We start from the raw sequence: 56,958 nt of genomic DNA, 5'->3' as shown, positions 1-56,958 counted from the left end.
CATCACCGGCAGCTCGGCGATGCTGTCGGAAGGCATCCACTCCGGCGTCGACACCTTCAACGGCGTGCTGCTGCTGGTGGGCCTGCGCCTGAGCCGGCGGCCGGCCACCGAGGAGCATCCCTTCGGCCATGGCAAGGAGCTGTACTTCTGGAGCCTGATCGTCGCCGTGCTGATCTTCGGGCTGGGTGGCGGCATCTCGTTCTACGAGGGCGTGCAGCATGTGCGGAACCCGGTTCCGTTGAAGGATGCGGGCTGGAACTACGTGGTGCTGGCGCTGGCCTTCGTCTTCGAGGGCGCGAGCTTCCTGGTCGCGTTGCGCCAGTTCATGAAGCTGGCGGGCAAGACGCCGTTCTGGGAGGCCTTGCACCGCAGCAAGGATCCGACCACCTACACCGTGCTGGCCGAGGATGCCGCTGCATTGATCGGGCTGCTGATCGCGGCGGCCGGCATCGGGCTCAGCCATCGGCTCGACATGCCCGAGCTGGATGGCGCGGCCTCGATGCTGATCGGCGTGCTGCTGTCGGGCGTGGCCGTGCTGCTGATTGCCGAGTCTCGCGGCCTGCTGATCGGCGAGGGCATCCGGCCGGAGACCGCCCGGGCGATCCGCAAGCTCGCGCTGTCGCAACCCGGCGTGAGCGGTGTCGGGCGCATCCTGTCGATGTACATCGGCCCGGACGAGGTGCTGGTCACGATGGATCTCGACTTTGCCCCTGGCGTCAGCGCGGACTATGCGGCCGCTGCCACCACGGCCTTGCAGAGCCAGGTGCGCGCGGCGTACCCGACAATCAAGCGCTTGTTCATCGAAGCTGCCGCCATGCCATTGCCCAGCACCACAGAGCCCGGCTCTGCCACGCAATGACCGCCCGCCGCCCGATCGCCGGGCGCGTCGAAGTCCGCGGCGCCCGCGAGCACAACCTGAAGAACGTCGACGTCGACATCCCGCGCGATGCGCTGGTGGTGTTCACCGGCGTGTCCGGCTCGGGCAAGTCGTCGCTGGCGTTCGGCACGCTCTACGCCGAGGCGCAACGCCGCTATTTCGAATCGGTCTCGCCGTATGCACGCCGGCTGATCGACCAGGTCGGCGTGCCGGCGGTCGACTCGATCGAAGGCCTGCCGCCGGCGATCTCGCTGCAGCAGCAGCGCGGCACGCCGAACGCGCGCTCGTCGGTCGGCAGCGTCACCACGCTGTCCAGCCTGGTCCGGATGCTGTACTCGCGCGCCGGCAGCTACCCGCCGCGCCAGCCGATGCTCTACGCCGAGGACTTCTCGCCCAACACGCCGCAAGGCGCCTGCCCCGAGTGCCACGGGCTCGGGCGGGTGTTCGAAGTGAACGAGAAGACGATGGTGCCCGACGACTCGCTCACCATCCGCGAGCGTGCCGTCGCCGCGTGGCCCACCGCGTGGCAGGGGCAGAACCTGCGCGACATCCTGGTGACGCTCGGCCATGATGTCGACACGCCGTGGCGAGACCTGCCAAAGAAGGTCCGCCACTGGATCCTCTTCACCGACGAGCAGCCGACCGTGCCGGTCTACGCCGGTTTCACGCCGGCCGAGACGCGCGCGGCGCTGCGGCGCAAGGCCGAGCCGAGCTACCAGGGCACCTTCATCGGCGCACGCAAGTACGTGCTGCAGACCTTCGCGACCACGCAGAGCGCGCTGATGAAGAAGCGCGTGGCCCGCTTCATGGTGGGCAGCCCGTGTCCGCTGTGCCATGGCAAGCGGCTCAAGCAGGAGTCGCTGTCGGTGACCTTCGCCGGGCGGGACATCGGCGAGCTGTCGCGGATGTCGCTCGACGACCTGGCGCGCGCGCTGGCATCGGCCGCGCCCGACCTGCCGGAAGAAAAGCGCATCGCGGCGCAACGCATCGCCGCCGATCTGGTGGCGCGGATCGCGGCGATGCAGCGGCTCGGCCTGGGCTACCTGTCGCTCGACCGCAGCACGCCGACGCTGTCGCCCGGCGAACTGCAGCGCTTGCGGCTGGCCACGCAGATCCACTCGAACCTGTTCGGCGTGGTCTACGTGCTCGACGAGCCTTCGGCGGGACTGCACCCGGCCGACAACGAGGCACTGATGCAGGCTCTCGATCAGCTGAAGCAATCGGGCAACTCGATCTTCGTCGTCGAGCACGACCTCGATGTGATGCGGCGCGCCGACTGGCTGGTCGACGTCGGCCCCGATGCCGGCGCGCAGGGCGGACGCGTGTTGTACAGCGGGCCGCCCGAAGGCTTGCGGAAGGTCCGCGGATCGCACACGGCGCGCTACCTGTTCGAGGAACCATCGACCGGAAAGCGCCCGACGCGCGACGCGGCGGACTGGCTGGTGTTGCAGGGCATCGAGCTGAACAACCTCGCGGGCGTCGACGTGCAGTTTCCGCTGCGCTCGCTGACGGCGGTCACCGGTGTCTCGGGGTCCGGCAAATCGAGCCTGGTGACGCAGGCCCTGGTCGGGCTGGTGAATCAGCACCTGGGCGACGAACCGCCTCCCGCCGACGAAGACGTCGACACGCTGCAACTGGATGGCGCCGTCCAGGGCAAGGGCCGCATCGTGTCCGGCCTGCAAGGCATCAAGCGGCTGGTGCAGGTCAACCAGCGCCCGATCGGCCGCACGCCGCGTTCCAACCTGGCCACCTACACCGGACTGTTCGACCACGTTCGCAAGCTGTTCGCCGGCACCGCGGCGGCACGCTCGCGCCGCTTCGATGCCGGGCGGTTCTCGTTCAACGTGGCCAAGGGGCGTTGCGCGACCTGTGAAGGAGAAGGCTTCGTCAGCGTCGAGCTGCTCTTCATGCCGAGCGTCTACGCGCCGTGCTCGACCTGCCACGGCGCGCGTTTCAACGACGCCACCTTGAAAGTGCACCTGCGCGACAAGACCATCGCCGATGTGCTGGGCATGACGGTCGACGAGGCGCACGCCTTCTTTGCCGATGACGCGGCCGTCGCCCAGCCGTTGGCCTTGCTGAGCGACATCGGCCTGGGCTACCTCCGGCTGGGCCAGCCTGCCACCGAGCTGTCGGGTGGCGAGGCGCAACGCATCAAGCTGGCCACCGAACTGCAGCGCGCACAGCGTGGCGATGCGCTCTACGTGCTCGACGAGCCCACCACCGGGCTGCATGCCGCCGATGTCGACCGCCTGATGAAGCAACTGCAGCACCTGGTGGACCGCGGCAACACCGTCATCGTCGTCGAGCACGACCTGCGGGTCATCGCCGATTGCGACTGGGTGATCGACATGGGGCCGGGCGGAGGCGCCGCGGGCGGCCGYATTGTTGCCAGCGGAACGCCGCGGGAGCTGGCCGCGAACACCGGGAGCCGGACGGCGCACTACCTGCGGCAACGAGCGGAAACCAGGGCGTCGTCGAACATCAATCGGGTTGGTAGGTCAGCGTGATGAAGGCCGATCGCGGAATTTCGCTGATGGAGGTGAAGCCCTGGTATTCGGCGTGCCCTCGATTGAAGGCATCTCGAACGCCGAGGGTCAGTTGGAGATCCGCACGCGCCTTCCAGTTCAGCACGATGTCCGTTGCCGTATAGGCCGGGATCAGCGGCGCAGGAAGTTCGCCCACATGGCGCACCGAGAGGCTCATGTCCAGGTGGTCCCCCAGACGGTGCAGCGACCTCAGCGACCATTGCGACCGGGCGTCATTGCCAAGGTTGCTCGGGCCGGTCGGATCGGTGCTGCCGGGTTCGAGGCGCAGGTTCTTGTCCAGCCACAAGCCACCCAGGTCCAGGCGCCAGATGGCGGCGGGCTGCCAGCTGCCCCATGCTTCGATGCCACGCACCTGGCCCTTGATCCGGTTCTCCAGCTCGATCGATGACCCGACGAACTCCCCGCTGCGCAGCCTGTGATAGTCCTGCACGAAGCCGGTGATCGAAAAAGAGGCACTGGAACTCCCCTGGATCCTGTAGCCCAGTTCGGCCACATTGGCGATCTCGGAGTCGAAATTCGGCCCCCCGGCGAACACGTAAGGCGGCTTGGGCGGCGCAAAGATGTCCCGGTCGAAGCGTGCAGGCGAGCGGACGGCTCTCGACAGCGCGGCCCAGACCAGGCCGGCGTCAGGCAGCTTCCACCCCAGGCGTGCGCTCGGGAGCGCCTCCCAACCGGTGTAGGCGTTGCGCTCCATCCTCAGGCCCAGGGTGAGTGCAACGTCCTCGGTCAGGCCGATCTGGTCCTGGGCGAAGGCGCTGTACCACTCGAGCTGTCGCTCGGTCGGTTGAAATGAAAAGATCAGGCCCGGCTCGGAGCGCGACGAGGCATGCCGGTAGCCCGCGCCGGCCAGCCATTGATGCACGCCGTCGACACGCAGGAATTTTCCTTCGACGTCGACGATGTCGGCCGCCTCCTGCAACAGGTACTTGTCCGTGCGCTTGGTGCGATCCACATACGCTTGGACGTCGAACTCGCTGTTGCGCGCCAGTTGCCGAGTCCACTGCCCCCGGACATTGCTGCCCGACAGGTCGACGGCGCCGGCGACGGGCCTGTCATCCGTGGTGCCGGTGTAGGCATTGGCATCGATCGCCACAGCATCGCCGTGCTGCTTCCAGTCGGCTCTCAAGCCGGCGAAGGTTCCGGACGATGCATCGCCCTGATCGCCTCCGGTGCGCAATTCGCTGGCATCCCGCTTGAAGCTCCTGACGTTGCCTCGCACCGCGAGGCTGTCCGAGAGGCTCGATCCGAACCGGACCGTGGCCGATCTTTCCAGCGTGCCCGCGGTGGCAGAGGCCAGGACCCCTTGCGTCTTCGCGGCCGGCAGCGTGACCACGTTGATGACACCGTTGACCGCGTTGGTTCCCCAGGTGGCACCGGCCGGACCGCTGATGACCTCGATGCGATCGATGTTGCCGGGGACGAAGTCCTGAGCGTCCCAGAAGACGCCGGAAAACAGGGGCGAGTAGATGGTGCGCCCATCGACCATCACCAGCAGCTTGTTGGAAATGTTGCCGTTGAACCCCCGGGCGGAGATCGCGTATTGCCTGGCATCGATGGCGGCGACTTGCAGGTTGGGGGCCAGGCGAAGTGCCTCGGGCAGCGACAAGACACCGGCGCGGCGGATCTCGTCCCCGCTGATGACGTAGATCGACGCGGCCGCCTCCGACAAGGGCTGATCGCGCCGCGACACGGACGAGACCGTGACGTCGCTCAATTCCTCGAGGCTCAGGCTCAGCAAGCCGTCTCCCGCGCGATCGGCAGCCGACGCGGCCGAGGTGGCGATCAGCAGGCTCACGCCCAATGCGACGGTCGCGGCAGCTCCCGCTGCCATCCACCGTGCCGACAGCCCTGCCATCCTCTGCAGGGATCCTGACTTCATGAATGAGGCTCGCATGGCATTCCCTCCACGAAAAATGCCGGGCACGCAGGCTCGACAGGCCCGCCGAGACCCCCTACTCTAACGGCATGGTTTCCCGCCGTGTCCTGCTGCGTCGAGCGTTGGAACTGGGCGCGTCGATGCTGCCGCTGGCTTCCGCGGTGGCGCAGGGCATCAGGTCCGCGGGCGAAACCCAGATCAAGGCTGCGTACCTCTTCAAGTTCCTGGCCTTCACCGAATGGCCGACGCGGGCCTTCGACGGGCGGGAGGCGCCGCTCGTGATCGGCGTCATGGGCTCGGAGGCGCTCATGCAGGAGCTTTCGCAGACGGTCGCCGGCCGAGCCGTCGCCGATCGCGCCGTGTCGGTACGCGAACTGCGCACCGGCGATTCACCGACGGGCCTGCATGTGCTGTTCGTCGGGCGGGCCGCTGCGCACCGGCTGAGCGCCGTTCTCGCCGCTGCCAAGGGCCAACCCCTGCTCACGGTGGGCGAGGCCGAGGACGGCCAGGCACAAGTCGTCGCGATCAACTTCGTGGTGGTCGACGAGAAGGTGCGGTTTGACATTCTTCCCTCCGCGGCGGAGCTGGCCGGCCTGAAGATCAGTTCTCGCCTGCTTGCCGTGGCTCGCAAAGTGACTACGGGCTCTTGACGATGAAGCAGGCCCGATCGCTGCGCACGAAATTGATGGCGGTCGTCCTGTTGACGACCTTCGTTGCCTTGACGACGGCGCTGGTGGCCATGGTGGCGTACAACCTGCGCGAATACCACCGCGGCTCGATCGCCGACCTTCGGACCCAGGCCGAGCTTCTGGCCAGCACGATCGCGCCGGCGCTTGCCTTCGATGATCCGAAGGTCGCGGCCGAGAACCTGGCGCTGATGCGTTTTCGCAGCCAGGTCCGTGCGGCGGCGGTCTATGACGCGTCGGGTAAGCTGTTCGCGAGCTGGGCCGACAAGCCGGAAGGGGCACGTTTCCCGGCCCGTCCGGGCGCCAATGCAGAGCTGGTGGAAGGCCGCGACCTGGTGGCCTGGCGGCAGATCGTCAGGGGCGGCGAACTGCTGGGCACGGTCTACCTGCGCGCCGACCATGCGCTGGTCGAGCGGATGATCGACTACGCCGGCATGGCACTGTCCGTGGCCGCACTGGCCATGCTGTTGGCCTGGGCGCTGACGCGCCGGCTGCAGAGCATCGTGACGCGGCCGATCCTGGCCATCGCGAGCGTGGCGCGCGAGGTCGTGCTGGAACGCGACTACTCGCGGCGCGCGCAACGCATCAGCGACGACGAGGTCGGCACCCTCGTCGATTCGTTCAACCGGATGATGGATGTCGTCGAGCAGCATGCGATGGAAGGCCAGCAGGCGCTCGTGAAGATCGAACTGGAGGTCGAGCATCGGCGCGAGGCGCAAAAGGAGGTCATGCGCTTCAACGAGCAGCTCGAACAGCGGGTGGGCGAGCGCACCGCCGAACTCGAAGCGTCGAATCTCGAGCTCGCCATGGCGACCGAGACAGCCGAGAAGGCGAATCGAGCCAAGTCGGAGTTCCTGTCCAGCATGAGCCACGAGCTGCGAACGCCACTGAACGCCATCCTCGGGTTCGGGCAGCTGCTGGAAGCGAACTCGCAAGCGCTGCCCGAGGCCAAGCGGGTCGAGTTCACGCAGCAGATCCTGAAGGCCGGCCGGCATCTGCTGAACCTCATCAACGAGATCCTCGATCTGGCGCGCATCGAATCGGCCAACATGATGTTGTCCCTCGAGCCCGTGGGCCTGGCGGAGATGCTGCAGGAATGCGAAACCATGATGGGGCCGTCGGCGAACCAGCGCGGCATCCGGATGTCATTCCCGCAGCAGGTGTCGGTGAGCGTGATCGCCGACCGCACGCGGTTGAAGCAGGTGCTGCTGAACCTGCTGTCCAACGCCGTCAAGTACAACCGGGACGGCGGGGCCGTGGTCGTCGAGTGCGGACTGGCGGCGCCGGAGTGGGTCTGGATTTCGGTGACCGACACCGGACGTGGCTTGCAACCGGAGCAGGTCGCCGCGCTGTTCCAGCCGTTCAACCGCCTGGGACAGGAGGCCGGCAACGTCGAAGGAACCGGCATCGGCCTCGTGGTGACCAAGCGCCTCGTCGAGATGATGGGAGGGCAGGTCGAAGCGAGCAGCAAGCCGGGCAGTGGCAGCTCATTCCAGGTCCGGCTGCGGGCTGCGCAAGCAGCGTCGTTGCAGTCCGCAGCGTCGGACATCGCCCGGCCCGAAATGCCTGTCGCCGCTTCTCGCACGATCGCCGTACCGCTGTTGCTGCATGTGGAGGACAACCCGGCCAATCTGCAACTCGTCAGTGAAATCGTGGCGCTGCGGGGTGACATCGAACAGATATCGGCGCCGGACGCCCAGCTGGGGATCGAACTGGCACGGGCGCACCTTCCGCAGATCATCCTGATGGACATCAACCTGCCGGGGCTGAACGGCAGCGATGCATTCCACGTGCTGAGTTCGGATCCTCGAACGGCGCACATCCCCGTCATCGCGGTGACAGCCAACGCGATGGCGGGCGACGTGGCCCGCGGCCTGGCGGGCGGCTTCTTCCGCTACATCACCAAGCCGATCGCCGTGGACCAGCTGAACGAGGCCATCGACAGTGCGCTCGCCTTCGTCAGCCGCCGCTCCTCGTAGGGCTCAGGCGACCACCGGTGCCGCGCGCAGCTTCCTGATGGCCGCGACGAACTGCGGCTGGAAGCTTCGCGTGGCACCGTTCGGGAATTCGATGGTGACGCTGAGCGCGTCGGCCGCCTTCACCGTGCCGACCCCATGGCGGCGCGTGCGCACCGGTTGCCCGAGCGCGAACGCGGGCAGCTCGATCTGCGGCGGCGGCTGCGCGTCGTCCGGTGCTTCAGCCTCCGCCGCCTCGTGGCGGGCCAGGCGCGCGCAGTTGTCGCAGGTGCCGCAACGCGGATGCTCGGCCGAAGGCTCGAAGTGCGCCAGCAGCAGTTGCCAGCGGCAGCGCCCGCTCTGCGCGTAAGTGACCATCGCTTCCAGCGAGGCCCGGTCGCTCTCGGCCTTGTGACCGTAGCGCTCGGCGATCTTCACCAACGCGGCGAGGTCGACGGGTGCCGCAGGATCGATGAGATCGTGCTGGCGCAGCACGTTCAACGCGACCTCGAGCTTGCGACGCGGGCGTTCGATGGCATCGAACGCGGTGTCGAGTTCGGCCTCGTCCCACGGCCCCTGGCGGGAGCGCAGCAACTGCAGCACGGCCTCGAAATCCTGCAGCTGCGGGTAGCGGCCCGACAGGAAGAACTGCTGGACGGAGCGGTCGCTGTCGGAGAAGAGCAGCGTGCACTCGGCAGGCAGGCCGTCGCGGCCGGCACGGCCCGACTCCTGGTAGTAGGCGTCCAGGCCGGGCGGGATCTGGTGGTGCAGCACGAAGCGGATGTCGGGCTTGTCGACGCCGAGGCCGAAGGCGTTGGTGGCGACCATCACGCGCACGCGGCCTTGCATGAACGCATCCTGCTGCTCGTGGCGCTGGCTGGCGGAGAGGCGGCCGTGGTAGAGGCCGACCGATTCATCGGCGGCTTGCAGCGCTTCGAAGACCTCTTGTGCTGCCTTCACGGTGGCGACGTAGACCAGGCCGCAGCCTTCGGTCGCGCGCACCAGGGCCAGCAGGCGCGAGAGCTTGTCTTCGGCACGGCCGATGGCCTCGGCGCGGTAGTGCAGGTTGGCGCGGTAGACGCCGGTGCCGATGACGCCGGCGCGCGGGATGTCGAAGAGGTCGACGATGTCGTCGATGACCCCCTGCGTGGCGGTGGCCGTGAGGGCGAGGACCGGAGGGCGGCCGAGGGATTCGCGCAGGCTGCCGAGCTGCAGGAAGGCCGGCCGGAAATCGTGGCCCCATTGCGAGATGCAGTGGGCCTCGTCGATGGCGAGCAGCGAGACGCCGCGGGCGGCGAGGCGGGCGCAGAAGTCGGCATCGGCCAGGCGCTCGGGGGTGGTGAAAAGGATCAGCGGGTCGTCGGCGACCAGGGCCTGCTCGGCGCGGGCGAGTTCGGCGGCGTTGCAGGCGCTGTGGAACTGCACGGCGCCGATGCCCAGTTGGGCGAGGCCGTCGCACTGGTCCTTCATCAACGCGATCAGCGGCGAGACCACGACGGTGAGGCCGCCGTTGACGACGGTGGGGAGCTGGTAGCACAGGGACTTGCCGGCCCCGGTGGGCAGCACCGCCAGCGTGGAGAGGCGGCGCATCACGCGGTCGATGACTTCCTGCTGCCCGTCGCGCAGGCGCTTCAGGTGGAACTTCTGGCGCAGCGCGCGCTGGATCGGGGCGGTGCTGGGCGTGCTGCGGGGGCGGGGCATGGGGGCTCGTGTCGCGAAGGTGGCGAGGGCATCACGGTAGGGCTTGTGCAGGGGCAGGGATGGCGCCCATCACGTCGTCAAACACAGGAGGATGAACGCTCCGAATGCAATCATGTTGAGGTACCAGAAGCCGTTGATGATCTGCAGTCCATGGATCGACCGCTTGCCACGGAAGACCTTGAATGACAGCGCCACCAGCAGGGGTGGTGCCACCAAGATGACGAGGAAGATTGCCAATCTTGGCTGCGCGCACCGAGAGGCGCTGCCTTGAGAGTAGACGTAGGCCGCCAGCAAGCCAATGACGACTCCGTGCAACGAGCCGGCGATGCGCCTGGCCACCGAGGCAGACTTCGGCGCTGCAAAAAGGTAGATACCGCTGATGACGCTGGGGACTGCCGCGATGGCAAGCAACAGAAGAAGAAATTGGGGATGGATCGGCATCAGTGGGTCCCGGAACAGGGCAGTTCGAACGCAAGCTTCAGCAGTCAGTCGATTCTGCACTGCGCGAAGGTCGAGTCTCCTGCGTCGACGATCTCGAAGCGGTGAAGGCGTTCTTCATCGAGTTGGGCCCTTGCCGAGCAACTCGGCTGAGGGGAGCGGGAGCACTCTCGGACCGGTTCGGCGCGGGCCCGCTCGCGGATGGGTGCCTCAGGCCGGGTTCATCGCAGCGAAGGTGGCCTCGTAGCGACCATCGCGCTCAGACCAACGACGGGCGAAATCGCGCTCGAGCAGGACCTCGCCTCGCGGCGTATCGCCGGCGTCCAGAAGGCGGAGCACCTCGGCCACGTAGTCGGCCAGTGGCATGGCGCGCGGATCGTGGGCCTGTTGTGCGCGTCAGGCGGATCACGCCAAGGATGTTGGTCTCCATCAAGGCCCGTCGACGTGCTCCTGCGCCTGCAGCGCCGCACGCAAGGCCAGCGCGCCCTTGCCGATGAAGAAGAGCACCAGCACGTGGAAGCCGACCGGCATCCAGTCGGCTGCGAACAGGTACAGCAGCGCATCGAGTGCGTACACCACACCGCCCACATAGAAGGCCCGCATGCTGCCGCGCTGTGCCATCAGGCCCATCGCGAAGAAGAAGGCCAGCACCAGCGCGTCGAGCACCAGGCCGGCGACCATCAGCCCGGAAAACAACGCGTCGATGAAACTGGTGATGCCCAGGCCGACGACGAAGTTGGTGTCGCTGCCCGAGTGCTGCATGCCGACGTTCACCGCCGACAGGCCGGCGATCCACCAGAACCAGCGCGCACCGGACTGGACGAGCGGCATCGATTCGGCGAGCGCACGCGGCGTCAGCGGAACGGCCGGGGCAGGTGCTGGGGCAACAACGGGTGCGTGGTCGGTGGCAACGGCAGGCGTGCCGGCGGGTTCGGTCATGGGGTCCTCCTCGTGGGCGGCCTCGTCGGGCCGCAATCCGCGACGATAACAAAGCTGCACATATCGCAGCCGGATGCGCTACGTCGCCGCAGGGGACCCGAACCAGGTGGTCAATGCATCGACGAGCCCGAACCGAGCGGTGTTTCCGACCCAAGCCACGTGGCCGTCGGGCCGAATCAACACCGCTGTGGGCGCAGTGACCACCCCGAGTGCCGGAAGCTCCCACGTGCCAACGCACTTCGCGTCGACGAGCTGAACCCGATCTGCCCACGCAGCGATGTCAAGGCTACCGGGCTCACCGAGGTTGAGCAGGACGGGTCGGGCATCACGCAACAGGGTGAAGACCCGCAGCGGGCCGGTCGCGGCGACCAGGTCGAGATCGGGCATGCGGCGTCCGAGCAGCGGGTGGCCCTTGCCGAGGTCGTAGTGAATGTCCAGGCCCGACATCTCCGCAGCGATTCGTTTGCGCGGCTCCTCCATCTTGAGGAGGTCGCCCACGATGCCGCGGACGGCCAGTGTGCGGTCGTCTTCGCGGTGCAGTGCAACCTGCGCCATCGTGGTCTTGAGCACGCGCGCACCGACCGGGTGACGCTCGGCGTGATACGTGTCGAGCAAGCTGTCCGGTGACGTGCCCTTGATCACCTGCGCCAGCTTCCACCCGAGGTTCACCGCATCCTGCACGCCAGTGTTGAGCCCCAGCCCGCCGATCGGCGAGTGAACATGGGCGGCGTCGCCGGCGAGCAACACGCGTCCACGGCGATACTGCGCGGCCTGTCGCGTCATGTCGGTGAACCTGGAGATCCAGGTTGGGCTGTGGACGCCATAGTCGGTGCCGCACGCGGCGATGAGCAGTTCCTTGAGATCGCGCAGCGTCGGCTCGGTGCTTGCATGCGTGTTCGGTTCGGTCACCATGACGCCGATCGGGCCCACTTCCTTGTAAGTGATTTCGCTGCCCTTGATCTCGTACTCCGACCGCCCGAAGGCGTACGTCCCGGCAGGCGACCGATGCACCCCGTACGGAGGATTTTCCGTCATCTCTACTTCCGCGAGGATGTTGCTCGTGGTCGGATCCCAACCCGGGAAGTCAATGCCCGCCGTCTTGCGTACGAGGCTGCGTCCACCATCGCACCCGACGAGATATTGCGACCTCAGTGACCGACCGTCGGCGAGTGCGACGTCGACACCGGTGTCGTGCTGCACGAATCCCGTGATGTCGCGGCCGTAGAGAATGGGCACCTTGAGCTCGGTGACCCAAGTGGCCAGGATGCGCTCGATGTGCTTCTGCCGCAGCGCAAGTCCGTAGTTGTGGCGGGTCGGGAAATCGCTGATGTCCAGACGGGTGACGGCGAAGCCGGTGACCTGCGCGATTTGTCCCGCCGAGAGGAATCGATCCGCGATGCCGCGCTGGTCGAGTACTTCAATGGTTCGCGAGGAGATTCCCAGGGCGCGCGCACCGGAGAGTTCTTGATCGGGCCGGCGCTCGACGACGGCGACGTCCACGCCTGCCAGCGCCAATTCACCTGCCAGCATCAGCCCCGTCGGACCTCCGCCGGCGATCACCACCGCGTGCTCGGTCATCGTTCGTGTGCTCCCAGATCGGGCATGGGCCGCTTCAGTCGAGAGTGTTGTCGTTGGACGCATCAGTGCGGCAGGGAGCGCAGGAAGTCCGCGATGCGCTGCCAGGTCAAGTCTGACGCGTGTTCGTCATGGTCTGGCAGGCTGGCGTCCGTGTAGAAGTGACCGGCGTTCGGATAGGTGAACACTCGGGCTTGCGCGCCTCTGCGACTCGCAGAATCCCGCCACGTTGCCACCGCGGCGGGCGGCGCGAATTCGACATCCAGGGCGCCCACGTGGACCTGCAGAGGAAGGCCGGGGCGAGCCGTGTCCGGAATGTCAGCCAGAGCATGAAGCATCAGCACGCCCGCCGTTTGCCCTCGCTCTGGCAGCAGCGTACCAACCACACCGACGCCCATGGACAGGCCAGCCAACACTGCGTCGGCCGGAAGAGGCTGCACCGAGCGGCGGGCGCGTTGCGTGATGACGTTCCAGCCGATCTCGCGCATCAGCGGGAAGCCCTCCTCAAGGCTCGTCGCGGTGCGCCCTTCGTAGAGGTCCGGTGTAACGACTTCATGACCATGACTGCGCAGTCGCTGCGCCGCCTGCAGCTCCACCGACCGCAGTCCGAGCATCGAGTGAAATAGCACGACAAAAGGCATGGCCAATGGTAGATCAGGGTAGACCGTAGCCGGCCAGGAGCGAACCATTGCGGCTGACGGCTCTCGGGATGGATGGCGCCACGCCATCGTGCACTTTGAGATGAGACACTCCGCTCGATGAGCCTGACGTTCTCGATCGACTCGCTGCACTCGGATGCCTTTGATCCGTTCGCAGCCTACCTCGCCGATCATGTCGCCGACAACGGCCGCGACGGGATGCCGCTGTTCCAGCCGCTGGCCCGAGCGGAGTCGCGTTTCGACGGCGAACGGGCGCGGACCTTTCGGGACGCACTCGACGTGCCCATGTCCGAGCCAGGATGGCGACGTGCTTGGGTTGCGCGCCGCCTGGCCGACGGCCGCATCATTGGCCACATTGATCTGCGCGCCCGGGCTGAAGCCCATACGACGCACCGCTGCATTCTGGGCATGGGCGTCGACCGTGCGCGGCGCGGCACGGGCGTCGGCGCCGCACTTCTGGCGCATGCACGCGATTGGGCGACGTCGCAGACGGCGCTCGACTGGATCGACCTGCAGGTTCTGTCGTCCAACGATCCGGCGATCCGCCTCTATCAGCGCTCGGGTTTCATCGATACAGGACATCTCGTCGACTTGTTTCGCATCGAGGGACGGTCGATGGGATTCCGATCGATGGCGCTGAGGCTTGTGCGCGACGGCCATTGAGCTGGGCCGTTCTCTGGAAGCGACGCGTCCGACGTCGGGTTTCGGTCGCTCAGAGAGCAGCCATTGGTGCCGCGACTCACGACCGCGTATCCACCGCGATCCAGTTGATCTCCCACGTCACGCCGCCATCGGCCGAGAACGCCTGCTCGAACCGGCAGCTGTCGGCGCTGGTCGACTCGATGACGAAGCGCACGAGCACGGGCCGGCCATTGAATTCCTCCGCGCTGTAGAACACGCCGCGCGCGGTGCCGCCGAATCCGCCTGTCATCGGGATGGCGAGCGTGCCGGATGCGGCGTTCGAGAAGTTGAGCGTCCACCGCTTGAGCGTCGTGTCGAAGAGCCGCAGCGACAGCCCCTGGATCCGCCCGGCGGATCCGGAGACGTCGAGTTCGGCGAGGTTCGCGCGACCGCCCAGCACCGGGCTCACGACGGTCGTGCCCGCGTACTCCGCCCAGGCCTCGGACCCGCTCAGCGGCTGCAGGCGGCGCCGCAGCAGCGTGTGCCAGCGGCCGTGTTCGAAGTCGAAATCATGCGGCGAGCCGACGGGTGTCGCAGCGATGGCCCGCACGATGTCGACCGGTGCAGTCGAGGGCGGCGCAGGCACGGCGCAGGCGCCGAGGAGCGCCAGCAGACCGGCGATGCCGTACGAGATCGAACGAATGGGCAGCTGGACCATGGTTGCGAGGCCTCCGGCGGTGAGGGTGACTACACTGGGGCGCACTCTAGCCAGCACCATGGACACCGCCAAGAAGGCACCTGGAGGTAACCGTCCGCGCGTTGCACGTGCCAACGCGATCCCTGGCTGCGCGCTGACGGCCGCGCTGGCCGCTATCGGCGGGCGCTGGAAGCTCTTCGTGGTGTACCGGCTGTCAGACGGCCCGCGGCACTTTGCCGCGCTGCGGCGCAGCCTGCCGGACGTGTCGGCCAAGGTGCTGGCGCAACAGCTGCGCGAGATGCAGGCCGATGGCCTCGTGAGCCGGGAGCGCAGCGGGCCGGTGCCGGCCGTCGTGCACTACGCACTCACGTCGCATGGGCGCTCGGTGCTGCCGGTGGCGGAGGCGATCCGCCATTGGGGCATGGCGCATCAGGCTGCGCATGCAGGGCAGGGCCCGGTGGATGGCGTGGTCGATGCGCGTGCGGTGTGCGATGTCGATGCAGGTCTGCCTCGAACGTCGAGTCTGTGATCGGACCTCGAAGGTCCAGTTCTCAAAAGATGCGTTCAGCGTTGGCGACCTGATGAAGACGGGCACTTCATCGTGGTGATCGAGGGGAGCTGCCGGGTGCCACCAGCGTGCTGCTGCAGCGCCATGGCCAGGTGATGGTGGAGTTGTACGCCCGTGGTGCGGACGCGCAGACGCTGCACGACACGCGTTCCGCAGGCAAGTCCATCACCGGACTTCTGGTGGCCGCGGCCGTGCAGGACGGGTTGCTGCGGCGCGATTCGCCTGTGTTCGCCGCGCTCGCGGACGCGCAGCCGCTCGCGAACGATGCCCCCGCCAAGCAGGGCATCGTGGTCGAGGATCTGCTCACCATGTCCTCCGCGCTCGACTGCGACGACAACCAGGCCGGCAGCCCCGGCAACGAAGAAAACATGTACCCGCAGCAGCGCCGGGTTGCTCCAGTGTCGACATGTGCCCGCATCGATCACAGCAAGCTCGACGCTCCCTGTCAGCAGATCCGCCATCTCTTCACTGAGCGCCGGCGGTGTGATCTGGTCTTCACGGCCGCAGAGAACCAATGCGGGGCATCGCAGCGTCGTCAGCACATCGCGGCCATCAGATCGATTCATTGCCGCCGTCTGCTGTCGAACGAAGCCGTCACTCCCAACGGTTCGCGCCATGTCGGCGAGCAAGTCGGTCAGTCGTCTGTCGCTGGCGTGCGATTCATGCAAGAGCCTGGGCGCGAAGGTGCTGGCGATCTGCGACGCCAAACATGCCGGGCGGCATGGCCTGAATTGCAGCAGCCGCTGAGGCTTCGATCGTGTCCGCCATGTGCGTTGCAGCCACGACGAAGTTTCGCCCTGCAGGCATCGACCTTCGAATCGGCTCCCACACCCGCCCGTCATTCATCAGGCCAGGCAGGAGCAGCAGAGGTATCGGCGTTGTCATTTCTCGGTCCTTTCGATGGATAGACTGCGTCCCTGCAGCCGGTCTACCGTGCGGGTGGAAGGGATCGGCCTGCTTCAGGCCATGGAGAAGTTTGTCGACGCGAAGATCAGTTGGCTGCGCGGCGGCGCGGTCGGGCCGCCTCCCGAGCGCTCGAGGACTGGCCGCGCCCCCTCGTCAGCTTGTTCACCGGGCCCAGGCGATGCAGACTAGCGCGTGACCATGGACGGGATCGAGCATCGTCGCTTCTTGGATACCAGTGCCCCGCGCCGACTGAACGACGCGGGCGTCTTCGCGCGCATCGGAGGTCAGTCCACGGTCGACCGGATGGTCGACGCCCTCTACGACCGGTTCGAGGAAGATCCGGTGCTGAGACCCCTCTTCGGATCGGATCTCGCGGTCGAGCGGGCGAATCAGAAGCGCTTCTTCGCAGAATGGATGGGCGCAGAGGATCGATACAGCCAGGCCGCCTATGGCGGCCTGAAACATCGCCACGATCGCCTGCCAATCACGAGGGAGTTGGCCGGCCGGTGGTTGGGCCATCTGCGGCGCGCGCTCGACGCATCGGTGCCCGCGGAACAAGACCGGTCGATGATTTTCTGCAATGCCCAGGCGATGGCCTTCGCCCTGGTGAACGAGGACAACGCCGCTGGGCGCAAGACGAAGAAAGAGCGTTCGAGGGCGTACCAGACCGATCGTGCATCGGAGCTTGCCCACAAGGGCAACCTCCCCAGCTTGCGCGCGCTGCTGAAGGAAAGCCCGGAGACGTTCCATCAACCGATCAAAGCGGCCATCATCATGCAAGCGGCCGCAATGGCGGGCCGGGACGACGTCGTCGAGTTCTTGCTCGAGGAGGGAATCGATCGGGACAAGCCGCATTACCTGCCGATCAACCTTGCCGGATGGGCCTTAGAGCGCGTGCTGTTCGTCACGCCGTTGGGCGCCGCCCGACTCAAGCGGCGCCCCAAGGTGGAGGCCGTTCTCTTGGAGCAAGGCGCAAAAGAAGATCCGTTCACCGCCGCCTTCCTCGGCGACGTCCCGCGTTTGAGGCAAATGCTGACTTCGCACTCCGACTGGGCCCAGATCGGTGATCCGGCCACGGACGTCGTGGAGATCACTCCCCTGCATCACGCGGTCGCCGGAGGTCACCTCGCCGCCGTGCACACCATCCTTTCGCATGTGCGGGGGCCCATTCGAGGCTCGTTGCGAGCCCTTCGCGGGGCTGCCGCGCTCGGCAGCGCGGAATTGGTGACGCTGCTTTTGGAGCGCGGCGCGCGAGCCGAGGGCTTGGGGCATGGCAGGTGGGTCCTCGACGAGCGCATCGCTCCGCTGCTCGCACGGGCCGGCGCTTCGGTGCGGGAGCCGTTGAACCACTGGGTCCGCGCCAGTTGCACGGGCAACCAGGGGCGCAAAGACGATGCCGCATTCGTGCGCGACCTTTTGAAGTACGGGGCAAGCGTCGACGATCGATATGCCGGCGCCACGCCGCTCCACTACGCTGCCAAAGCCGGATTCCTCGGCACGATGAAAGTCCTCCTGGAGCACGGCGCCGATCCGGAAGCGCCCGACGACGGCGGACTGACACCCATCGAATGGGTCGACCGCGCCGCCAAGACGATTGATCGTGAACCCGTCCGGCGCCTCCTCCGGAGCGAAGCACGCACTTTCCCGCAGTGACGATGCGCTCGTGTGCGCTGGCGCTCTCGGCGGTGGACGATGTCGTGTCGATAGCTGCCGACCAGCATGCTGCAAGACGCGACGCTCAAGCGAACGCCGGCATTCGCTCAAGCAGCTTGTCCAGCGTGATCGGATAGTCGCGCACGCGCACGCCGGTGGCGTTGTAGACCGCATTCGCGATCGCCGCGCCGACACCGCACAGGCCAAGTTCGCCCACGCCCTTGGCCTTCATCGGTGACGAGATCGGATCGGTCTCGTCGAGGAAGATCACGTCCTGGTGCGGAATGTCGGCATGCACCGGCACCTCGTAGCCGGCCAGGTCGTGGTTGACGAAGAAGCCGCGGCGCTTGTCCACCGCCAGCTCTTCCATCAACGCCGCGCCGACGCCCATCGTCATCGCGCCGATGACCTGGCTGCGGGCCGAGATCGGGTTCAGGATGCGCCCGGCGGCGCACACCGCCAGCATCCGCCGCACCCGGGGTTCGCCCGTCGCCGCGTCGACGGCCACCTCGACGAAGTGCGCCGCGAACGTCGACTGCTGAAACTTCTTGTCCAGGTCGCCGTACTCGATGGCATCTTCGGCCGCCAGACCCTGCGGCCCCGCCGCCTCGCCCAACGGCACGCTGCGCCCCGCTGCGCGCACGGTTCCGTCGACGAACACCGCATCGGCCGCCGGCACGCCGAGCTTCTTCGCCACCGCCTCGCGCAGCTTCACGCAGGCCGCATAGACACCGGCGGTCGAGTTGTTGCCACCCCACTGGCCGCCGGAGCCTGCCGACACCGGATGCAGCGAATCCCCGAGGCGCACCTGCACGCTGCCGAGCGGCACGCCCATCATCTCTGCCGCCGTCTGCGCGATGATGGTGTACGAGCCGGTGCCGATGTCGGTCATGTCGGTCTCCACCGTCACGATGCCGCGGTTGTCGATGCGCACGCGGGCACCGGATTTCGTCAGCAGGTTGTTGCGGAAGCCGGCGGCCATGCCCATGCCGATCAGCCAGCGGCCCTCGCGCCGTTGTGCGGGCTGCGCGCTGCGGCGCTCCCAGCCGAAGCGCTCGGCACCTAGGCGCAGGCACTGCACCAGATTCCGCTGCGAATACGGGCGGCCGGGCTTCTCGGGGTCCACCTGCGTGTCGTTGACGACGCGGAAAGCGACAGGGTCCATACCGAGCTTCTCGGCCATCTCGTCGATCGCGATCTCCAAGGCCATCAGACCCGGTGCCTCGCCCGGTGCACGCATCGCGTTGCCTTCCGGCAGATCGAGCACCGCCAGGCGCGTGGTGGTCAGGCGGTTGGCGCCGGCATACAGCAAGCGCGTCTGGTTGACGGCCGTTTCCGCCTGACCGCCGGGGAGGTCGCCCGACCAGCCCTCGTGCGCGATCGCGGTGATCCTGCCGTCGGGCAACGCGCCGATGCGGATGCGCTGGATGGTGGCGGGCCGGTGCGTGGTGTTGTTCATCATCAGCGGCCGCTGCAGCGCCACCTTCACCGGCCGGCGCACCGCACGCGCGCCGAGCGCGGCCAGCACCGCGTCGGCCCGCACGAAGAGCTTGCCGCCGAAGCCGCCACCGATGAAGGGCGACACGAGGCGCACGTTGTCCTTCGGGACGCCGAGCGTCTTCGCGAGATCGCCGACGCTCCAGGCAATCATCTGGTTCGCGGTCCACACGGTGAGCTTGTCGCCGCGCCACATGGCGGTGGACGCATGCGGTTCCATCATCGCGTGCGACTGGTCGGGCGTGGTGTAGGTGGCGTCGAGCTGCGCCGGCGCAGCGGCATAGGCACCGGCGAAATCGCCGACCTTGGACTGCGCAGGCCCACCGAACGAGGTCGGTTTCGGCATCGGCGCCCCGGCCTTCTCTGCCGACAGGTCGTACTTGCCGGGCCCGTGCGTGTAGCCGATGCGCACCAGCTGCGCGGCGGCACGCGCCTGCTCGAAGGTGGTGGCCACCACCAGCGCGACCGCCTGGTGGTAGTGGTCGATGGCCGGCCCGCCCAGCAGCTTGGCGGTGTTGAACGAGCCCTTGCCGAGCTTGCCGGCGTTGCGCGCGGTGACGATCGCCAGCACGCCGGGCGCCGCATGCGCGGCGCGCAGGTCCATCGACGCGATCCGCCCCTTGGCGATGCCGGCACCGACGACGTAGCCGTACACCGCGTCCGGTGCGGCGTCATGGCGTTCATAGGCATAGGGGGCGGTACCCGTCGTTTTCAGCGGGCCGTCGATGCGTGGCGTGGGCCGTCCGACGACCTTGAGCTGGTCGATCGGGTTGGTGGTAGCGGGGGTGTCGAACTTCATGAGGTGCTCCTTGCCTGCGCCAGCACTGCGGCGAGCGTGCGCTCTGCCAGCGGCACCTTGAACGCGTTGTCGTGCGTCGGCCTGGCGTCTGCCAGCAGCCTTGCGGTGGCGGCCTTCGCGCCCTGGGGCAGGGCCGCATCAGCCGCGGCGTCGCGCCAGGGCTTGTGGGCGACACCGCCGAGCGCGACGCGCCCGGAGCCATCGCGCTGGATCACCGCGGCCACCGAGACCAGCGCGAAGGCGTAGGACGCCCGGTCGCGCACCTTGCGGTACAGGTGCGTGCCGCCGAGGGGTGGCGGCAGCGTCACCGCGGTGATCAGCTCGTTGCGCTCCAGCGTGGTGTCGATGTGCGGCGTGTCGCCCGGCAGGCGGTGGAAGTCGGCGATCGGGATCACCCGCGTGCGCCCGTCGGGCCGCACGGTCTCGATGCCGGCGTCCAGCACCCGCATCGCCACCGCCATGTCGCTCGGGTGCGTGGCGATGCAGGCTTCGCTGCCGCCCACCACCGCAAGCGGCCGGCTGAAGCCGCCGATCGCGCTGCAACCGCTGCCCGGACGGCGCTTGTTGCAGGGCTGGTCGGTGTCGTAGAAGTATGGGCAGCGGGTGCGCTGCAGCAGGTTGCCGGCGGTGGTGGCGCGGTTGCGCAGCTGGCCCGATGCACCGGCGAGCAATGCGCGCGACAGCACGCCGTAGTCGCGGCGCACGCGTTCGTCGGCGGCCAGCGCGGTGTTGCGCACCAGTGCGCCGATGCGCAGGCCGCCATCGGTGGTCGGCTCGATCTTGTTGAGGCCGAGACCGTTCACGTCGACGAGGTGCACCGGTGCCTCGATCTGCAGTTTCATCAGGTCGAGCAGGTTGGTGCCGCCGGCGATGAACTTCGCGCCGGGGTGGCGTTCGATGGCCGTAGCCGCCTCGGCCGGCGCAGTGGGGCGCTCATAGGTGAAGGGGCTCATGTGCGCACCCCCGCGACCTCGGAGATCGCCTCGACGATGTTGGAATAGGCGCCGCATCGGCAAATGTTGCCGCTCATCCGTTCGCGCAATTCCTCGGCCGACAGCAGCGGCCGTTCGGACAGGCTGGCACTCACGTGGCTCGGCACGCCGCGGCGCAACTCATCGAGCGCGCCGACCGCCGAGCAGATCTGCCCGGGCGTGCAGTAGCCGCACTGGTAGCCGTCGTGCTGGATGAAGGCGGCCTGCAGCGGGTGCAACTGCGTGGGCGTGCCCAGCCCCTCGATCGTGGTCAGCTTGGCGCCCTGGTGCATCACCGCGAGCGTCAGACAGGAGTTGATGCGCTCGCCGTCGAGCAGCACGGTACAGGCGCCGCACTGGCCGTGGTCGCAGCCCTTCTTGGTGCCGGTCAGGTGCAGGTGCTCGCGCAGCGTGTCGAGCAGGCTGGTGCGGTTGTCCAGCGTCAGCGTGTGCGGCGTGCCGTTGACCTCGAGCGTGACGCTCGAGCTGGGCAGCGAGGCGCTCGCGTTCGCCTGGGGCGCGGGCGCCTCGGCGGCTGGCGCCCCATGGACCGGCGCGGTCACCGTGGCTGCCGACGCGGTGCCCACGATCAGCACGTCGCGACGTGAAATTGCCAATTCATCGGAACTGCCCATCGTGGCCTCCTGCTGCGCTGGGGTAATCCGGCATTGCGGGCAAGCGGGATGCCCGGTGGAGGCCTCGGGGTTATCGCGACGCCGGTGGCACCGGGCGCGCTTGCCCGAAGAAGTCGCCGAGCGCGCTGGCGAGTTCGTCCGGCGCTTCTTCTGCCATGTGGTGTCCGCAGTCGATGGGTGCGCCCCGAAGGTCTGTCGCCCACTTTGCCCAGATCGCGCGCGGATCGCCGTGGAGATCGGCCAGGTCATCGCGACTTGACCAGAGGCAACGCATCGGGCATTGCACCCGGTTGCCGGCCTCCCGATCGGCGATCTCGTTCCGGCGATCGATGCCCGGCCCGGCCCGGTAGTCCTCCAGCATGGCCCGCACGGTCGCTGGGTCCCGCGTGGCGGACAGGTAGTCGGCCCACGCGTCGTCGGAGCCCATTTGCACGCGCTTCCTGTCGTTGCTGCCATACCAGGCATCGGGGTTCGCCAGGATCGCCCGTTCCGGTTTGTCCGGCTGCAGAAAGAAGAACCAATGCCACCAGGCGGCGGCGAAACGGGCGTCGCAGCGGTCCAGGTGCTCGACGACGGGCAGGGCGTCGAGGATCGCGAGGCGCTGGACCTCATCAGGAAAGTCGAGTGCCAAGCGCAAGGCCACCAGCCCGCCACGGTCGTGACCGACGACGCCGTAGTGGTGATGCCCCAGCCGGTCCATCAACGCGGCACAGTCGGCGGCCATCGCGCGCTTGCTCGCCTGCGCGTGGTCCGGCAGCGGCTCGAGCTTCGTCGATTGTCCGTACCCTCGCAGGTCGGGGCACACGACCGTGAATCGGTCGCCGAGCGGCTTCGCCACCCGGTGCCAGGTCGCATGGGTGCGAGGGTGGCCGTGCAGCAGCAACAGCGCCGGGCCATGCCCGCCGTGTCGAACGCGCAGGGTGACGTCTCCGACGTTGATGAATTCCAGTCTGAAGTCTTCGAACATGCGCTGCTCCGAAGTTCGAGCTGAAGGCGTGGCCCAGGCGGATGCTCGCCTTACGGCCGGCTCAAGCGGTACGCAGCGAAGTGCTGCCATTCGCCACCCGCCTTCTCGGCGTCTATGGTGAGCGTCCATTCCTGGGAGGACGGCAAGAAGACGAACGTGTCGCGGAACGCACCGCCGGGATAGGGAATCCGGACCTCGATCTGATTCGAGGTGACGCTGCCCTCGCCATGCGGCACCGAGTACTCCGGCCCGAATGAATCGAGCCAGTGCGCGAAGATCTTGCCCGTCTTGTCGGCGCCGATGAAGACACGGGCTTCGTACCGGGGCGGCACCTGCACGTCCACCATGTGCAGCTCGACGAACTTGCCGGCCAGCACGCGTGTCGATTCGAGCTTGTACTGCACCTGCTTGCCGCGCACGTCGCCGACCATGCGCCAAGAGCCTTCAAGGCGGGTGAGCAACTGCTGAGCACTGGTGGCGGCGTCGGTCGGATCGGCGGCGTGCGCGGTGAAGGCAGAGAAGACAAGACAGAGCGCTACGGCAGGTGTGAAGGAACGGAGTCGGGTCATCGCTGTGAGGGTGATGGGGATGGAAGGCTGCGAGCGTAGCGCAGCATCGGCTCGCATCGCGAGCGTTCATGCGGCTGGCTCGGGGTTGTTCAGGTCCGATTTCCATTCATTGTCATGAGTGAGAGAGACCTGATTCGCAATTTCCACGCAGTGCTTCCTTATCTGAAGAAGGCACGTACGGAAGTAGGAAGCGCGCTGTGATTGACTGCGCGTGATTGTTTCAAGACTTGTAGTCAGGAACCTGCAGAACGCGGCAATCGAATTGCCTTTGATTCGCGCATTGAAGAACCGGTCCAGCGAGTCGGCGTGCGCCATGACGACATGGTCGAAGCCTCACAGTAGATATTTCTTCGGAAGAGGGTGCGTCCTGCAGTCGAACGGACCATCGCTCCCGCTGTCGCGCGAGCGTGAGCCCATCCAGTTGCGGCTGCGCACTGTCTTGGCGAGTCTGTCAGGCGCGTGCGGGACCTGAATCGGGAAATCCCTTCCTCATTTCAGATGAAAACCCGGATCAAGGGGCGATCCTCCTGCACCAGCGCACCTAGAACTTACCGGGTACGCTGGCGGACGCGACCGCCATGACGCCGGCATTCGTGGCGAAGCCGAAGCTTGTATTCAACTCGGATCTGGGAGAGTCGATGCCCTGTTGGGAAAATCCGGGGGCGGTCTCAATTCCGAAGTGCACGCGCTAGGCCGCTATCCGCGGCGCAAGCTCTGAGGCTTTGTAAGCGGCAAGCCGAGGCATGGACCTCCGTTCAACGATCACACAGAATGCGTCCATGATCGACCCTTTGGACCCATGTCAAGTCAGGCGCATAGAGGGTGTTCACCGGGGTTTCCTGTACCAGCACCTCTACGCAGTCGGTTGCCTTCTCGCCGCATCTCTCGATGAGGTGCGATCGGTTACCGTTGAGTTCGATGAGGACGTCGAACTTGAGCTTGTAAGCGGCAACCGCGTCTACGTTCAGGTCAAGACCCGTTCATCACCGCTGGTCATGAGCGATATCGAAGGAGCTCTCGATCGCTTCGAGGCGCTTCGACGTGAGCATCTGGAACAACGCAGAAGAGGCAATGCATCGTTCGCCGTTGTCGCCAACGTTGCGCCTGGACCAGAGTTGTCAGCCTTGATCAACAGACAAGGTCTACATGCTGACGTTTCGTTGATCTATCCGCTCTCCCAGAGACCTGCGCTGCAGTGGTTGCCGCCAGCCTGGCAGAACATCGCAGAAGCAGTGGCATGGTGTTCCGATCGCGCAATTAGTCTGCCGATGGCGGGGCTGGCTCCGCAGACCTTGGTCTGGAAATTGGCCGGGCGTGTTCAACTGGCGGCAGCGGGCCAGGCACCGGGCCATAGCTTCCAAATCAGCGATCTCCAGACGTTGTTCGAGCAGTTGGTGGTTCAACTGCAGCAGTTCCCGGAGCCACCAGACAGCTACCGCCCGCTGGAGAACGAGCCAGTGCTGAGCATGGAGACGCGCGTGCGCATCATCAGCGGGTTCTCGGGCGCTGGGAAGACGGCTTGGGCGTCACAGGCTGCTACGCAGCTTGGCAGCGAATGCGCGTATTACGACGTGGGGGACGTTCCAGGACCGGCGATCGCGGCAAACCTGGCGCGCGAACTGACTGCGCAGTGGACGGCAACAAATGCCGAGGGGATGCGTCGAGTCTTGTTGCCAGGAAACAGCGGATTGGATTCGCTCCGAGCGTTGGATCAATTTGTTGAAACGAATGGCATTCCAGCACTGGTTGTGCTCGACAACGCACATCGAGTGCCGGCGGCCGATATCCGTATGCTGCTAGACGCGACCCGTCATCTGCGATTCGCCCTGCTCGCACAGCCCTCTGCGGCCATCGCGGAAATCGAAGCCACAACAGGCATCCTTCAGGAAATGCTTCAAGGGTGGGGGCTTGATCAGATAGCGGCCGAAGTCAACGCACAGGGAGCCCGTGCGTCCACGGCAGATCTGGGCCGACTGCTGGTGCTCACTGGCGGTCTGCCGCTGTATGTCATGTCTGCGGCTCAGCTGAGTTGCCTCCAGTACGGCGGTGACATCGCTGCAATGTGCGGAGCGCTTGAGACCAATGCGAACGTTGTTGAAAGCGCGCAAGAGCTCATTCTGAGCCGCACCTTCGAATACCTCCCCGACGCCGTACGCGACTGTGTTGCAGTTCTTAGTCTCAGCGATATCCCGCTGGATCAGGCGGAGGCCATTCGCCTTGCTCGTGCCGCGATCGGATTAGATCCGCCGGCTTTTGTCCGGGCGTTGCGGCAGCTCAAGCCACTAGGCGTCGTTCGTTTTTACGGCACCCAGCGCCTGCAGATCCACGATGCCTTTCGTGTGCTGGGTCAGCGAAGGCTGGGCGAACTTACATCGGGGCAGAACACTGCTGCACGTCAGACGCTCAAAGACATCATCGTCGAATCCTTTGAAAGCCGGCAAGACACCTCACGGTTTCCACTCTACGTACGCACTCTCGTGGAACTCGGCGAGCTCAGGACTCTCGTCGAGATCGCCACTGAAGAGTTCTTTCATGAACTTGGGGTAGATGGCGGCATCTGGGCGGCACTTGATGCCGCCTCATCGAACGATCAGATGGACCCAGAGCAGCGGTTCTATGCACTCGATGGACTGGTTTTCTCCGAGATGAAGCACGGCAAGCTTGATGATGCGGAGCGCCATGTTGTGGCCATGGAAGGCCTGGCCGAGATTCACAAGCTAGGCCGTCATGAACGGGGCGTCGTGGCACTCAAGCGCATGCTCCTTGAAGCCGATCGGGGCGATGAGGCAGCGACCCGCTCTGCCATGAAACGTGCCCGTTCGTTAACGGCCAAGCGTCCCGATCATCAGCGAGTCTTGCAATACAACATCGCGTACGCGTTGTTTGTCTTGCGCCGGTTTCCTGAAGCAGAAGCGATAGCGCGACAGGTTAGTAAAGATTATTTCAACTTTCTCAAGTTGTCGCCGGAGACCATCTTCGGTCGGAGCAACGTCGCGATCTACGAGATGATGCGCAAGCCTCCAACCGTGCAGGACGACATGAAGCATCTGGCAGATGCATTAGACCTGCTGGCACGATCCATCAATGCGCAAGGGCGGGATTCGGGGTTATCCCGAGTCCATGCCATGAAGTTCTACAGCCTGTCTCATTCGCTTGACTCTCTGATAAAAGTAGGCCAAGACCTTGTCGACGAGTTCATTGGCCGGACCGACTACATAGGAGCTCGCGACATCGCCGAACAACATCTCATACCTGTGGTGACCGAGTACAAGATGGTAGACCGCCTACTGTCTGTGCGAAGTCAATACGCAGTGGTCCTGGGGTATTGCGGCGAATATGACGCTGCTGACGCTGAACTTGATCGGCTGGAACCCTACCGACCGGGCATGGCAGAGATCCAATGCGCGGAACTTGATGGGCAGCGCGATTTCGTGGCAGCGCTGCGTGAGCACGGCATTCGCCCGGGCCACATAAGCGCTCTCGCGGCGGAAGCGGTGCGTAGGTTCAATATGCAAGCGGGTGAAGCTTGCCATTGCGGCTCCGGGCTTCCTTACTCTCGCTGCCATGGCGCGTAGCGGTCGAGATAGAACGAGCGCGCCTTCACTCGCCGTCATCGTTCCCGTCTTCATCTCGGCTCAGAGCCTAGGGTTTTCACGATAGGCCACACGCACACCGACGAAGCCTCGCCGATGTGGATTGCCGCCATTGAGTCCTGGGCCGTCTGAACAAAGACTAGTCCCTTCCCGACCGCGCACCCGCCAGAGGTGCCGAGGCCGCATCCCGCTGATGGATACGCAACCTCATCGGGCCGACGACAACACACGCCAGGAGACACGACCATGACAAAGCCCGGACCCGGACTCGGCATCGCGCCGCTTTTCGCTCTCTCCCTGCTGCTCGCCGCCTGCGGTGGTGGTGATGACGGCGGCGGAGGAGGGGGCGGCACGCCACCTCCGACGACCTCCACGCCACTCACCTGCGCGCAACTGGCGGGCACGGCCATTCCGGCGACGTCGATAGGCCTGCCCACCTCCGGCGCCACCGTCATCTCGGCCACCGTCGTCGCCCCCACCGGCACGGCCCCCAAGGTGACCCCCGAGCACTGCCTCGTCGTCGCCAGGATCTCCCCGGTCGACCCCACCGCGCCCGACATCCGCTTCAACCTCGCGCTCCCCACCGACTGGAACCACAAGGCCGTGATGTTCGGCGGCGGCGGCTTCGACGGCAGCATCCCCGCCGTCACCGGCAACGTGCCGGTCGGCCCCACCGACCAGCCCAACCCGCTCGGCCGCGGCTACGCCACCTTCGCCAGCGACTCCGGGCACCAGGCCAACGCCTTCGGTTCGCAGGACGGCTCCTTTGCGCTCAACGACGAAGCGGCAGACAACTTCGGCGGCGACGCGATCAAGAAAACCCGCGACGCCGCCACCTTCCTGATCAAGGCCCGCTATGCCGTCGATGCAATCCGCAAGGCCTACTTCGCCGGCGGCTCCACCGGTGGCCGCGAGGCCCTCGCCGCCATCACGCGATGGCCGGCCGACTGGGACGGCGCGATCTCGCTGTACCCCGCCTGGAACGACGCCGCCGCGCTGCTGCACGGCCAGCGCGTCAGCCGCGTGCTGTCCAAGCCCGGCGCTTACCCGAACACCGCCAAGCGATCGCTGATCTACGCCGCCGCGATGGAAGCCTGCGACGGCCTCGATGGCGCGGTCGACGGTCTCATCAGCAACCAGCAGCGCTGCAACGCGGTGTTCGACCCGGCCACCGCCAGCGTCGCCGGCAACCCGCTGCGCTGCCCCGATGGCGCCGACACCGGCGACACCTGCCTGTCCGATGCGCAGATCACCGCGCTGAAGGCGATGAACACCGACACGCAGTTCCACTTCGCGCTGGCCAGCGGCGAGACGCACTACCCCGGCTACAACGTCTGGGGCGCCGACCTCGGCATCACCACCAACCCGTCGCCGCTGCAGCCGACGATCACCTTCCTGGCGCTCGGCACCGCCGCGCCGGCCACGCCGATGCCGCGCAACTCGCCGTACATCGGCACCTTGCTCGACCAGTGGATCAAGTACTCGGTGACCCGCGACGCCGGCTACGACTCGCTGTCCTTCGACCCCGAAAACCCCGGCCCGTGGGCCAACCGCGTCAGCCAGCTGAGCACGCTGCTCGACACCCGCGTCGACCTCGACGCCTTCGCCGCCAAGGGCGGCAAGCTGCTGCTGGCGCACGGCCTGGCCGACGTGCTGGTCAGCACCCGCGCCACCGAGGAGTACTACCAGCGCCTGCAGGCCCGCATGGGGCCGAGTGACGTCGACACTTTCGTGCGTTACTACGAGATCCCCGGCCTCGGCCATGCGGTCAGCACCGCCTTCAACGCCGCGTGGGATTCGCTGACGACGCTGGAGCACTGGGCCGAGGACGGCACCGCGCCGAGCGCGCAGGTGGTGGCCGACACGACAGGCGTGCCCGGCCGCACGCGCCCGTTGTGCGACTACCCTGCATGGCCGCGCTACAACGGCACCGGAGACGTCAACATGGCCGCCTCGTTCACCTGCGCCAACCGCGAGAACGCCTCGCCGACGCAGCGCACCACCTCACTCGGCGACGTGATCGGCACCGACCACTCCGCCACCAGCGGCACCTACGCGTGGAAGGGCATCCCGTACGCCAAGGCCCCGGTGGGCGAACTGCGCTGGAAGGCGCCGGCCGCCCTCGAGCCGTGGACCTCGCCGAAGGCCACGCAGCAGTTCGGCAATGCCTGCGCGTCGTTCGGCCGCCTGTACGGCCCCGGATCGAACAACAAGTACGACGCGACCATCGGCACCACCGTCGGCCAGCCGGTCGGGTCGGAGGATTGCCTCTACCTCAACATCTGGCGCCCGACCTCGGCCGCCACCAACCTGCCGGTCATCGTGTTCGTGCACGGCGGCAGCAACGTCACCGGCTACACCGCCGACCCGGTGTATGACGGTGCAGCGCTCGCCCGCACCGCCAACGCAGTGGTCGTCACGGTGAACTACCGCCTCGGCCTGCTCGGCTTCATCAACCTGGGGCAGCTGAAGACCGGCGACGCGCTCGACGACTCCGGCAACTTCGCGCTCCTCGACATCCTGCAGGCGCTGAAGTTCATCAACGGCAACGTGGCGGCGTTCGGCGGCAACCCCGGCAACGTCACGCTGATGGGCCAGTCGGCGGGTGCCGTCAACGTCTATGCGCTGATGACCTCGCCGCTGGTCGCGCAGGCCAACCCGGCGTTGGTGCACCGCGTGATCCCGATCAGCGGCGGCATCTCGCGCGCCAGCGAGCTGCCGGCCGGCAGCGTCGCCACGCTGGCGTCGCCGTCCGACTTCCGCGGGCAGGCCGATTTCCTGGTCGCCAACCTGGTGCTCGCCGACGGTCTGGCGGGTGACCTGACTGCCGCCTATGGGTACGTTGCGTCGCGCACGCCCGAGCAAGTCGCGACCTACCTGCGCGGCAAGAGCGCCGAAGCCATCATCAACACGGTGACGAGCAAGCTCGCACCGATCGGCGCTTCAGGCTCCGGCCCCATCGCCGACGGCAACGTGCTGCCGGTCAGCCCGATCGCCGCGATCCATGCCGGCCAGTACCTGAAGGTGCCGGTGCTCGCGGGCAACACGCGCGACGAAGGCAAGCTGTTCCCGACGCTGCTGCCCTTGGCGGGAGGTACCGGCAGCGGCCGCTTGCTCGACGACCCGTCGGTCTTCGCGATGGCCTTCAACTACAAGCCGAACGGCCCGGCGACGACGACGATCGCGCAGTGGATCCCGCCGTCGTACCTGCCGATGGACGCACCGGTCACCGGCTTCACCGCGCGCTCCGACCTGCTGAACCGCCTGTTCTTCCTGAACAGCCGCGACAGCGTGCTCGGGGCGCTGCAATCGCAGCAGAACCCGATCTGGTACTACCGCTTCGACTGGGACGAGCTGCCTGCCCCGTTCAACGAGATCTACGGCGCGGCGCATGCCTTCGACCTGCCGTTCGCGTTCGGCAACTTCGGTCCGTCGCTGTATGCCAACTTCACGAACACCACGGCCAACGCGCCCGGCCGGCTGGCGCTGTCGGACGCGATGATGCGCAGCATCGGCGCGTTCGCCCGCAACGGCGACCCGAACAACACCGGGCTCGGGACGACGTGGCCGCAGTGGCCGGCCACGCTGGTGTTCGATGCGACGCCGACCGCGAAGCAGATCAGCGTGCAATGACGCGCCGGGGCGCCCTCACTCCGAGGGCGCGCTCAGGTGCCAGAGCCTCAGTGCGATGTGGATCTCCAGCGCGCGCGAGGCCTGGCCCCAGTGCCCGAGCAGCGTCTCGATGGTGGCCAGCCGCTGCCGCACCGTGTTGACGTGAATGCCCAGGCGCTGCGCGGTGGTCTTGGCGTTCTGGTTGTTGTCGAAGTAGCTCAGCAGCGTCGGTGCCAGCTCGGCGCTGCGCTTGCGGTCCAGCGAAATCAGCGGGCCGATGGTGGCCTGCAGGAAGCTGTCGAGGCTGGTCTGGTCGTGGGTCTCGAACAAGGTCGAGTACAGCGCCAGTTCGTTCTGGTTGACGATCTGCCCCTGCACGCCGATGCGCCGCAGCACCGGCAGCGCGCGGCCCAGCGTCGCGTACAGCGCCGGGATCTCGGCCGGCCCGCCGATCGGGCGCGACAGCACGCCGCGGTGGGCCGCATGAAGTTCGCTGCGCGCCCAGGCCGAAACCGCGAGCCGCGCTTCGAGTGCTCCGGTGGCGCCGCACAGGATGACGAGCGTGCCGTCCAGGTCGTCGACCAGCGCATCGGGCAAGGGCCGCATCGTGCGGAAGCGCCGCGCCGCGTAGCCCGCGCTCGGGCCGTCCATCTCCACCAGCATCAAGGCCAAGGGCCGTGACAGGTCCACGCCGTGCAGGTCGGCGCGGCTCACCAGCTCCTTCAGCTCACCCTGGCGCGGCCACACCAGCGAGCGCAGCAGGTCCGACGCATCGTGGCTCTTCGAGGCCTCCAGCCGCTGGCGCGACAGCAGCACGACGCCGATCACGCTCGCGCTGCGCTCGAAGGTGCGGATCGCGATCTCTTCCAGCTCGCCGTTGTGGAAGAGCAGCGCGGCGCCGAGGATGCCGTCGCCTCCGATCACCGCCATGACCCTGCAGGACTCACCGTCGAGCGCCCACGCCGGCACCGAGCGCCCCGTCTCGCGGCTCTGGCGCAGCGCGCGCGCCACCTCGGCGCTGCGTTCGCCGTGCGGCGTGTAGCCGTTCGCCCCTTGGTCGGCATGGCCGGGCGGCGTTGCCGCGCTCACCACCTGCGAGCCTTCGTCCAGCACCAGCACGCTGCCGTTCAGCAGCCGCGCGACCGATTCGCACAACGTCGCGAGCGACGCGCCGCGCGCCAGCAGCGAGGTCAGCTGCTCGTGTGCGTCGGTGGCCGCCTGGATGCTGCGCACATGCCGCTCCAGCTCGGCGCGCGCCTGGTCGGCATCGTGCAGCGCCGCGTTCGCGCGCTCGAAATCTCGCGCGTTCTTCAGCGCCACCGCGCCGTGCGTGGCCAGCGTGCACAGGATCGAGATGCTCTGCGCGTTGTGCAGCCGGTGGTAGCGGTCGGCGACGAACAACAGCCCCGTCACCTCGCCGTCCCACACCAGCGGAACGCCCACCAGCGCCGCGATGCCTTCGTCGCGGAACGCGGCGTCGAGCCCGCCGTCGTGCTCGAAGCGCGCGTCGTGCAGGTAGTCCGGCGTCACGAAGGGCAGGCGGGTCGACATCACGACGCTGGCCACGCCGCGGTCGTGCCGCGCCACCATGCCGGAGGTGGTCTGATGCATCGCGCCGTCGGCGGCCAGCACGCGGAACTCGCCGCGCCCGGCGTCGTAGACCGACAGCCACGCGATGTCCGAGCCCAGCAGGTTGCGGGCACGCAGCACCAGTGCGCCCAGCAGGCTCTCCAGGTCGAGCCGGCTCGACAGCGCCTGCGCCGAATCGATCACCGCCAGCATGCCGCGCTCGCGCTGCTGCTGCAGCTCCAGCCGGTTGCGGATCGCCATCGCCATGCGCACGGTCTCGGCCAGCGTCGACTTGCCGGCGATGTCGTCCGGCAGCGCCTCGACCTCGGCGAGGTGGCGGGCGAAGTCGCTGGCGGGGGCGCCCTGGTGGAGCAGGTGGATCAGCTCGGCGGGCGAGGGCGGGGCAGGGCTCCGCATGGTGTGTCTCCTGTACTTCTGGTGCGTCGCGCAGGCTACCAGAGGGGGCGCCGCCGCAGCCGGTCGCCCGCAGGCCGCAAGAGACACTGAATCCGGGCCGAAGGTGTGCGCACCGCACATTGGCCGCGCATCGGCGCGCACCGAGACTGGCGCCTCTTTGAACAGAGGACCTGCATGCCCATCCTGGATTCGCTTCGGCCCGCGCCCCACCTGCGCGTCCTCGTGACGGCCGGCGCCAACGGCATCGGTGCGGCGATCGCCCGGGCCTTCCACGAGACCGGGGCCCGCGTGCACGTCTGCGACATCGACCGCAGCGCGATCGATCGCCTGACCACCGAGCTGCCCGGCGTCACCGGCAGCATGGCCGATGCGTCGGTGGCCGCCGACGTCGACCTGGTGTTCGACGACGTGCAGGGCGCGTTCGGCGGCCTCGACGTGCTGGTCAACAACGCCGGCATCGCCGGGCCCACCGGCGCCATCGAGGACATCGACGGCCCCGGCTGGGAACGCACCATCGCCGTCAACCTGAACAGCCAGTACTACTTCGCCCGGCGCGCGGTGCCGATGCTGAAGCGCTCGTCGGCCGGACCCTGCCTGATCTCGATGGCCTCGGTCGCGGGCCGGCTCGGCTACCCGTACCGCACGCCGTATGCCGCGAGCAAGTGGGCCATCGTCGGGCTGACGAAGTCGCTCGCGGTCGAGCTCGGGCCGCACGACATCCGCGTCAACGCGATCCTGCCCGGCACCGTCGAAGGCGAGCGCATGAACGGCGTGATCGCGGCGCGTGCGGCCTCGGTCGGCATCGGTGTCGACGAGATGCGCCAGCAGTACCTCAACAAGATCTCGCTGCGCCGCATGGTGAGCGCCGACGACGTGGCGGCGCTGGCGCTGTTCCTGTGTTCGCCCGCGGCCCGGAACATGACGGGCCAGGCCATCAGCATCGACGGCAACGTCGAGTACCTCTAATAAATCATCGGAGACAAAAGATGAATGCTGTTCGAATCGCAACCCTTCCCTTGCTCGCGCTGCTGGCCACCGCCGCGCACGCCGCCCCGGTCAAGATCGCCGTGCTGGAGACGCTGTCCGGCCCGCAGGCCTCCACCGGCCTGGCCTACCGCGCGGCGGTGCGCTACGCGGTCGACAAGCTGAATGCGTCCGGCGGCTGGAACGGCCAGCCGGTGCAACTGCTGGAGTACGACAACCAGGGCGGCCCGGCCGGCGCCTCCGACAAGCTGAAGGCCGCTGCAGCCGACGGCGTGCAGATCGTCGTGCAGGGCGGCTCGTCGGCGATCGGCGGCCAGATCACCGAAGACGTGCGCAAGCACAACCTGCGCAACCCGGGCAAGGAGATCGTCTACATCAACGTCGGTGCCGAGGCGCTGGAGCTGACCGGCGAGAAGTGCAACTTCCACCACTTCCGCTTCGCCGGCAACGCGCAGGTGCGCACCAAGGCGCTGGTGCAGGCGATGAAGCAGGTGCAGGCGCTGGGCAGCAAGGTCTATTCGATCAACCAGAACTACTCCTGGGGCCAGGACATGGAGCGCGCCATCGTCGACAACGCCGGCGCGGGCGGCTACCAGGTGGTCGAGAAGACGCTGCACGACGTCAACAAGATCCAGGACTTCGCGCCCTACGTCGCGAAGATCAGCGCGTCGGGCGCCGACACGGTGATCACCGGCAACTGGTCGAACGACCTGCTGCTGATGATGAAGGCGTCGAAGGCGGCCGGGCTCAAGCTGCGCTTCGGCACGGTGTACCTCGACCAGGTCGGCAACATCGCCAACGCCGGCGAGCAGGCGATCGGCCACTTCGTCGTGCAGGCGTTCAACCCCGAGGCCGCCGGCGCGGAAGGCGAGCGCTTTGTCGCCGACTACAAGGCGAAGAGCGGACACCCGCCGGTCGCGACCGAGCCGCAGACGGTGTTCGGGCTGGAGATGGTGGCCGATGCGCTGAAGCGCACGAAACCGGTCGACGGGGCGCTCGACGTCAACGCGCTCGCGCGCAACCTCGAGACCGCGAAGCTGAAGACGCCGATGGGCGAGGCCAGCATGCGTGCCGCCGACCACCAGGTGCTGCTGCCGCTGGTGGTGTCGGTGGTCGCGAAGGACGCGAAGTACAAGGCCGACGACACCGCGCTCGGCTTCAAGCCGGTGAAGGTGTTCACGGCCGAGGAGGCCTCGGTGCCGGCGCAGGCGTCCTGCAAGATGCAGCGCCCGAGCTGAGCAGGATGGAGACCGTCGTCTTCTCGTTGCTCAACGGAACCGTCTACGGCCTGCTGCTGTTCATGGTGTCGGCCGGGCTGACGCTGGTGTTCGGGATGATGGGGGTGCTGAACTTCGCACACGCGTCGTTCTACATGCTCGGGGCCTACTTCGCGTACACGCTGCAGGGGCTGATGGGCTTCGGGCCGGCGGTGGTCGCGGCCACGCTGCTGTCGGGCGCGGTCGGCGTGGTGGTCGAGCGCTGGTTCCTGCGGCGCGTGCACCACCACGGCCACGCGCACGAGCTGCTGCTGACCTTCGGGCTGTCGTTCATCATCGCCGAGGCGATCAAGCTGTTCTTCGGCAACCACCCGGTCGACTACCGCGTGCCGGCGGCGCTGGACTTCGCGGCGTTCAGCCTCGGCCGCCAGCAGTACCCGGCCTACCGTGTGCTGATGGCTGCCGTGGCGCTCGCGATGTTCGCCGCGCTGTGGCTGCTGCTGACGCGCACGCGCATCGGCATCATCGTGCGCGCAGCCATCCACAAGCCGCGCATGGCGCAGGCGCTGGGCCACAACGTGCAACTGGTCTTCATGGGCGTGTTCGGCGTCGGTGCGGCACTGGCGGGGCTGGCCGGCGCGATCGCCGGCGCGTTCTACACGACCAACCCGAACATGGCGCTCGAGGTCGGCGTGATGGTGTTCGTCGTGGTCGTCGTCGGCGGGCTCGGCTCGCTCGGCGGGGCGATGGCGGCGTCGCTGCTGATCGGCATCGTCACCTCGCTGGCGGTGGGCGTGGACCACAGCCTGGCCGATGCGCTGGCCCTCGTCGGCGCAGGCGGCTGGGCCCAGGACGTCGGCGGCTTGCTGACGTTGAAGCTGTCGAGCCTGGCCGCGACGCTGCCGTTCGCGCTGATGCTGCTGATCCTGCTGGTTCGACCCGGCGGCCTGATGGGCGAGAAGGCCTGATCCGATGCGCATGAACCTTTCTCTTCTCATTGCCGGCGTGGCGCTGCTGGTGGCGCTGCCTGCCGTGCTGCCGGGCGGSCTGCTGATCGCATCGATCCAGATGCTCGTCGCGGCGCTGTTCGCCAGCGCCTACGGCATGCTCAGCGGCCGCGCCGGCATGCTGTCGTTCGGGCATGCGGCCTGGTTCGGCATCGGCGCCTTCGCGACGGTGCACGCGATGAACGCCTTCGGTGGCAGCGGGCTGCTGCCGACGCCGCTGATGCCGCTGGTCGGCGCCGCGGCGGGGCTGGCCGTCGGCATCGTCGGCGGCTGGTTCGCCACGCAGCGCAGCGGCACCACCTTCGCGATGATCACGCTGGCCATCGCCGAGCTGCTGCACGCGCTGGCGCCGCAGCTCAAGGGCTTGTTCGGCGGCGAGTCGGGTATCTCGACGATGCGCGCCCCGGCCTGGGGCCTGGGCTTCGGCTCGACGGCGCAGGTCTATTACCTGACGCTCGCGTGGGTGCTGCTGTCGCTCGGGCTGCTGTACTTCCACAGCCAGACGCCTGCTGGCCGGCTGATGCTGGCGCTGCGCGAGAACGGGCACCGGCTGCGCTTCCTCGGCTACGACGTGCATGGCCTCGGGGTCTCGGCCTTCGCGATCTCGGCGATGTTCTCCGGCCTCGCCGGCGGGCTGCAGGCGCTGAGCAACGAGGCCGCGAACTACGCGGTGTTCGATGCCGGCGTGTCGGCCACCGTCGTGCTGAACAGCTACATCGGCGGCGTCGGCAGCTTCCTCGGCCCGGCGCTCGGCGCCGCGCTGATGACCTTCTTCGGCTACGCGGTGTCCGACGCCACGCAGTCGTGGCTGCTGTACCAGGGCGTGCTGTTCGTGGGGGTGATGATGTTCGCGCCGACGGGGCTGTCGGGCCTGTTCGGTGCGGCGGCGCGGCTCGTCGAACGGCGCGGCTGGCGGGCTGCCGCATTCACCGTGCTGCTCGCGGCAGGCGCGGCCGTGCTGCTGAGCGCGGGCGGCGTCTTCGCCGTCGAGATGCTGCAGCGGCTGTGCTCGCAGGACTACCGGGCGCTGGCACGGGCGGCTGCCGAGTGGCCCGCGATCCCGCTGCTGGGGCGGCCCTGGTCGCCTGCCGCGGTGATCACCTGGATGGTGCCGGCGGGCTTGCTGGCGTGCGGTGGCCTGCTGACCGTCGTCACGCGGCGTCGCTTCGGGAGTGCGTCATGACCACCGATCCGATCCTCAGCATCCGCGGCCTGCGCAAGTCCTTCGGCGCGGCGGAGATCATCCGTGGCATCGACCTCGAGCTGCGGGCCGGCGAACGCCATGCGCTGATCGGGCCGAACGGGGCCGGCAAGTCGACGCTGTTCCACCTGATCTCCGGCAACCTGCGGCCCAGCGCGGGCGAGATCGTGCTGGATGGCGAGCACATCGAGGGCTGGGCGCCGGAGCGCGTGAACCGCCGCGGCCTGGCGCGCTCGTTCCAGATCACCAACATCTTCCCGAAGCTGAGCGTGTTCGAGAACGTGCGCATCGCGGTGATGCAGCGCCACCGGCTGGAATACAACTTCTGGCGCCGCATCGAGCGCATGGGCAGCATTCGCGAAGCGACCGAACGGCTGCTGGAACGGGTGCGCCTGCATCACCAGGCATCCACCTTGGCCGGCGAGATGACCTACTCCGCGCAGCGCTCGCTCGAACTCGCGATGACGCTGGCCTCGGACCCGCAGGTGGTGCTGCTCGACGAGCCGATGGCCGGCATGTCGAGCGAGGAGACGCAGTACACCGCCGAACTGATCCGCGAGGTCACGGCAGGGCGCACGCTGCTGCTGGTGGAGCACGACATGGACGTGGTGTTCTCGCTCGGCGAGCGCGTCAGCGTGCTGGTCTACGGCCAGGTCATCGCCACCGGCACGCCCGACCAGATCCGCCGGCACCAGGGCGTGCGCGAGGCCTACCTGGGCGAGGAGCACGAGGCATGAACGCGGTCGACCAACCGCTGTTGCGTGTCGACGGCCTGCATGCCCACTACGGCAAGAGCCACGTGCTGCGCGGCGTGACGCTGCAGGTGGGCCGCGGCGAGGTGGTCAGCCTGCTGGGCCGCAACGGCTCGGGCCGGTCCACCACGCTGAAGGCGCTGATGGGCCTGGTGCCGCCGAGCGCCGGCCGCATCGAGCTCGCCGGCCGCGCGCTGGCCGGTGCGCCGCCGCATGCCATCTGCCGCGCCGGCCTGGCCTACGTGCCCGAGGAGCGCGAGGTGTTCGCGAACCTGACGGTCGACGAGAACCTGCGCATGGGCGAGCAGCCACCGGTGGCCGGCGCGGTGCGCTGGAGCGTGGCGCAGATGTTCGACTGGTTTCCGCGCCTGAAGGAGCGCCGCGGCACCAAGGCCGGCAGCCTGTCGGGCGGCGAGCAGCAGATGCTGACGATGTGCCGCTCGCTGCTCGGCAACCCGCTCGCGATCCTGATCGACGAGCCGACCGAGGGTCTCGCGCCGAAGATCGTCGCGCAGGTGGCCGAGTGCATCCAGGACATGCAGCGCCAGGGCGTCTCGGTCGTGCTGGTGGAGCAGAAGCTCGCGATCGCGCTGAAGGTGTCGACCCGCGTCTGCGTGATGGGCCACGGCCACATCGTCTTCGAGGGCAGCCCGGCGCAGCTGCTGGCCGACACCGCGATGCAGCAGCAGTGGCTCGCGGTCTGAACACCTCCCTCTTCCCACGTACCTCTTCCACTTCCGGAGCGCCCATGGCCTCATTCCCTGACAAGGTCATCATCAGCTGCGCCGTGACCGGCTCGGTCCACACGCCGACGATGTCGCCGCATCTGGCGCTGACGCCGGACCAGATTGCCGAACAGGCCATCGAGGCGGCCGAGGCCGGTGCGGCCATCCTGCACCTGCATGCCCGCGATCCGGTCGATGGCCGGCCGACGCCGGACCCGAAGGTGTTCGACCAGTTCGTGCCGCGCATCAAGGCGGCGACCGATGCGGTGATCAACATCACCACCGGCGGCAGCACGCGCATGACGCTGGACGAGCGCCTGGCCTACCCGCTGCAGGCGCAGCCCGAGATGTGCTCGCTGAACATGGGCTCGATGAACTTCTCGATCCACCCGATGGCGCGCAAGTACAGCGAGTGGCGCTACGACTGGGAGAAGCCCCACGTCGAGGGCATGGAAGACCTGATCTTCCGCAACACCTTCGCCGACATCAAGCACATCCTCGATGTGCTGGGCAAGGGCTGCGGCACGCGCTTCGAATTCGAGTGCTACGACGTGGGCCACCTCTACACGCTGGCCCACTTCGTCGACGAAGGCCTGGTCGAGGGGCCGCTGTTCATCCAGAGCATCTTCGGCATCCTCGGCGGCGTGGGGGCCGACCCGGAGAACCTGTTCACGATGCGCTCGACCGCCGACCGCCTGTTCGGCCGCAAGAACTACCGCTTCTCGGTGCTGGGCGCGGGCCGCCACCAGATGCCCTTGCTGACGATGGCCGCGGTGATGGGTGGCAACGTGCGTGTCGGCCTGGAAGACAGCCTCTACCTGGAGCGGGGCCGCCTGGCGCGCTCCTGCGCCGAGCAGGTGCGCAAGATCCGCCGCATCCTCGAAGAGCTGTCGCTCGACATCGCGACCCCGGCCGAGGTGCGCGCGATGCTGGCGCTCAAGGGCCGCGACGCCGTCTCGATCTGATTCACATGAAGGGCAGCATGAAGAAGCGTTTGCAAGACAAGGTGGCGATCGTGACCGGCGCGGGCGGAGGGCTCGGGCGCGCGCATGCATTGGAGCTGGCGCGCCACGGCGCGCGGGTGGTCGTCAATGATCTGGCGGGACGCGACGACGGCGCCGCGGCGCGCGCGGTGGCCGATGAGATCCACCAGCGCGGCGGCGAGGCGCTGGTGCAGCTGGGCGACGTGACGGTGCCGGCCGACATGCAGGCGATGGCCGACGCCGCCGTGGCCCGCTGGGGGCGCATCGACATCCTGGTGAACAACGCCGGCATCCTGCGCGACAAGAGCTTCGCGAAGATGACGCTCGACGATTTCAAGCTCGTGCTCGACGTGCATGTGATGGGCGCCGTCAACGCCACCAAGGCGGTGTGGGCGCAGATGCAGGCGCAGCGCCACGGCCGCATCGTGATGACGACCTCGTCCAGCGGCCTGTACGGCAACTTCGGCCAATCGAACTACGGCGCGGCGAAGATGGCGCTGGTCGGGCTGATGCAAACGCTGGCGCTCGAAGGCGCGAAGTACGGCGTGCATGTGAACTGCCTGGCGCCTACTGCCGCGACGGCAATGACCGAAGGCGTGCTGCCGCCCGAGGCACTGGCCCGGCTGACCGCCGAGCGCGTCAGCCCGGCGCTGCTTGCGCTGGTGGGCGACGAGGCACCGTCGCGCATGATCCTGCTGGCCGGCGCGGGCAGCTTCGAGAGCGCCAACATCACGATGACGCAAGGCCTGCACCTGGGCGATGCGGCCGACGTGGCCGAGCGGCTGTGCGCGCGGCTCGATGAAGTCACGGCGCGTGCCGACGAGGTTGTTCCGGCGTCGGGCTGGGAGCAGTACCAGCTGGAACTGGCGAAGGCCGAGGCGATGGCCCTGGCCGTCTAGGCGGCCGATGCGGCACTGGCATTTCTGACGTGGCCGCTGCGCGGCACCAAGCCTGCGCAGCGGTAGGTTTTCCCGGGGATGCCACCAGGGCCACGCCTTGCGCCTTGCCTGTCTTATCGCCTTCAATCCGGCATGCATTGACAACCGGGAGAGGCGATGAAGACAAGCACCATGTTCGCTCTGCTGATGTCGGCCGCCATGGCCACCAGCGTGCAGGCCGAACAGTCCTCGGTCGATTTCCGGCTCGATCCGATCGTCGGCCTGTCGAGCAGCGGGAGCGTGGGCCCGGACACCGTCGGCGCGTGGCTCACCCCGAATGCCTTCTCCGGCTACGCGAGCGTCCAGTACACGTCAGCTGACGGCAGCAGGTCCTGGAACGAGGAGTCCTTCACCTCGGACGGTCTGCCGGCCGGGCCGAGAAACGGCGAGCCCTTCGGCCCGCGGCGCGAGAGCGTGCTGCCGGCTTCGGGCGCCGATCTGCCTTCGGCCCACTCGCTGCTCGAAGCGGGTCGCCTGCAAGCCGATGCGACGCGCCCGCAACGGTGGGACGACGCCGCCGCAGGTGTCAATTGGGACCGCACGTTCTCGCTGCTTCCCAACACCTCCATCACCTTCTCGGGCACTGCGACCCTTGGTGCCGACCGGTTGTGGCCCACGCAGACCACCTTCGAGGCCTCGCCCAACCTGAACGCGCAGTACGCGAACCGCGGCGTGCTCGGGTTCCACAGCGTCGCCGACGATGGCCAGGGGTGGCGCAACGGCATCAGCGTCGTCGCACGCATCATGAACTTCGACCCGCGGCTGCCTGCCGGCTCCCCGTCGCTGGGTCGCCTGGGATCGGTGGACGACTTCGCGTACAGCAACGACGAAGAGGGGCACGTGTCGCTGACCCTCTTCAATCATTCCGACGAGCTGATGTTCACCAACCTGTCCATCGGGGTGTTCGCCAGCGCACCCTACATTCCGGCCGTTCCCGAGCCGGCCGCCTGGTTGACGATGCTGCTGGGCCTGGGCGCGCTGGGCTCGCGCCGCATGAAGATCCGCAAGTGGCTCACCACCGCGCTCGCCGCCGCCGGGCTGGCCGGCGCGGCCCACGCCGAGAGCATCAGCGTCGACTTCCAGCTCGACCCGATCACCGGCTTGTCCACCGACAGCAGTTCTCCGGCCGGCACCGTGGGCCACTGGATCACGCCCAACAGCTTCTTTGCATCCGAGACCACGAGCTACCACCGGCCCGACCAGACGGGCTCTTATCGCTCGACTTCTTTCGGGTCGGGAAGGCTCGCCGACAGCGCCGTCGGCACCCAGCCCTTCGGCAACTTCAGCCGCAGCGTGGACCCGGTGGCCGCCGATGCCCCATCGGCCCGCCTGGCAGTCGAGCCCGGGCACCTGCGGGCCGAGATCTCGCGCCAGAAACCCGAGGACACCGCCGAGACCTATCTCAGCTGGCGACGAGCCTTCACGCTCGACCCGAACAGCTCGATCACGCTGTCCGGGTTGCTGGCGTTCAATCCGCCGATGCCGCTTGCGCTGGTGCCACGGTTCAGCACGACACCGAAGCCACAGGACACGGTCGCCAACACCGCCTGGTTCTCGTTCCGCGACGACGCCAGCTGGGGCTGGGGCAACGGCATCAGCATCGTCGCGAACATCCTGAACCAGGACCCGAGAGACTTCACTGCGCCCTTGCTGGGCCGCGAGCCGGGGCCGGACGATTTCGCCTACAGCGCCGATCCGCAAGGGCACCTGTCGCTGACGATCTTCAACCGGTCCGACCAGTCGATGTTCGGCAGCTTCGAGGTCTTGTTCCTGAGCTCGCTGGTCCAGGCGCCCATTCCCGAGCCGAGCACCTGGCTGGCGATGCTGCTCGGGCTGGCCGTGCTGTTCTGGCGCGGCAGGCCGGTGTCAGAAGGACCGGGACCGGCTCCTGGCCGTTCGACGGCAGCTTGAAGACCGCCACCGCCTGAACGAGTCCTGCAGGCAACTCACCACTGCATCTCGCCCTTGTTGACCTTGGCGCCGATGTCGAGCGCGATGCCCAGGCCGGCCTGCGGGTAGGCCTTCTTCATCGCGTCGATCAGCTCCGAAGCGGTCTTGGCCTTGGCGGCTTCCAGGTCGAAGCGCTGCAGGTAGTCGCGGGTGTAGCGGATGGTGCTGGCGTCGAGGGGCGTGCCGGCGGCCATGTGCCCGGGCACCACGGTGGCAGGCTTGAGTGCCTCGATCTCGTCGAGCTGGGCGAACCAGGCCTTGCGTTCGCTGGCCTTCTGCGTGTCGGCGGTCCACACATGCAGGTTGCCGAAGATCGCGATGTTGCCGGCGACTGTCTTGATCGACGGGATCCACACGTAGGGACGGTGAGCCAGCTCACCGGTGGTGCCGCGCACCTCGATCGTCTCCCCATCGACGCTCAGCCTCGTGCCCTGCAGCAGCTCCGGAACGATCGGCTTCTGCGGTGCATTGAGGCCCATCTTGGGCGACCAGAACGCCAGCTTGCCGGCCAGCTTGGCCTGGATCTTCTCGCGCACCGCCGGCGTGGTCAGCACCTGGGCTTGCGGGAAATAGCCCTTGAGCACTTCGGCGCCGAAGTAGTAATCGGGGTCGGCGTTGCTGATGAAGATGGTCCGCAGCGACTTGCCGCTGTCGAGCACATTGGCCGCCACGCGCAGCGCATCGGCACGGGTGAAGCCGCTGTCGATGACGATGGCCTCTGTCTTGCCGCTGATCACGACGGCATTGACGTTGAAGCTGTTGCCGTCCGCGTTGTAGACCTTCACGGTCAGCGGGGGCGGTGTCTGCGCGCCGGCAGGGGTGGCCGCGACGACGCCCAGCGCCAAGGCAGGGAGGAGGACGCGGGCGAGGGTGCTGAGTTGGATCATGAGGATCTCCGTGGGTTGGGATGGCATGGCTTGCCACGACGTCGACTCTATTTGCATCGTCACGGTTGATAAGCGTTGGTAGAGTTGAATCGTTATTGCATGGATCGATGAAATGGACCGTCTGAAGGCTGTGCAGGTGTTCGTCGAGGTCGCTGATCGCAGCAGCCTCACCCAGGCCGCGGAGCACCTGGAGATGTCGGCCGCGATGGTCAGCCGCTATCTCGCCACGGTGGAGGACTGGCTGGGCGCGCGCTTGCTGCACCGGACCACGCGGCGCGTCAGCCTCACGGATGCCGGCGTGGCCGCGCTGCCCTCGTGCCGGCAGTTGCTGGGCATCGCGGACGAAGTGCGGCAGCTTGCCGCCGAGCGCAGCCTTGAGCCGGCGGGCCTGCTGCGCGTCACCACCGCCGGCTCCTTTGCCGAAGCCCAGCTCACGGCCGCGCTGGTCGATTTCCAACGCCGGCACCCGCAGGTGGAAGTAATGCTGTCGGTGGGCGACAAGGCCACCGACCTGGTCGCGGAGCGGGTCGACCTGGCGGTGCGCATCACCAACAGCCTGGACGCGGCGGTGATTGCCCGGCCGCTGGCGCGCTGCCGGTCGATGCTGTGCGCTTCACCCGACTATCTGCAGCGGCACGGCGTGCCGCGCGCAGCCGAAGATCTGCACCGGCACCGCTGCGTGGCCCATGCCTTCGGCATCGGCAGGCAATACGGGTTCACGCGCGGCGGCGAGACGATCACGGTGGAGGTCGACTGGAGCTTCCACACCAACGAGACGGCGGTGCTGCGGCGCGCGGTGCTGTCCGGTGCCGGCATCGGCATGCTGCCGACCTACTACCTCGGCGATGACCTGCGCACCGGGCGCCTGGTGCAGCTGCTGCCCGACCATGAACCGGACGTGCTGGGCATCCACGCCATCTATCTTTCGCGCCAGCATCAACCGCTGGCGCTGCGCATGCTGGTGGACTTCCTCGTTGCGCGCTTTGCCGGGGAGCAGGCGCCGTGGGACCTGGCGCTCCGGGCGCACGCGCCGCAGGCCGACTGACCGCTGTCGCGGCGCTGCCGCCGGTTCAGCAAAAGCCCGTCAAGGCTGTCGCCACCTCGTCGGGCCGCTCGATCGCAATCCAGTGCCCCACACCCGCCACCACGCGATGCGGGATGCGCGGACGAAGCTTGTACAACGCACGTTGGGCATCGGTGCCGGGAGACGCCAGCACGAAGCTCGGACCCGCAAAGGCGTCAAGCGCCGGCTCGGGATTCCACGCTGCCAATGCCGCGGAGACGCCGGCAATCGCAGCGGCGTTCGTCACAGCCACATCCGCGAGCACGCGCGTGCGCACCTCGGGGTTGTTGCCCGCGATGCTGGCGTAGAACGCCTGCGTGGCCTCGAGTCCCTTGTCGCCGGCGGCGTCACGCACGAACTGCTCGCGCACGTTGGGTGGGATTGCGCGCGGGTCGGCGGGTGGATCGACCAGCATCAGCGCCGCCACGCGGGCGGGTGCCTGTTCCGCATAGGCGAGTGCCACGGCCGAGCCGCCGCTGTGGGCCACGAGCACCGCCTTCTCGAACCCGAGTTCGTTCATCACCGCGCCGACATCGGCCGCGCGTCCGCTGAAGCTGTAGTCGGCGTCGGCTGCGGGTGCCGAATCGCCGTGTCCGCGGAAATCGAAGGCGGCGATCGTGCGATCGCGCGGCAGCACGGCGATCAGCGCATCCCACTGCGATGCGCGGCCGGCATCGGCATGCAGAAGAACGAGAGGAAGTTGGCGGGAACGCGTCCCGGCAACCGGGTCGGCCTGGTGCATGCACGCAGCGAGCGACCCCTGCGGTCCTCGGATGGAGCGCAGTGTCGGCGACACCGGTCGGGCTTTCACGATGGCGGCTCCGGGAAGGGCTTCAAGCTGGCATTCACGGCGCGAAGCGCATCAGCGCCTCGACGAAGGCACGGGGCGCCTCGAGCGGCGCGAACTCGCCGCTGCCCGCCAGCACCGCGGCCGTGAGCTCGCGCACGCCGGCCTGGCGCAAGCCGGGCAGGTAGTCGTCGGGCGAGCGGCCGTCGGCGTCTCCGCGCAGGTACAGCAGCGGCGTCTCGATGGCCTTCGGGCGTGCGTTGTGCTTCGCGTCGACGGCGAGTGCGCGGTACCAGTCGAAGCCGGCCTTCAGCGCTTCGGGCCGCGCATAGGCGGCGGCGAAGCGCTCGCGATACGCGTCGGTCACCGCGTCGGCGTTGCCGGCCAGCGCGTTGGAGAAGTAGTCGAAGTAGGGCCGCTGACGACCTTGCACCGTCGTCTCGGGCAGGTCGGGAATCGCATGAAACGCGAAGTGCCAGATGCGCGGATCGGCCAGCAGCTTCTCCCACGGATCGAGGCCGGGGACGACGGTGTTGGCGACGACCGCGCCCCGGATGCGCGCACCGTGATCGCGCGCGGCGGCAAAGGCGATCATGCCGCCGACGTCGATGCCGGCGACGATGATGTCGCGCGCACCTGCCTGCTCGGCAGCCGCGAGCAGCACGTCGGCGAGCACCGTCTTCTCGGCCGACTTCGGCGCACCGCGCGATTCACCGATCTCCGGCAGGTCGGGCACCAGCACGAAGAAGCGCTCGGCCAGGTCGCCGATCACCGGCTCGTACAGTGCGTGCGAGTGGGGCCACCCGTGCAGCAACAACAGCGCCGGGCGGCTTGCGACACCGGCCGCTTGCAACGCTATCTCGACGCCGTGGCCCGGCACCTTGATCGTGTCCATCATCTCCTTCGGCTGTTCGATGGCTTGGGGCAATTCGCATGCCCAGGGGCGGCGGGCTACCCGCTCACAGCGGTCTGAGAGCGACGGCTTCGAGGCTGATCGCCAGCCCGTCGATCATCAGGTCGACCTCGGCCCGCGTGACCGTGAGCGACGGCATGAAGCGCAGCACCGAGGGCCGCGGCGCATTGAGCAGCAGTCCGGTGTTGCCGGCCGCCCCGCCGAGCATCAAGCGCTCGCGGGCATGGGCCACCACCTCCGCGGCGACGGGCCGGCCGAGGTCCAGCGCGCGCAACAGCCCGATGCCGCGCGCCTCGCCCAGCCCGAGCTGCGCGGACAGCGCCTGCAGCCGCGCGCCCAGGTGCTCGCCGGTGGCGCGCACCTCGGCCAGGAAGCCGTCTGCCAGCACCGCCTGCATGACGGCCAGGCCGACCGCGCACATCAGCGGATTGCCGTTGAAGGTGCCGCCCTGGTCGCCGTGGACGAACACGCAGGCATGTTGACGGGCCAGCAGCGCACCGATCGGCACGCCGCCGCCCAGGCCCTTGGCCAGCGTGATGATGTCCGGCACGACGCCGAAGTGCTGGTAGCCGAACAGCGTGCCGAGCCGGCCGATGCCGGTCTGCACCTCGTCGAAGATCAGCAGCAGCCCGTGCTGGTCGCACAGCGCGCGCAGGCCCTGCAGGAAGGCGGGCGTGGCCGCGTTGACGCCGCTCTCGCCCTGCACCGGCTCGAGCAGGATGGCCACGGTGTCCGGCCCGATCAGCGCCTGCACCGACCCCAGGTCGTTCAGCAGCGCCTTCGGAAACCCCGGCACCTGCGGCGCGAAGATCCGGTCCCAGCCCGGCTTGCCCGACGCCGACATCGTGGCCAGCGTGCGGCCATGGAAGGCATCGCGGAAGGTGATGATCTCGTGCGCGCCGCCCTTGTGCAGCTGCCCCCACTTGCGCGCCAGCTTGATGGCGCCTTCATTGGCCTCGGCGCCGCCATTGGTGAAGAACACCTGGTCGAAGTCGCTGTGCCGGCACAGCAGCTCGGCCAGCGCGCTCGCGGGCTGGTTGTGGAAGGCCGGGCTCGGCGTCAGCAGCAACGCCGATTGCCGCGCCAGCGCGTCGCGGATGCAGGCCGGCGCATGGCCGAGCGTGTTGACGGCCCAGCCTTGCACGAAGTCGAGGTAGCGACGGCCGCGGTCGTCCCACAGCCAGCTGCCTTCGCCGCGCAGGAACAACTGCGCGGGGCGGGCGGTGATGTCCATCAGCGAAGCGATGGCGGATGGCGGTGCGTCGCGTTTCATGCGGCTTGCTCCAGCGGTTGAACGGCGAGGGGCTCGGCGTCGATGGCCGACGCATCGGCCAGGCCCAGCATCAGCGCCAGGTTCTGCACCGCGGCGCCCGACGCGCCCTTGCCGAGGTTGTCGAAGACGGCGCTGAGCAGCAGCTGGCCGTGGGCGTCGTTGCCGAACACCGCCAGTTGCAGGTCGTTGCTGCCATTGAGGGCTTGCGGGTCCAGCCCGGTCATCGCCTGCGTGCGGCTGGCGTCCAGCACCTGCACGTGGTGGTGGTCGCGATAGCGCTGTGCCAGCAACTCGCGCACCGCCTGCGCCGTCACCGGCCGCTGCAGCATCGAGGTGTGCAGCGGGATGGTCAGCGCGATGCCTTGCCGGAACGCGCCATACGAGGGCACGAAGAACGGCTGGCCCTGCAAGCCCGCATGCTGCTGGATCTCGGGCACGTGCTTGTGCTGTAGCCCGAGGCCATAGGTCTGGAAGGGCAGGGCGGTCGCGGCGCCCGGGCCTTCGTGGGCCTCGATGCCTTCGCGTCCGCGACCGGAGTAGCCGGAGACGGCGTGGATGCTCAGCGGTGCATCGGCCCGCAGCACACCGGCATCGACCAGCGGGCGCAGCAGCGCGATGGCGCCGGTCGGGTAGCAGCCCGGGTTGCTGACGCGCTGCGCCTCGGCAATGCGGCCGGCTTGTTGCGGCGACATCTCGGGGAAGCCGTAGACCCACTGCGCATCGGTGCGGTGCGCCGACGACGCATCGATGACGCGCACACGCGGATTGCGGATGCTGGCCACCGCCTGGCGCGCGGCCTCGTCGGGCAGGCACAGCACGGCCACGTCGCAGTCGTTGATGGCCGCTGCACGCGCGGCGGCGTCCTTGCGCCGTGCGTCGGGCAGCGTGACGAGCGCGATGTCGCGTCGCCCGGCCAGCCGCGCCAGGATCTGCAGGCCGGTGGTGCCTTGGTCGCCGTCGATGAAAACGCTCGCGCTCATGAAGGTGCTCCTGTGGTGAGGAGTGGAGCTTGCGGCGGCGCTGGAGATTGGTAAAGTTGAATGTCATGAACATGAAGTTCATGAAACCTGAAGGACCATGAGAGAACTGAAGCTCGACCAGCTGCGAACCCTGGTGACGATCGCCGAGCTCGGCTCGTTCGCGGCCGCGGCGCGCGCCTTGCACCTGGCCGCGCCGACCGTCAGCCTGCATGTGGCCGAACTCGAGTCGCGCCTCGGCGCGCCGCTGCTGCTGCGCCAGCGCCAGCGGGTGGTGGCCACCGGCATCGGCGCGGGGCTGATCGAGCGTGCGCGGCGCCTGCTGGTCGACGTGGATGCGGCGCTCGATGACGTGGCCCGCCAGGTCGAAGGCCGTGCCGGCCGGGTGCGGCTGGGTGCGTCGACCGGGGCGCTGGCCTGGCTGCTGCCGCAGGCGCTGGAGACGATGGGCCGCGACCACCCCGGCATCGACGTGCAGGTCGCGGTGCTCACCTCGCAAGAGGCCTTGTCGCGCCTGCAGGACGGCACGCTCGACATCGGCCTGGTGGCGCTGCCGCAGGCCACCGTCAACGGGCTGCAGATCGTGCCGTGGCGCCGCGACCCGGTGATGGCCTTCGTGCCGCGCAGCTGGACGCTGCCGCGCGCGATCACGCCGGTGTGGCTCGCCGCCCGCCCGCTGATCCTCAACGACGCCACCACCCGCCTGCACCGCATGACGATGGACTGGTTCGCCGCCGCCGGCGAGCAACCGCAGGCGCGCATCGAGTTGAATTACAACGACGCCATCAAGAGCCTGGTGGCAGCGGGCTATGGCGCGGCGCTGTTGCCGCGCGAGGAGGGCGCCGCCGCGCTGGACGAGCGCATCGCGATCGCGCCGCTCACGCCGCGTCTGTGGCGCCCGCTGGGCCTGGCGCACCGGGCCGGCAAGCCCGAGCCTGCCACGCGGCACATGCTCGAGGCGCTGGCGGCGATCCGGCAGCGCTAGGGAACTGTCGGCAGGTCCGTGCCCGCGAGCAAGAAATCCCGCAGCAGCCGCGCGCTCGGGCCGATGCGCTTGCCGTGCACCAGGTAGATCTCGAGCGGTGCGGTCTCCACCTCGGGCAGCACGCGCACCAGCTCGCCCGAGGCGAGCGGCGCCGCGGCGTCGTAGGCCGGCAGGCGTGCGATGCCCTCGCCGGCCAGCACGAAGGCGAGCCGTGACGCGGCGCTGTCGGTGACGATGTCGCCCTGCACCGCGATCTCGGTGGCCTGGCCGTCGCGGGTCACCGTCATCGACCGCTGCTTCGGCGGATAGACCACCCAGCGCTGCTGCGCCAGCTCGGCCACCGTCGCCGGCGCGCGGTGCCGGCGCAGGTAGGCGGGCGAAGCGCACAGCATCGTCGGCTCGCTCACCAGGCGGCGCGCGACAAGCTCCGAATCCGCCAGCGGCCCGGCGCGCACGGCCAGTTCGATGCCGTGCTGCACCAGGTCGACGTTGGCATCGTTCATCGCGACGTGCAGGCGGATCGCCGGATAGCGCCTGCGGAACGCCAGCAGCCCGGGCAGGATGCGCTTGTTGCCGAAGTGGTGCGAGCAGGTGATGCGCACTTCGCCGCGCGGCTCGGCGCGCAGCAGCTCCATGCCGCGGATGCCGTCTTGCGCCTCGTCGAGCAGGCGCTCGCAGTGCACGCGGAAGGCCTCGCCGGCCGGCGTCAGGCTGAAGCTGCGCGTGCTGCGCTGTGCCAGCGGCACGCCGAGCCTGGCCTCCAGCGCGCCAACGTGGTGGCTCACCACCGCACGGGTCAGGCCCAGCGCCCGCGCGCCGGCCGCGAAGCTGCCGCTGCGCACGACGGTGGCGAAGACCGCCATCGCGCGCAGCTCGTCGAGGATCTGGGGCGGGGCGTTGCTCATGCCTTGATTGTCAAACCGGACGAGACAATACGTCAACATTGGCGCCTCTACCGGCCGGGCGCCTGCCACCCTAATCTTCGTTTCACCCGGAGTCGCCGGGTGATTCGAACCCCAAGGAGAGTGTCATGAGCGTCAAGCATGTCCTGTTTGTTGTGACAAATGCAGCGGTGATCGGCCCGAACCGTCGCCCCACCGGATTCTTCTTCCCGGAGATCGCCCACCCGTTCGACGTGCTCGACCAGGCCGGCATCGCGGTCGAATACGCGTCGCCGGCCGGTGGCAAGCCGCCGGAGGATGGCTTCGACGGCAGCGATCGCGTGCAGGCCGGTTTTCTCGCGAGCGAGTCGTACCGCCGCCTGGCGCACAGCCGCAAGCTGTCCGAGGTCGACGTGCTGGACTACGACGCGGTCTTCTTCCCCGGCGGGCTGGGCCCGATGGTCGACATCACGCGCAATCCGGAGGTGCAGAGCGTCGTCCGGCGCGCCTGGGACGGCGGCAAGGTCGTCGCCGCGGTGTGCCATGGTCCGTCGGCGCTGCTCGGCGTCACGCTGGCAGACGGCACGCCGCTGCTGCGCGGCCGCAAGGTCGCCGGCTTCTCGAAGGCGGAGGAAGACGGCTACGCCCGCAGCGACGTACCGTTCGATCTGGAGACCGCACTGCGCGAAGAAGGCGCGCTGTACGAATCGGCGGATGCCTGGCAACCCAAGCGGGTGGTCGACGGGCGCTTGATCACCGGCCAGAACCCGGCATCGGGCCACCTGGTCGGCGAGGCGATCGTCGAAGCGCTGGGGAAGCGGGCATGACGGGCGTGGCTGCACCGGTCGTGGTGGTGGCTCGCTGGCAGGTGCGCGGCGATGTTCTCAATGACACGCTCAATGAAGTGCTCCGCCACGTCGCCGAGCTGCGCGAAGCCTCGCTGGCCGAGCCGGGTTGCCTGGGCTACGAGGTGTTCGAGGCCGTCCACGGGCCCGGGAGCCTGCTGCTGCTCGAGCACTACCGCGATGACGCCGCGCTCGAGGCGCATCGGCAATCGCCGCATTACCGGGCGGTGGTCGTCGATCGCATCCTGCCGCTGCTGGCCGCGCGGCAGGTCGAGATCCTGCGGCCCCGCGGCGCCGGGTGATGGTGGCCTGGGTGGTCTGCGGCATGGCTAGACCCGTCGGCGCACCACCAACTCGTTGAACCCCGTCGCCGCATCGTGCTCGCGGGCCAGCGTTCCCTCCGGCAGCAGCGCCAGCAGGACCTCCGCCGTGGTCCGGATCCCATTGCCGAGCCCCACGTGCCCGCCGTGGACGCGGCCCGACGCATCCGAGACCGACATGTGCAGGTGCGGGCCGGAACGCGTCAGGGTGCCTGACAGCGACACGATCTCCAGCGGGCCGGGGATCGTGGCTTCCGCGGACTCGCCGGCGTAGCGCAGCTTCGCCCCCGTCAGGCTGCCGATGCCGCAGACCACGAAGGCCGAATCCGTGCCGGCCTGGTGCAGGGCCTCTTCCAGCGCAGCGCGAAGGTCTGCACCGGGTGGGAGTCGAAGGGGAAGGAATGGCACGGCCGGCTTCGCGCAGCTACTTGCCGCTGAAGTTCGCGACGTAGTAGGCCAGCAGGTCCAGGTCCTGCACCGGCACCTGGCTCAGCGCCTCGGTCATCGCTCGCGTGTAGCCCGGTCGCTCGCCCGACTTGAAGCCCTGCAGCGTCGCGCGCACGTACTCCTCCTTCTGGCCGCCGATGCGCGCCACCCCCTGGCCGCCGGCCAGATCGGCGCCGTGGCAGAACACGCACTTGTGCTGCTGCGCGAGGGCCTGCCCCTGGCTCATGCGCGCCGCATCGGGCGGCGTGGCGGGCACCGGCGCGGGCACCGGCGGCAGCGTGCCGATGTAGTCGGAGAAGCCTCGCAGGTCGGCGTCCTTCATCGGCTTGGCCAGCGCGATCATCGCGTCGTTGTTGCGGCGGCCCTCGCGGAACAGGAACAGCTGCGTGATCACGTACAGCGAAGGCTGGCCTGCCAGCACCGGCACGCCGGCCATGTCGCTGCGGCCGTTGGCGCCGTGGCAGGCGGCGCAGACGGTGCGAAAGCGCTCGGCATAGTCGGCTGGGGCAGCCGCAGCGGCTGTGCTCACAGCCAGCATGGCCACGGCCGCGAGGCGCCGCCAGCCCATGTCACTTGCCGGCATAGCTGATGCGGTAGATCGCACCGGCGTGGTCGTCGCTGACGAGCAGCGAACCGTCCTTCATCACGAGGAAATCCACCGGCCGGCCGAGGTAGGTGTTGTCCTCGACGAAGCCCGTCATGAACGGTTCGACCTTGGCGCCGCCCTTGCCGTTCGGCCACGCCACATAGACGCCGTTGTACTTCTTCGTGCGGTTCCACGGCCCGTGGATGGCGATGAACATCGCACCGCGGTACTTCGCCGGGAACATCTTGCCGGTGTAGAACTTCAGGCCGAGCGACCCGGCGTGCGGGCCGAGCAGCGCGGCGGGCTTCACGAAGTCGTCGCAGGACTTGCCCCATCCGAATTCGGGGTCGGGGATGTTGCCCTGGTGGCAATACGGGTAGCCGAAGTGCTGCTTGCCGGGCTGCGTGACGTGGTTCAGCTCGTCGTTCGGAATCTCTTCGCTGAGCCAGTCGCGGCCGTTGTCGGTGAACCAGAGGTCGCCGGTCTTCGGGTCGAAGTCGAAGCCGACCGTGTTGCGCACGCCCGAGGCGATGGTTTCGATGCCCGAACCGTCGAGCTTCATGCTGTAGATCTTCGCGTACTCGCCCGGGTCGCAGATGTTGCAGGGCGCGCCGATGTTGTAGTAGAGCTTGTCGTTGTGCACGCGCAGGAACTTCCAGCTGTGGTCGCTGCCGCCCGGCAGCTTGTCGTTCAGCACGGCGCTCGGTTCGCCCAGGTTGTCGAGCTTGTCCTCGACGTTGTCGTAGCGGACGATCTTCTTGTGGGTGGCGAAGTACAGCGAGCCCTTGTAGAACTCGATGCCGGTCGCCTGTTCGGTCTTGTCGATGATGACCTTGGGCTCGCGCTTGCCGTCGACCGCCTTCTCGGGCAGCGCATAGACCTTGTTGCCGACGAACAGCGTGCTGACGAAGATGTTGCCCTTGGCGCCCTGGCGCATCTCGCGCGCGTCGAGCACGCCCGACGCCCAGGTCTCGACCTTGAAGCCGGGCGGCAGCTTGAACTTGCGGGTCGGCAGCTGGTCGGCCGCGGTCGGGATCGGGAACGCCGCCACCGGCGCCATCTTCATGGCCGTGTCGGTCTTCGGCCTGCCCTTGGCCCAGCCGGGTTCGGCCTCCTGGGCGGGCGCCACGGCGGCCGCGCAAAGCAGCGGCAGCGCGGCAACGAATGAACGCAAACGGATCTGATGCATGTCTCTCTCCTGTGTGGTTGTGGGAGAAGCCAGCTGCCCGAGTGGCGACGAGCCTGTGGCTCTCTGCGGCGATCGGTGTCGCGGGGGGCATCTTGAGCGATGACGGCGGCCCTGTCCAGGCAACACCCTGATACACACGAGAGTCCGGACTTACCCTCAGGCGCGCGCCCACCAGGAATGATCAAATCGCCTGCCCGACTGGAATCGGTTCCACTTTTCAGGCTCGTCGACAGTACGAGTCTTGCAAAGAGACACAGGAAAAGGCCGGGCGGGCTCATAGATTGGGAAGACTTGCCACGGGTGCAGCCTCGCCACGAGGTGCGGTGCGACCGCGGAAGCTTAAAAACCTTCAAGGAGAAGAACACATGCAGTGGAGTACCCGACAGTACGTCGCGATGGCCGTGATGCTGGGCGCCTTCGGCGCCGCGGCAGACGCGGCGACCCTTCGCGCCGTCGCCAACAACAACTTCGTCAGCGCCACCGCGACGGGAACCTCGTTCCTGAACGCCACGGCGCCGGTCGCCAGCACCTGGGAAGACTTCGAGGTCATCCGCAACGGCAACGGCACGGTCTCGTTCCGGGCCACCATCAGCGGCAACATCGTGTCCGCCGACCAGGGCCTCGGCGCGCCGAACACCAACCGCCTGATCGGCAACCGCCAGGCCATCAACGCCTGGGAACAGTTCACGCTCGAGACCCAATCCAACGGCACGGTCGCGATCCGCTCGGCCACGACCGGGCTCTACGTCAGCGCCGACCTGAACCGCGGTGGCTTCCTGGTCGCCGACCGTCCCACGGTGCAGGCCTGGGAGCAGTTCGTTCTGTCGGACACCACGACCCCGCCGCCGACCAACCCGCCGCCCACCGGCACGACGCCGGACTTCGGCCCGAACGTCCACGTCTTCAACCCGTCGACGCCGAACCTGCAAAGCCAGATCGACGGCATCTACAACGCGCAGCAGCCGAACCACTTCGGTCCGCGCCGCGATGCGATCCTGCTGACGCCGGGCACCTACAACAACCTGCGCATTCCGGTCGGCTTCTACACGCAGGTGCTGGGCCTCGGAAGCCACCCGGACCAGGTGCACGTCATCGGTGACCTGCGCTCCAACGCCTTCCTCGGCGGCGACAACGCGACCCAGAACTTCTGGCGCGGTGCCGAGAACTTCTCGGTCACGCCGAGCCAGGGCATCGGCAACAACACGATGCAGTGGGCCGTCTCGCAAGCGATCCCGTTCCGCCGCATGCACGTGCGCGGCAACATCAAGCTGAACCAGAACAACGGCTGGTCGAGCGGCGGCTGGTTCTCCGACGTGCTGGTCGACGGCAACGTCAACTCGGCCTCGCAGCAGCAATGGATCTCGCGCAACAGCCAGTGGGGCAGCTGGAGCGGCTCGAACTGGAACATGGTGTTCGTCGGCGTGCCGAACGCACCGGCCGGCAACTTCCCGACGCAAGGCCAGCGCTACACCAAGATCGCGCAGACGCCGGTCATCCGCGAGAAGCCGTATGTGTTCATCGACGCCAACGGCAGCTATGCGGTGCGCGTGCCTGCCCTGAGCACCAACAGCGCCGGCATCAGCTGGAGCAACGGTGCCACCACGCCGGGCACGACGCTGCCGATCAGCAGCTTCTTCCTCGCGAAGCCGAGCGACAGCGCGGCCACCATCAACGCGCAGCTCGCTGCCGGCAAGCACATCCTGTTCACGCCCGGCACCTATGTGCTGACGCRGACGCTGCAGGTGAACAACCCCGGCACCGTGATCCTGGGGCTGGGCTTCGCGACGCTGCGGTCTGACAACGGGCAACCGCTGATCAAGACGGCCGACGTCGACGGCCTGACGATCTCGGGCCTGTTCCTCGATGCGGGCCGTACCGAATCGGGCGTGCTGATGGAAGTCGGTCCGAGCGGCGCCAGCGCCAGCCACGCGGCCAACCCGACCGCGCTGCACGACCTGTTCTTCCGCATCGGCGGCGCGGCGGCCGGCCGTGTCGGCATCGCGTTGAGCATCAATGCCAACAACACGATCGTCGACCACACCTGGCTGTGGCGCGCCGACCATGGCGACGGCGTCAGCTGGAACGACAACCCGTCCGCCAACGGCCTGTGGGTGAACGGCAACGACGTCACCATCTACGGCCTGTTCGTCGAACACTTCCAGCAGCACCAGGTGGTGTGGAACGGCAACGGCGGCCGCGTGTACTTCTACCAGTCGGAGATCCCGTACGACCCGCCGAGCCAATCCGCCTGGAACAGCACGACGGGCCGCGGCTGGGCTTCGTACAAGGTGTCGAACAACGTGACGAGCCATGAAGCCTGGGGCCTGGGCATCTACAGCGTGTTCACGAACGGCGGCATCCTGCTCGATCGCGCGATCGAGGTGCCGACCACGTCGGGCGTGCGCTTCCACGACATGATCTCGGTCTGCCTGGGCGGCAACGGCGGCATCGTGCACGTGATCAACAACACCGGCTCGCAGACCGGCTGCAATGCGTCGTTCACGCCGACGGTGACCACCTTCCCGTAACGCAACGTTCTTCCGCGAAACGAGCCCCCGGCGCAAGCCGGGGGCTTTTTGTTTTTTTGCTGACGTTTGGTGACAGACGGGCAGATCTCCAGAACGCCGCGGTCAACACTGGCTTGTCGCCGTCTTCCAGAATCGCGCCACTTTTCAGATGGCACGCATTCCAACGCACAGGGAGAAGACGATGAAGAAGATGAATCGCATGAGGATCGCCGCAGCCGCTGCGGCGATCGTGGGCAGCATGGGGGCCGCACCGGCCTTCGCGGCCGACTGGCCGAGCGGCTACACGTTCTGCGCCAGCGAGCGCGCCACGTGTGCCGTGGGCTCCAAGCCGCGGCAGGTGTCGTACGGCGCGCAGGGCAAGTGGGTCGTGAAGCCGAAGTCGGGCACGATCGCCTGCAGCAACGCGACCTTCGGCGACCCGATCGTCGGCAAGCGCAAGGCCTGCGCGATCGGGCCGGTGGTGGCTGCTCCGGCGCCTGCGCCAGCGCCCGCACCGGCACCTACGCCGGCACCCGCACCCGCACCCGCACCTGCACCCGCACCTACGCCGGCACCTGCACCAGCGCCCACACCTGCGCCGGCTCCCGCGCCCGCACCGACGCCTGCTCCGGCACCGGCCCCGGCACCCGCCACCGTCGACCAGGGCAGCACGCTGACCACCTGGGCCGCGCCCGGCACCACCCCGAAGCCCACCGTCACGCCCGGCACCTGGCGCGCCGGCGGCCCGAACCCCGAGCAGGCCAACTTCAGGCTCGTCAAGGAGTCGGCCCACTTCGCGTTCTATTCGGACGAGACCATCTCCGATGCCGACCTGACGCTCGCGGCCACCACGCTCGAGAACACCGTCTGGGAGAACCTGTTCAACTCGAACCTGTTGATGCCCGAGCCGTTCTTCAACAAGACGGACAAGATCAAGCCGGCCATCCACATCCACTCCGATTGGGGCCTGACCGGCGGCGCCTGGGTCGACAACGCGCGTGGCCTGCACCTGGGCATGTGGATCGCGCCGGCCGCGCTGAAGGACCACTGGGGCCTGACGCACGAGTTCACGCACGGCTGGCAATCCTGGGCCGGCAACAACGGCGGCCTCGAGTGCTACCAGTCGAACACCTGCGGCTGGCTCTTCGAGAGCCACGCGAACTTCACGCCGCACCAACTGCCCGAGTACCAGGGCAACGCGCACTGCTCGGA

The 56,958-nt window shown here is 67.9% G+C and carries 48 protein-coding genes and 1 pseudogene (1 of these 49 only partly in view); 26 read left to right on the top strand and 23 right to left on the bottom strand.

Features of this window, described 5'->3' with window-relative positions:
* Both ACXJLU_RS12155 and uvrA read left to right on the top strand, forming a co-directional pair.
* A protein-coding gene (locus tag ACXJLU_RS12155) for a cation diffusion facilitator family transporter (protein WP_457331170.1) crosses the window boundary here: on the top strand, positions 1-859 show its 3' portion. 80 nt of this gene lie to the left of the window's left edge; only the last 859 of its 939 coding nucleotides appear in the window; the start codon falls outside the window, past its left edge; the stop codon is at positions 857-859.
* On the top strand, positions 856-3,387 hold the full coding sequence (gene uvrA, locus ACXJLU_RS12150) for an excinuclease ABC subunit UvrA (RefSeq protein WP_457331168.1): 2,532 nt from the start codon (positions 856-858) through the stop codon (positions 3,385-3,387). Before ACXJLU_RS12155 ends, uvrA begins: the two co-directional genes overlap by 4 nt.
* On the opposite strand, the gene ACXJLU_RS12145 is transcribed toward uvrA, so the two are convergent.
* Positions 3,362-5,221, bottom strand: coding sequence for a TOL_0244 family TonB-dependent receptor (locus ACXJLU_RS12145; RefSeq protein ID WP_457331166.1), 1,860 nt, complete (start codon positions 5,219-5,221; stop codon positions 3,362-3,364). The genes uvrA and ACXJLU_RS12145 overlap by 26 nt on opposite strands.
* Before the next feature lie 170 nt (positions 5,222-5,391).
* Between ACXJLU_RS12145 and ACXJLU_RS12140 the strand changes: the two genes are divergently transcribed.
* Together ACXJLU_RS12140 and ACXJLU_RS12135 are read left to right on the top strand one after the other, a co-directional pair.
* Positions 5,392-5,952, top strand: a complete 561-nt coding sequence (locus ACXJLU_RS12140) for a TOL_0243 family YfiR-like periplasmic protein (RefSeq protein WP_457331164.1) — start codon at positions 5,392-5,394, stop codon at positions 5,950-5,952.
* 2 nt (positions 5,953-5,954) lie between these two features.
* Positions 5,955-7,967 carry a sensor histidine kinase, YfiR-like protein-associated gene (locus tag ACXJLU_RS12135; protein ID WP_457331162.1) on the top strand — a complete coding sequence of 671 codons (2,013 nt, stop codon included), beginning with the start codon at positions 5,955-5,957 and terminating at the stop codon, positions 7,965-7,967.
* Between the two features lie 3 nt (positions 7,968-7,970).
* On the opposite strand, the gene ACXJLU_RS12130 is transcribed toward ACXJLU_RS12135, so the two are convergent.
* From ACXJLU_RS12130 to ACXJLU_RS12105, 6 genes are all read right to left on the bottom strand, one after another.
* The gene (locus ACXJLU_RS12130; protein ID WP_457331160.1) at positions 7,971-9,644 is read right to left on the bottom strand and encodes a RecQ family ATP-dependent DNA helicase; all 1,674 of its coding nucleotides are present in this window, start codon (positions 9,642-9,644) and stop codon (positions 7,971-7,973) included.
* Between the two features lie 69 nt (positions 9,645-9,713).
* Positions 9,714-10,085, bottom strand: coding sequence for a hypothetical protein (locus ACXJLU_RS12125; RefSeq protein WP_457331158.1), 372 nt, complete (start codon positions 10,083-10,085; stop codon positions 9,714-9,716).
* A gap of 207 nt (positions 10,086-10,292) precedes the next feature.
* Positions 10,293-10,448, bottom strand: coding sequence for a hypothetical protein (locus ACXJLU_RS12120; RefSeq protein ID WP_457331156.1), 156 nt, complete (start codon positions 10,446-10,448; stop codon positions 10,293-10,295).
* 63 nt (positions 10,449-10,511) lie between these two features.
* Positions 10,512-11,021, bottom strand: a complete 510-nt coding sequence (locus ACXJLU_RS12115; RefSeq protein WP_457331154.1) for a hypothetical protein — start codon at positions 11,019-11,021, stop codon at positions 10,512-10,514.
* 78 nt (positions 11,022-11,099) lie between these two features.
* Positions 11,100-12,599, bottom strand: a complete 1,500-nt coding sequence (locus ACXJLU_RS12110; RefSeq protein WP_457331152.1) for an FAD-dependent monooxygenase — start codon at positions 12,597-12,599, stop codon at positions 11,100-11,102.
* Between the two features lie 62 nt (positions 12,600-12,661).
* Positions 12,662-13,285 (bottom strand): dienelactone hydrolase family protein, encoded by a 624-nt coding sequence (locus ACXJLU_RS12105; protein WP_457331150.1) that lies wholly within the window; start codon positions 13,283-13,285, stop codon positions 12,662-12,664.
* 69 nt (positions 13,286-13,354) lie between these two features.
* Between ACXJLU_RS12105 and ACXJLU_RS12100 the strand changes: the two genes are divergently transcribed.
* On the top strand, positions 13,355-13,918 hold the full coding sequence (locus ACXJLU_RS12100; RefSeq protein ID WP_457331148.1) for a GNAT family N-acetyltransferase: 564 nt from the start codon (positions 13,355-13,357) through the stop codon (positions 13,916-13,918).
* 76 nt (positions 13,919-13,994) lie between these two features.
* On the opposite strand, the gene ACXJLU_RS12095 is transcribed toward ACXJLU_RS12100, so the two are convergent.
* On the bottom strand, positions 13,995-14,594 hold the full coding sequence (locus ACXJLU_RS12095) for a hypothetical protein (protein WP_457331146.1): 600 nt from the start codon (positions 14,592-14,594) through the stop codon (positions 13,995-13,997).
* Positions 14,595-14,652: 58 nt separating this feature from the next.
* Between ACXJLU_RS12095 and ACXJLU_RS12090 the strand changes: the two genes are divergently transcribed.
* The 3 genes from ACXJLU_RS12090 to ACXJLU_RS12080 all read left to right on the top strand — a co-directional run bounded on the left by ACXJLU_RS12090 (position 14,653) and on the right by ACXJLU_RS12080 (position 17,700).
* Entirely contained in the window at positions 14,653-15,102 is a 450-nt protein-coding gene (locus tag ACXJLU_RS12090; RefSeq protein WP_457331144.1) for a winged helix-turn-helix transcriptional regulator, read from the top strand.
* An 89-nt stretch (positions 15,103-15,191) separates the two neighbouring features.
* A complete protein-coding gene (locus ACXJLU_RS12085; RefSeq protein WP_457331205.1) occupies positions 15,192-16,049 on the top strand; it encodes a serine hydrolase in 858 nt (285 codons plus the stop codon).
* Between the two features lie 196 nt (positions 16,050-16,245).
* Positions 16,246-17,700: an ankyrin repeat domain-containing protein gene (locus ACXJLU_RS12080; protein WP_457331142.1), complete on the top strand. Its 1,455-nt coding sequence runs from the start codon at positions 16,246-16,248 to the stop codon at positions 17,698-17,700.
* Positions 17,701-17,785: 85 nt separating this feature from the next.
* Here the strand turns inward: ACXJLU_RS12080 and paoC are convergent, their stop codons facing one another.
* From paoC to ACXJLU_RS12055, 5 genes are all read right to left on the bottom strand, one after another.
* Complete coding sequence (gene paoC / locus ACXJLU_RS12075; protein WP_457331140.1) at positions 17,786-19,996, bottom strand: aldehyde oxidoreductase molybdenum-binding subunit PaoC; 2,211 nt, start codon at positions 19,994-19,996, stop codon at positions 17,786-17,788.
* Positions 19,993-20,949 carry an FAD binding domain-containing protein gene (locus ACXJLU_RS12070; protein ID WP_457331138.1) on the bottom strand — a complete coding sequence of 319 codons (957 nt, stop codon included), beginning with the start codon at positions 20,947-20,949 and terminating at the stop codon, positions 19,993-19,995. Before ACXJLU_RS12070 ends, paoC begins: the two co-directional genes overlap by 4 nt.
* Positions 20,946-21,602, bottom strand: a complete 657-nt coding sequence (paoA, locus tag ACXJLU_RS12065; RefSeq protein ID WP_457331136.1) for an aldehyde dehydrogenase iron-sulfur subunit PaoA — start codon at positions 21,600-21,602, stop codon at positions 20,946-20,948. The genes ACXJLU_RS12070 and paoA overlap by 4 nt, the downstream gene beginning before the upstream one ends.
* A gap of 70 nt (positions 21,603-21,672) precedes the next feature.
* Positions 21,673-22,569, bottom strand: coding sequence for an alpha/beta fold hydrolase (locus ACXJLU_RS12060; protein WP_457331134.1), 897 nt, complete (start codon positions 22,567-22,569; stop codon positions 21,673-21,675).
* A gap of 50 nt (positions 22,570-22,619) precedes the next feature.
* The gene (locus ACXJLU_RS12055) at positions 22,620-23,138 is read right to left on the bottom strand and encodes a hypothetical protein (protein WP_457331132.1); all 519 of its coding nucleotides are present in this window, start codon (positions 23,136-23,138) and stop codon (positions 22,620-22,622) included.
* Between the two features lie 779 nt (positions 23,139-23,917).
* Here ACXJLU_RS12055 and ACXJLU_RS12050 point away from each other — a divergent pair.
* The 3 genes and pseudogenes from ACXJLU_RS12050 to ACXJLU_RS12040 all read left to right on the top strand — a co-directional run bounded on the left by ACXJLU_RS12050 (position 23,918) and on the right by ACXJLU_RS12040 (position 30,364).
* On the top strand, positions 23,918-26,713 hold the full coding sequence (locus ACXJLU_RS12050; RefSeq protein WP_457331130.1) for an AAA family ATPase: 2,796 nt from the start codon (positions 23,918-23,920) through the stop codon (positions 26,711-26,713).
* A gap of 264 nt (positions 26,714-26,977) precedes the next feature.
* Positions 26,978-28,702: pseudogene (locus ACXJLU_RS12045) on the top strand (tannase/feruloyl esterase family alpha/beta hydrolase); the annotation flags it as partial.
* On the top strand, positions 28,676-30,364 hold the full coding sequence (locus ACXJLU_RS12040) for a carboxylesterase/lipase family protein (protein ID WP_457331203.1): 1,689 nt from the start codon (positions 28,676-28,678) through the stop codon (positions 30,362-30,364). The pseudogene ACXJLU_RS12045 and the gene ACXJLU_RS12040, both read left to right, overlap by 27 nt.
* Positions 30,365-30,379: 15 nt before the next feature.
* Here ACXJLU_RS12040 and ACXJLU_RS12035 read toward each other — a convergent pair whose 3' ends face one another.
* The gene (locus ACXJLU_RS12035; RefSeq protein ID WP_457331128.1) at positions 30,380-32,329 is read right to left on the bottom strand and encodes a helix-turn-helix domain-containing protein; all 1,950 of its coding nucleotides are present in this window, start codon (positions 32,327-32,329) and stop codon (positions 30,380-30,382) included.
* 174 nt (positions 32,330-32,503) lie between these two features.
* On the opposite strand from ACXJLU_RS12035, the gene ACXJLU_RS12030 reads away from it, so the two are divergent.
* The 9 genes from ACXJLU_RS12030 to ACXJLU_RS11990 all read left to right on the top strand — a co-directional run bounded on the left by ACXJLU_RS12030 (position 32,504) and on the right by ACXJLU_RS11990 (position 42,047).
* Positions 32,504-33,295: an SDR family oxidoreductase gene (locus ACXJLU_RS12030; protein ID WP_457331126.1), complete on the top strand. Its 792-nt coding sequence runs from the start codon at positions 32,504-32,506 to the stop codon at positions 33,293-33,295.
* A 20-nt stretch (positions 33,296-33,315) separates the two neighbouring features.
* Positions 33,316-34,551: a branched-chain amino acid ABC transporter substrate-binding protein gene (locus tag ACXJLU_RS12025; RefSeq protein WP_457331123.1), complete on the top strand. Its 1,236-nt coding sequence runs from the start codon at positions 33,316-33,318 to the stop codon at positions 34,549-34,551.
* A gap of 5 nt (positions 34,552-34,556) precedes the next feature.
* Positions 34,557-35,498: a branched-chain amino acid ABC transporter permease gene (locus ACXJLU_RS12020; RefSeq protein WP_457331121.1), complete on the top strand. Its 942-nt coding sequence runs from the start codon at positions 34,557-34,559 to the stop codon at positions 35,496-35,498.
* Between the two features lie 4 nt (positions 35,499-35,502).
* The gene (locus ACXJLU_RS12015) at positions 35,503-36,720 is read left to right on the top strand and encodes a branched-chain amino acid ABC transporter permease (protein ID WP_457331119.1); all 1,218 of its coding nucleotides are present in this window, start codon (positions 35,503-35,505) and stop codon (positions 36,718-36,720) included.
* Positions 36,717-37,475: an ABC transporter ATP-binding protein gene (locus tag ACXJLU_RS12010; protein WP_457331117.1), complete on the top strand. Its 759-nt coding sequence runs from the start codon at positions 36,717-36,719 to the stop codon at positions 37,473-37,475. Before ACXJLU_RS12015 ends, ACXJLU_RS12010 begins: the two co-directional genes overlap by 4 nt.
* The gene (locus ACXJLU_RS12005) at positions 37,472-38,194 is read left to right on the top strand and encodes an ABC transporter ATP-binding protein (RefSeq protein ID WP_457331115.1); all 723 of its coding nucleotides are present in this window, start codon (positions 37,472-37,474) and stop codon (positions 38,192-38,194) included. The genes ACXJLU_RS12010 and ACXJLU_RS12005 overlap by 4 nt, the downstream gene beginning before the upstream one ends.
* Positions 38,195-38,238: 44 nt before the next feature.
* Positions 38,239-39,180, top strand: a complete 942-nt coding sequence (gene kce, locus ACXJLU_RS12000; protein ID WP_457331113.1) for a 3,5-dioxohexanoate:acetyl-CoA acetone transferase — start codon at positions 38,239-38,241, stop codon at positions 39,178-39,180.
* A gap of 17 nt (positions 39,181-39,197) precedes the next feature.
* Positions 39,198-40,097, top strand: coding sequence for an SDR family NAD(P)-dependent oxidoreductase (locus tag ACXJLU_RS11995; protein WP_457331111.1), 900 nt, complete (start codon positions 39,198-39,200; stop codon positions 40,095-40,097).
* Positions 40,098-40,253: 156 nt separating this feature from the next.
* Entirely contained in the window at positions 40,254-42,047 is a 1,794-nt protein-coding gene (locus tag ACXJLU_RS11990) for a PEP-CTERM sorting domain-containing protein (RefSeq protein WP_457331109.1), read from the top strand.
* 35 nt (positions 42,048-42,082) lie between these two features.
* On the opposite strand, the gene ACXJLU_RS11985 is transcribed toward ACXJLU_RS11990, so the two are convergent.
* Complete coding sequence (locus tag ACXJLU_RS11985) at positions 42,083-42,973, bottom strand: MBL fold metallo-hydrolase (protein ID WP_457331107.1); 891 nt, start codon at positions 42,971-42,973, stop codon at positions 42,083-42,085.
* A gap of 112 nt (positions 42,974-43,085) precedes the next feature.
* Here ACXJLU_RS11985 and ACXJLU_RS11980 point away from each other — a divergent pair, with 112 nt between their 5' ends.
* Positions 43,086-44,018 (top strand): LysR family transcriptional regulator, encoded by a 933-nt coding sequence (locus tag ACXJLU_RS11980; protein WP_457331105.1) that lies wholly within the window; start codon positions 43,086-43,088, stop codon positions 44,016-44,018.
* Positions 44,019-44,043: 25 nt separating this feature from the next.
* On the opposite strand, the gene ACXJLU_RS11975 is transcribed toward ACXJLU_RS11980, so the two are convergent.
* The 4 genes from ACXJLU_RS11975 to argC form a co-directional block, all read right to left on the bottom strand.
* Entirely contained in the window at positions 44,044-44,778 is a 735-nt protein-coding gene (locus ACXJLU_RS11975) for an alpha/beta fold hydrolase (RefSeq protein WP_457331103.1), read from the bottom strand.
* Between the two features lie 103 nt (positions 44,779-44,881).
* A complete protein-coding gene (locus tag ACXJLU_RS11970; RefSeq protein ID WP_457331101.1) occupies positions 44,882-45,718 on the bottom strand; it encodes an alpha/beta fold hydrolase in 837 nt (278 codons plus the stop codon).
* A 64-nt stretch (positions 45,719-45,782) separates the two neighbouring features.
* The gene (locus ACXJLU_RS11965) at positions 45,783-47,009 is read right to left on the bottom strand and encodes an acetylornithine transaminase (RefSeq protein ID WP_457331099.1); all 1,227 of its coding nucleotides are present in this window, start codon (positions 47,007-47,009) and stop codon (positions 45,783-45,785) included.
* The gene (argC, locus tag ACXJLU_RS11960) at positions 47,006-47,989 is read right to left on the bottom strand and encodes an N-acetyl-gamma-glutamyl-phosphate reductase (protein WP_457331097.1); all 984 of its coding nucleotides are present in this window, start codon (positions 47,987-47,989) and stop codon (positions 47,006-47,008) included. The genes ACXJLU_RS11965 and argC overlap by 4 nt, the downstream gene beginning before the upstream one ends.
* 97 nt (positions 47,990-48,086) lie before the next feature.
* Here argC and ACXJLU_RS11955 point away from each other — a divergent pair, with 97 nt between their 5' ends.
* Positions 48,087-48,971, top strand: coding sequence for a LysR family transcriptional regulator (locus tag ACXJLU_RS11955; RefSeq protein ID WP_457331095.1), 885 nt, complete (start codon positions 48,087-48,089; stop codon positions 48,969-48,971).
* Here ACXJLU_RS11955 and ACXJLU_RS11950 read toward each other — a convergent pair.
* Positions 48,968-49,876: a LysR family transcriptional regulator gene (locus tag ACXJLU_RS11950; RefSeq protein WP_457331093.1), complete on the bottom strand. Its 909-nt coding sequence runs from the start codon at positions 49,874-49,876 to the stop codon at positions 48,968-48,970. The two genes, ACXJLU_RS11955 and ACXJLU_RS11950, sit on opposite strands and share 4 nt — an antisense overlap.
* A 125-nt stretch (positions 49,877-50,001) precedes the next feature.
* Between ACXJLU_RS11950 and ACXJLU_RS11945 the strand changes: the two genes are divergently transcribed.
* Both ACXJLU_RS11945 and ACXJLU_RS11940 read left to right on the top strand, forming a co-directional pair.
* Entirely contained in the window at positions 50,002-50,679 is a 678-nt protein-coding gene (locus ACXJLU_RS11945) for a type 1 glutamine amidotransferase domain-containing protein (RefSeq protein ID WP_457331091.1), read from the top strand.
* Positions 50,676-50,999, top strand: coding sequence for a putative quinol monooxygenase (locus ACXJLU_RS11940; protein WP_457331089.1), 324 nt, complete (start codon positions 50,676-50,678; stop codon positions 50,997-50,999). Before ACXJLU_RS11945 ends, ACXJLU_RS11940 begins: the two co-directional genes overlap by 4 nt.
* Positions 51,000-51,026: 27 nt before the next feature.
* Here the strand turns inward: ACXJLU_RS11940 and ACXJLU_RS11935 are convergent, their stop codons facing one another.
* Genes ACXJLU_RS11935 through ACXJLU_RS11925 form a run of 3 tightly spaced genes read right to left on the bottom strand, consistent with a single transcriptional unit; the run spans position 51,027 to position 53,239 of the window.
* Positions 51,027-51,425, bottom strand: a complete 399-nt coding sequence (locus ACXJLU_RS11935) for a PPC domain-containing DNA-binding protein (protein WP_457331087.1) — start codon at positions 51,423-51,425, stop codon at positions 51,027-51,029.
* Positions 51,426-51,441: 16 nt separating this feature from the next.
* On the bottom strand, positions 51,442-52,032 hold the full coding sequence (locus tag ACXJLU_RS11930; protein WP_457331085.1) for a c-type cytochrome: 591 nt from the start codon (positions 52,030-52,032) through the stop codon (positions 51,442-51,444).
* 1 nt (position 52,033) lies between these two features.
* Positions 52,034-53,239, bottom strand: coding sequence for a PQQ-dependent sugar dehydrogenase (locus tag ACXJLU_RS11925; RefSeq protein ID WP_200799062.1), 1,206 nt, complete (start codon positions 53,237-53,239; stop codon positions 52,034-52,036).
* Positions 53,240-53,604: 365 nt separating this feature from the next.
* On the opposite strand from ACXJLU_RS11925, the gene ACXJLU_RS11920 reads away from it, so the two are divergent.
* Together ACXJLU_RS11920 and ACXJLU_RS11915 are read left to right on the top strand one after the other, a co-directional pair.
* The gene (locus tag ACXJLU_RS11920) at positions 53,605-55,767 is read left to right on the top strand and encodes a hypothetical protein (protein ID WP_457331083.1); all 2,163 of its coding nucleotides are present in this window, start codon (positions 53,605-53,607) and stop codon (positions 55,765-55,767) included.
* A gap of 181 nt (positions 55,768-55,948) precedes the next feature.
* Positions 55,949-56,958: DUF6055 domain-containing protein (locus tag ACXJLU_RS11915; RefSeq protein WP_457331081.1), on the top strand; the 1,010-nt coding region annotated here is incomplete at its 3' end.

This window comes from Rhizobacter sp. P5_C2, from assembly GCF_054049715.1.
This window is presented reverse-complemented; position numbering and strand designations above follow the sequence as displayed.

Excerpts from the sequence above, each read along its gene's own strand:
- ACXJLU_RS12105 (WP_457331150.1), bottom strand. The coding sequence starts at position 13,285 with ATGGTTCGCTCCTGGCCGGCTACGGTCTACCCTGATCTACCATTGGCC.
- ACXJLU_RS12040 (WP_457331203.1), top strand. The coding sequence starts at position 28,676 with ATGGCCGCCTCGTTCACCTGCGCCAACCGCGAGAACGCCTCGCCGACG.
- ACXJLU_RS12060 (WP_457331134.1), bottom strand. The coding sequence starts at position 22,569 with ATGTTCGAAGACTTCAGACTGGAATTCATCAACGTCGGAGACGTCACC.
- ACXJLU_RS12050 (WP_457331130.1), top strand. The coding sequence starts at position 23,918 with ATGATCGACCCTTTGGACCCATGTCAAGTCAGGCGCATAGAGGGTGTT.
- ACXJLU_RS12135 (WP_457331162.1), top strand. The coding sequence starts at position 5,955 with ATGAAGCAGGCCCGATCGCTGCGCACGAAATTGATGGCGGTCGTCCTG.
- ACXJLU_RS12020 (WP_457331121.1), top strand. The coding sequence starts at position 34,557 with ATGGAGACCGTCGTCTTCTCGTTGCTCAACGGAACCGTCTACGGCCTG.
- ACXJLU_RS12140 (WP_457331164.1), top strand. The coding sequence starts at position 5,392 with ATGGTTTCCCGCCGTGTCCTGCTGCGTCGAGCGTTGGAACTGGGCGCG.
- ACXJLU_RS12130 (WP_457331160.1), bottom strand. The coding sequence starts at position 9,644 with ATGCCCCGCCCCCGCAGCACGCCCAGCACCGCCCCGATCCAGCGCGCG.
- ACXJLU_RS12035 (WP_457331128.1), bottom strand. The coding sequence starts at position 32,329 with ATGCGGAGCCCTGCCCCGCCCTCGCCCGCCGAGCTGATCCACCTGCTC.
- ACXJLU_RS11955 (WP_457331095.1), top strand. The coding sequence starts at position 48,087 with ATGAGAGAACTGAAGCTCGACCAGCTGCGAACCCTGGTGACGATCGCC.
- ACXJLU_RS12110 (WP_457331152.1), bottom strand. The coding sequence starts at position 12,599 with ATGACCGAGCACGCGGTGGTGATCGCCGGCGGAGGTCCGACGGGGCTG.
- ACXJLU_RS11970 (WP_457331101.1), bottom strand. The coding sequence starts at position 45,718 with ATGGACACGATCAAGGTGCCGGGCCACGGCGTCGAGATAGCGTTGCAA.
- ACXJLU_RS11995 (WP_457331111.1), top strand. The coding sequence starts at position 39,198 with ATGAAGAAGCGTTTGCAAGACAAGGTGGCGATCGTGACCGGCGCGGGC.
- ACXJLU_RS12080 (WP_457331142.1), top strand. The coding sequence starts at position 16,246 with ATGGACGGGATCGAGCATCGTCGCTTCTTGGATACCAGTGCCCCGCGC.
- paoA (WP_457331136.1), bottom strand. The coding sequence starts at position 21,602 with ATGGGCAGTTCCGATGAATTGGCAATTTCACGTCGCGACGTGCTGATC.
- argC (WP_457331097.1), bottom strand. The coding sequence starts at position 47,989 with ATGAGCGCGAGCGTTTTCATCGACGGCGACCAAGGCACCACCGGCCTG.
- ACXJLU_RS11950 (WP_457331093.1), bottom strand. The coding sequence starts at position 49,876 with ATGAGCAACGCCCCGCCCCAGATCCTCGACGAGCTGCGCGCGATGGCG.
- ACXJLU_RS12115 (WP_457331154.1), bottom strand. The coding sequence starts at position 11,021 with ATGACCGAACCCGCCGGCACGCCTGCCGTTGCCACCGACCACGCACCC.
- ACXJLU_RS12090 (WP_457331144.1), top strand. The coding sequence starts at position 14,653 with ATGGACACCGCCAAGAAGGCACCTGGAGGTAACCGTCCGCGCGTTGCA.
- ACXJLU_RS12005 (WP_457331115.1), top strand. The coding sequence starts at position 37,472 with ATGAACGCGGTCGACCAACCGCTGTTGCGTGTCGACGGCCTGCATGCC.
- ACXJLU_RS11985 (WP_457331107.1), bottom strand. The coding sequence starts at position 42,973 with ATGATCCAACTCAGCACCCTCGCCCGCGTCCTCCTCCCTGCCTTGGCG.
- ACXJLU_RS11925 (WP_200799062.1), bottom strand. The coding sequence starts at position 53,239 with ATGCATCAGATCCGTTTGCGTTCATTCGTTGCCGCGCTGCCGCTGCTT.
- ACXJLU_RS12055 (WP_457331132.1), bottom strand. The coding sequence starts at position 23,138 with ATGACCCGACTCCGTTCCTTCACACCTGCCGTAGCGCTCTGTCTTGTC.
- ACXJLU_RS11945 (WP_457331091.1), top strand. The coding sequence starts at position 50,002 with ATGAGCGTCAAGCATGTCCTGTTTGTTGTGACAAATGCAGCGGTGATC.
- ACXJLU_RS12070 (WP_457331138.1), bottom strand. The coding sequence starts at position 20,949 with ATGAGCCCCTTCACCTATGAGCGCCCCACTGCGCCGGCCGAGGCGGCT.
- ACXJLU_RS12025 (WP_457331123.1), top strand. The coding sequence starts at position 33,316 with ATGAATGCTGTTCGAATCGCAACCCTTCCCTTGCTCGCGCTGCTGGCC.
- ACXJLU_RS12030 (WP_457331126.1), top strand. The coding sequence starts at position 32,504 with ATGCCCATCCTGGATTCGCTTCGGCCCGCGCCCCACCTGCGCGTCCTC.
- kce (WP_457331113.1), top strand. The coding sequence starts at position 38,239 with ATGGCCTCATTCCCTGACAAGGTCATCATCAGCTGCGCCGTGACCGGC.
- ACXJLU_RS11930 (WP_457331085.1), bottom strand. The coding sequence starts at position 52,032 with ATGGGCTGGCGGCGCCTCGCGGCCGTGGCCATGCTGGCTGTGAGCACA.
- ACXJLU_RS12010 (WP_457331117.1), top strand. The coding sequence starts at position 36,717 with ATGACCACCGATCCGATCCTCAGCATCCGCGGCCTGCGCAAGTCCTTC.
- paoC (WP_457331140.1), bottom strand. The coding sequence starts at position 19,996 with ATGAAGTTCGACACCCCCGCTACCACCAACCCGATCGACCAGCTCAAG.
- ACXJLU_RS12120 (WP_457331156.1), bottom strand. The coding sequence starts at position 10,448 with ATGCCACTGGCCGACTACGTGGCCGAGGTGCTCCGCCTTCTGGACGCC.
- ACXJLU_RS11990 (WP_457331109.1), top strand. The coding sequence starts at position 40,254 with ATGAAGACAAGCACCATGTTCGCTCTGCTGATGTCGGCCGCCATGGCC.
- ACXJLU_RS11940 (WP_457331089.1), top strand. The coding sequence starts at position 50,676 with ATGACGGGCGTGGCTGCACCGGTCGTGGTGGTGGCTCGCTGGCAGGTG.
- ACXJLU_RS12125 (WP_457331158.1), bottom strand. The coding sequence starts at position 10,085 with ATGCCGATCCATCCCCAATTTCTTCTTCTGTTGCTTGCCATCGCGGCA.
- ACXJLU_RS11980 (WP_457331105.1), top strand. The coding sequence starts at position 43,086 with ATGGACCGTCTGAAGGCTGTGCAGGTGTTCGTCGAGGTCGCTGATCGC.
- ACXJLU_RS12100 (WP_457331148.1), top strand. The coding sequence starts at position 13,355 with ATGAGCCTGACGTTCTCGATCGACTCGCTGCACTCGGATGCCTTTGAT.
- ACXJLU_RS11965 (WP_457331099.1), bottom strand. The coding sequence starts at position 47,009 with ATGAAACGCGACGCACCGCCATCCGCCATCGCTTCGCTGATGGACATC.
- ACXJLU_RS11975 (WP_457331103.1), bottom strand. The coding sequence starts at position 44,778 with ATGCACCAGGCCGACCCGGTTGCCGGGACGCGTTCCCGCCAACTTCCT.
- ACXJLU_RS12095 (WP_457331146.1), bottom strand. The coding sequence starts at position 14,594 with ATGGTCCAGCTGCCCATTCGTTCGATCTCGTACGGCATCGCCGGTCTG.